46 protein-coding genes and 5 pseudogenes (2 of these 51 cut by a window edge) are annotated in these 57671 nt (G+C 51.0%); 36 read left to right on the top strand and 15 right to left on the bottom strand.

Annotation, left to right across the window (positions count from 1 at the left end):
* The 6 genes from KO536_RS05955 to KO536_RS05935 form a co-directional block, all read right to left on the bottom strand.
* Positions 1–896, bottom strand: partial view of a lactonase family protein gene (locus KO536_RS05955; RefSeq protein ID WP_219261419.1) — the 5' portion only. 277 nt of this gene lie to the left of the window's left edge; the window shows 896 of its 1173 coding nt (coding positions 1–896); it begins with the start codon at positions 894–896; the stop codon falls past the left edge of the window.
* The gene (locus KO536_RS05950) at positions 886–1185 is read right to left on the bottom strand and encodes a DUF5629 family protein (RefSeq protein WP_095023500.1); all 300 of its coding nucleotides are present in this window, start codon (positions 1183–1185) and stop codon (positions 886–888) included. The genes KO536_RS05955 and KO536_RS05950 overlap by 11 nt, the downstream gene beginning before the upstream one ends.
* A gap of 105 nt (positions 1186–1290) precedes the next feature.
* Positions 1291–2574, bottom strand: coding sequence for a hemagglutinin repeat-containing protein (locus tag KO536_RS24235; protein WP_374105693.1), 1284 nt, complete (start codon positions 2572–2574; stop codon positions 1291–1293).
* A complete protein-coding gene (locus KO536_RS24230) occupies positions 2564–3868 on the bottom strand; it encodes a hemagglutinin repeat-containing protein (RefSeq protein ID WP_374105692.1) in 1305 nt (434 codons plus the stop codon). Before KO536_RS24230 ends, KO536_RS24235 begins: the two co-directional genes overlap by 11 nt.
* A gap of 29 nt (positions 3869–3897) precedes the next feature.
* Positions 3898–5451, bottom strand: a complete 1554-nt coding sequence (locus KO536_RS05940; RefSeq protein ID WP_219261418.1) for a ShlB/FhaC/HecB family hemolysin secretion/activation protein — start codon at positions 5449–5451, stop codon at positions 3898–3900.
* A 260-nt stretch (positions 5452–5711) separates the two neighbouring features.
* Positions 5712–6161 (bottom strand): carboxymuconolactone decarboxylase family protein, encoded by a 450-nt coding sequence (locus KO536_RS05935; RefSeq protein WP_219261417.1) that lies wholly within the window; start codon positions 6159–6161, stop codon positions 5712–5714.
* Positions 6162–6293: 132 nt separating this feature from the next.
* On the opposite strand from KO536_RS05935, the gene KO536_RS05930 reads away from it, so the two are divergent.
* Entirely contained in the window at positions 6294–7712 is a 1419-nt protein-coding gene (locus KO536_RS05930; protein WP_219261416.1) for a PLP-dependent aminotransferase family protein, read from the top strand.
* Between the two features lie 150 nt (positions 7713–7862).
* Here the strand turns inward: KO536_RS05930 and KO536_RS05925 are convergent, their stop codons facing one another.
* The 3 genes from KO536_RS05925 to KO536_RS05915 all read right to left on the bottom strand — a co-directional run bounded on the left by KO536_RS05925 (position 7863) and on the right by KO536_RS05915 (position 12450).
* Positions 7863–9653, bottom strand: a complete 1791-nt coding sequence (locus tag KO536_RS05925) for a bifunctional diguanylate cyclase/phosphodiesterase (protein ID WP_219261415.1) — start codon at positions 9651–9653, stop codon at positions 7863–7865.
* A gap of 330 nt (positions 9654–9983) precedes the next feature.
* Complete coding sequence (locus KO536_RS05920; RefSeq protein WP_219261414.1) at positions 9984–12179, bottom strand: OsmC domain/YcaO domain-containing protein; 2196 nt, start codon at positions 12177–12179, stop codon at positions 9984–9986.
* Positions 12180–12276: 97 nt separating this feature from the next.
* The gene (locus tag KO536_RS05915; protein ID WP_219261413.1) at positions 12277–12450 is read right to left on the bottom strand and encodes a hypothetical protein; all 174 of its coding nucleotides are present in this window, start codon (positions 12448–12450) and stop codon (positions 12277–12279) included.
* A 738-nt stretch (positions 12451–13188) separates the two neighbouring features.
* On the opposite strand from KO536_RS05915, the gene KO536_RS05910 reads away from it, so the two are divergent.
* The 16 genes and pseudogenes from KO536_RS05910 (at position 13189) to galE (ending at position 32202) form a co-directional block, all read left to right on the top strand.
* Positions 13189–13629: a low molecular weight protein-tyrosine-phosphatase gene (locus tag KO536_RS05910; RefSeq protein ID WP_219261412.1), complete on the top strand. Its 441-nt coding sequence runs from the start codon at positions 13189–13191 to the stop codon at positions 13627–13629.
* A gap of 40 nt (positions 13630–13669) precedes the next feature.
* Positions 13670–15898, top strand: a complete 2229-nt coding sequence (locus KO536_RS05905; RefSeq protein WP_219261411.1) for a polysaccharide biosynthesis tyrosine autokinase — start codon at positions 13670–13672, stop codon at positions 15896–15898.
* Between the two features lie 237 nt (positions 15899–16135).
* Positions 16136–17005 (top strand): annotated as a pseudogene (locus KO536_RS05900) (IS5 family transposase); the annotation flags it as partial.
* 122 nt (positions 17006–17127) lie between these two features.
* Positions 17128–18324, top strand: coding sequence for a lipopolysaccharide biosynthesis protein (locus tag KO536_RS05895; protein ID WP_219261410.1), 1197 nt, complete (start codon positions 17128–17130; stop codon positions 18322–18324).
* A 97-nt stretch (positions 18325–18421) separates the two neighbouring features.
* Complete coding sequence (locus KO536_RS05890) at positions 18422–19645, top strand: hypothetical protein (RefSeq protein WP_219261409.1); 1224 nt, start codon at positions 18422–18424, stop codon at positions 19643–19645.
* A 589-nt stretch (positions 19646–20234) separates the two neighbouring features.
* Positions 20235–21470 (top strand): EpsG family protein, encoded by a 1236-nt coding sequence (locus tag KO536_RS24500; RefSeq protein ID WP_219261408.1) that lies wholly within the window; start codon positions 20235–20237, stop codon positions 21468–21470.
* A 734-nt stretch (positions 21471–22204) separates the two neighbouring features.
* Positions 22205–23194: pseudogene (locus KO536_RS05880) on the top strand (IS30 family transposase).
* A 330-nt stretch (positions 23195–23524) separates the two neighbouring features.
* Entirely contained in the window at positions 23525–24031 is a 507-nt protein-coding gene (locus tag KO536_RS05875) for a serine O-acetyltransferase (protein WP_219261407.1), read from the top strand.
* A complete protein-coding gene (locus KO536_RS05870; protein WP_219261406.1) occupies positions 24024–24815 on the top strand; it encodes a glycosyltransferase in 792 nt (263 codons plus the stop codon). Before KO536_RS05875 ends, KO536_RS05870 begins: the two co-directional genes overlap by 8 nt.
* Before the next feature lie 129 nt (positions 24816–24944).
* Positions 24945–25882: pseudogene (locus KO536_RS05865) on the top strand (IS30 family transposase).
* Positions 25883–26126: 244 nt separating this feature from the next.
* Entirely contained in the window at positions 26127–27236 is a 1110-nt protein-coding gene (locus KO536_RS05860; protein WP_219261405.1) for a glycosyltransferase, read from the top strand.
* On the top strand, positions 27233–28252 hold the full coding sequence (locus KO536_RS05855; RefSeq protein ID WP_219261404.1) for an NAD(P)-dependent oxidoreductase: 1020 nt from the start codon (positions 27233–27235) through the stop codon (positions 28250–28252). The genes KO536_RS05860 and KO536_RS05855 overlap by 4 nt, the downstream gene beginning before the upstream one ends.
* A gap of 5 nt (positions 28253–28257) precedes the next feature.
* Positions 28258–29103 carry a 3-deoxy-8-phosphooctulonate synthase gene (gene kdsA / locus KO536_RS05850; protein ID WP_219261403.1) on the top strand — a complete coding sequence of 282 codons (846 nt, stop codon included), beginning with the start codon at positions 28258–28260 and terminating at the stop codon, positions 29101–29103.
* The gene (locus KO536_RS05845; protein WP_219261402.1) at positions 29103–29651 is read left to right on the top strand and encodes an HAD family hydrolase; all 549 of its coding nucleotides are present in this window, start codon (positions 29103–29105) and stop codon (positions 29649–29651) included. Before kdsA ends, KO536_RS05845 begins: the two co-directional genes overlap by 1 nt.
* 145 nt (positions 29652–29796) lie before the next feature.
* The gene (locus KO536_RS05840) at positions 29797–30732 is read left to right on the top strand and encodes an SIS domain-containing protein (protein ID WP_257622817.1); all 936 of its coding nucleotides are present in this window, start codon (positions 29797–29799) and stop codon (positions 30730–30732) included.
* A gap of 444 nt (positions 30733–31176) precedes the next feature.
* Positions 31177–32202: a UDP-glucose 4-epimerase GalE gene (gene galE, locus KO536_RS05835; protein ID WP_219261401.1), complete on the top strand. Its 1026-nt coding sequence runs from the start codon at positions 31177–31179 to the stop codon at positions 32200–32202.
* A gap of 634 nt (positions 32203–32836) precedes the next feature.
* Here galE and KO536_RS05830 read toward each other — a convergent pair.
* A pseudogene (locus tag KO536_RS05830) lies at positions 32837–33372 on the bottom strand (transposase).
* 277 nt (positions 33373–33649) lie between these two features.
* Here KO536_RS05830 and KO536_RS05825 point away from each other — a divergent pair.
* The 17 genes and pseudogenes from KO536_RS05825 to KO536_RS05745 all read left to right on the top strand — a co-directional run bounded on the left by KO536_RS05825 (position 33650) and on the right by KO536_RS05745 (position 49207).
* On the top strand, positions 33650–33835 hold the full coding sequence (locus KO536_RS05825; RefSeq protein WP_219261400.1) for a Trm112 family protein: 186 nt from the start codon (positions 33650–33652) through the stop codon (positions 33833–33835).
* Positions 33832–34596, top strand: a complete 765-nt coding sequence (gene kdsB, locus KO536_RS05820; protein ID WP_219261399.1) for a 3-deoxy-manno-octulosonate cytidylyltransferase — start codon at positions 33832–33834, stop codon at positions 34594–34596. The genes KO536_RS05825 and kdsB overlap by 4 nt, the downstream gene beginning before the upstream one ends.
* A gap of 291 nt (positions 34597–34887) precedes the next feature.
* Complete coding sequence (locus KO536_RS05815) at positions 34888–35061, top strand: hypothetical protein (protein WP_257622816.1); 174 nt, start codon at positions 34888–34890, stop codon at positions 35059–35061.
* Between the two features lie 233 nt (positions 35062–35294).
* Positions 35295–35508: pseudogene (locus KO536_RS05810) on the top strand (IS66 family transposase); the annotation flags it as partial.
* Positions 35509–36159: 651 nt separating this feature from the next.
* Positions 36160–36477 (top strand): hypothetical protein, encoded by a 318-nt coding sequence (locus KO536_RS05805; RefSeq protein ID WP_219261398.1) that lies wholly within the window; start codon positions 36160–36162, stop codon positions 36475–36477.
* Positions 36478–36563: 86 nt separating this feature from the next.
* Positions 36564–37676, top strand: a complete 1113-nt coding sequence (locus KO536_RS05800; protein ID WP_307876319.1) for a polysaccharide biosynthesis/export family protein — start codon at positions 36564–36566, stop codon at positions 37674–37676.
* A gap of 13 nt (positions 37677–37689) precedes the next feature.
* Positions 37690–38349, top strand: a complete 660-nt coding sequence (locus KO536_RS05795) for a YjbF family lipoprotein (protein ID WP_307876318.1) — start codon at positions 37690–37692, stop codon at positions 38347–38349.
* Positions 38350–38393: 44 nt separating this feature from the next.
* Positions 38394–39128, top strand: coding sequence for a capsule biosynthesis GfcC family protein (locus tag KO536_RS05790; RefSeq protein WP_219261471.1), 735 nt, complete (start codon positions 38394–38396; stop codon positions 39126–39128).
* Entirely contained in the window at positions 39125–41206 is a 2082-nt protein-coding gene (locus KO536_RS05785) for a YjbH domain-containing protein (protein ID WP_219261396.1), read from the top strand. The genes KO536_RS05790 and KO536_RS05785 overlap by 4 nt, the downstream gene beginning before the upstream one ends.
* Positions 41203–41568: a VanZ family protein gene (locus KO536_RS05780; protein WP_219261395.1), complete on the top strand. Its 366-nt coding sequence runs from the start codon at positions 41203–41205 to the stop codon at positions 41566–41568. The genes KO536_RS05785 and KO536_RS05780 overlap by 4 nt, the downstream gene beginning before the upstream one ends.
* A 177-nt stretch (positions 41569–41745) precedes the next feature.
* Positions 41746–42492 (top strand): winged helix-turn-helix domain-containing protein, encoded by a 747-nt coding sequence (locus tag KO536_RS05775; protein WP_257622815.1) that lies wholly within the window; start codon positions 41746–41748, stop codon positions 42490–42492.
* 97 nt (positions 42493–42589) lie between these two features.
* Positions 42590–43210, top strand: a complete 621-nt coding sequence (locus KO536_RS24225; protein WP_257622814.1) for a helix-turn-helix domain-containing protein — start codon at positions 42590–42592, stop codon at positions 43208–43210.
* A gap of 338 nt (positions 43211–43548) precedes the next feature.
* Positions 43549–44865 (top strand): undecaprenyl-phosphate glucose phosphotransferase, encoded by a 1317-nt coding sequence (locus tag KO536_RS05765; protein WP_257622813.1) that lies wholly within the window; start codon positions 43549–43551, stop codon positions 44863–44865.
* 460 nt (positions 44866–45325) lie between these two features.
* Positions 45326–45928 (top strand): hypothetical protein, encoded by a 603-nt coding sequence (locus KO536_RS05760; protein WP_219261393.1) that lies wholly within the window; start codon positions 45326–45328, stop codon positions 45926–45928.
* Between the two features lie 102 nt (positions 45929–46030).
* Entirely contained in the window at positions 46031–47644 is a 1614-nt protein-coding gene (locus KO536_RS05755; RefSeq protein WP_219261392.1) for a DarT ssDNA thymidine ADP-ribosyltransferase family protein, read from the top strand.
* Complete coding sequence (locus KO536_RS05750; protein ID WP_219261391.1) at positions 47644–48345, top strand: hypothetical protein; 702 nt, start codon at positions 47644–47646, stop codon at positions 48343–48345. Before KO536_RS05755 ends, KO536_RS05750 begins: the two co-directional genes overlap by 1 nt.
* A gap of 217 nt (positions 48346–48562) precedes the next feature.
* Positions 48563–49207 (top strand): T3SS effector cysteine hydrolase SpvD family protein, encoded by a 645-nt coding sequence (locus KO536_RS05745; RefSeq protein ID WP_219261390.1) that lies wholly within the window; start codon positions 48563–48565, stop codon positions 49205–49207.
* Between the two features lie 291 nt (positions 49208–49498).
* Here KO536_RS05745 and KO536_RS24220 read toward each other — a convergent pair whose 3' ends face one another.
* The 3 genes from KO536_RS24220 to KO536_RS05730 form a co-directional block, all read right to left on the bottom strand.
* Positions 49499–50209, bottom strand: coding sequence for a serine protease (locus KO536_RS24220; RefSeq protein ID WP_257622812.1), 711 nt, complete (start codon positions 50207–50209; stop codon positions 49499–49501).
* 490 nt (positions 50210–50699) lie between these two features.
* Entirely contained in the window at positions 50700–52049 is a 1350-nt protein-coding gene (locus tag KO536_RS05735) for an ATP-binding protein (protein ID WP_219261389.1), read from the bottom strand.
* A complete protein-coding gene (locus KO536_RS05730) occupies positions 52046–52756 on the bottom strand; it encodes a response regulator (protein WP_133078338.1) in 711 nt (236 codons plus the stop codon). Before KO536_RS05730 ends, KO536_RS05735 begins: the two co-directional genes overlap by 4 nt.
* Positions 52757–52919: 163 nt before the next feature.
* Here KO536_RS05730 and KO536_RS05725 point away from each other — a divergent pair, with 163 nt between their 5' ends.
* Both KO536_RS05725 and KO536_RS05720 read left to right on the top strand, forming a co-directional pair.
* Positions 52920–53204, top strand: a complete 285-nt coding sequence (locus KO536_RS05725; RefSeq protein ID WP_219261388.1) for a hypothetical protein — start codon at positions 52920–52922, stop codon at positions 53202–53204.
* 46 nt (positions 53205–53250) lie between these two features.
* Positions 53251–53919, top strand: coding sequence for a DUF3313 domain-containing protein (locus KO536_RS05720; protein WP_219261387.1), 669 nt, complete (start codon positions 53251–53253; stop codon positions 53917–53919).
* Positions 53920–54623: 704 nt separating this feature from the next.
* On the opposite strand, the gene KO536_RS05715 is transcribed toward KO536_RS05720, so the two are convergent.
* Both KO536_RS05715 and KO536_RS05710 read right to left on the bottom strand, forming a co-directional pair.
* A complete protein-coding gene (locus KO536_RS05715) occupies positions 54624–56447 on the bottom strand; it encodes a CocE/NonD family hydrolase (RefSeq protein WP_219261386.1) in 1824 nt (607 codons plus the stop codon).
* A 34-nt stretch (positions 56448–56481) separates the two neighbouring features.
* A protein-coding gene (locus KO536_RS05710; RefSeq protein ID WP_219261385.1) for a YfcC family protein crosses the window boundary here: on the bottom strand, positions 56482–57671 show its 3' portion. The gene runs 262 nt beyond the window's last position; 1190 of the gene's 1452 nt are visible here — the last part of the coding sequence; its start codon lies beyond the right edge, outside the window — the gene reads right to left on this strand; its stop codon occupies positions 56482–56484.

Here is a 57671-nt window from a genome sequence, read left to right as displayed (position 1 = left end):
AGGAACTTGCCGTCCTGTGAGGCATGCAATGCACCGGCTGCACGGTTTTGCGCGGGCATGCCGTGGGCCAGTTCCAGTGCCTGACGCTGCTTGAGTCGACCATTGTCATAGTCGAATACAAACACCTGGGCACTCATTTCAGTGGTCAGGTAAGCGTGTTTGCCGTCACCGGAAAACAGCAGGTGACGTGGCCCGCTACCTGCCGGCAGCGCTACAAAAGCCGGGTCGGCGGCCACCAGCGGATGATCCGGATTGGCTGCCGGTTCGTACCGGTAGACAAACACCTTGTCTGCACCCAGATCACTGGCGTAGACGAACTTGCCGTCCGGGGAGGACACCACCGAGTGCACGTGGGCGGACATCTGGCGCTCAGGATTGACCCGGCTGGCAGGATGACTGCTCATCTGGGTCACGGGTTGCAACTGACCTTCAGCATTGATCGGCAATACGGCAAGGCTGCCGCCAGGGTCGGCATGCACGCCGTAGTTGGCCACAAACAGATAGCGCCCATCCGCACTCAGGCTGGAATGGGTAGGCTCTTCACCCAGGGTCTTGACCTGGTTGATGAGGGTCAACTCGTTGGTTTTCGGGTCGATGGCAACGCTGCTGGCGCGACCGACGACATCGCTCTGGCCCTTGCCGTTTTCATTGACCACGAACAGACGGGTCTGGTCTTTGGACAAGGTCAGCCACGAAGGGTTGGCGGCCTTGAACACTTGCAGCGGCTCAGGGGTGATACGCCCTTTGGCGCTGTCAAACTGCAACCGGTAGATGCCCTGGCTTTTGCCCTGAGTGTAGGAGCCAACCAGCAACTCGACTTCATCCCGGGAATCGGCCTGGGCCGACATTGCACCCACGCTCAGAGCCATCAACACAGGTAAGGTTTTAAACTTCATCTTCAACCTCGACTTCATCGTCATCGTTGTTTGCACTCAAGGCGCTGAGGCAAACCAGACGGTGTTCACCGGAGTCGCCAACGAGGGTCCAGCTTTGCAGGGTGTCGTCAAAGACGCTGGCGTCGATCTGTTCAAGGGTGAACTTCCAGCGCTTTTCGGCTCGCCCGTCCATGCATTTGATGAGCAACTGCACATCGTCCAGAGAAAAATCCCAGGCATGCAGCCCGTCAATCACCAACATGTCGCTGGTTTCAAGGGCTGCGCGCAAGGTCTGGTTTGAATCGCTCATTAATCATTCACCTGTTGGAAAGGCGTAATGATAGGTCAAATCAGCGGTGCAACCCATCACCGTGACACGTGATTGCTCGGTTGTGGGCGCACCGGGCCCCTGACTTTAGTTTATGGCCTGGTCAATGTTGCCCTGTAACGACTCGCGCTCTTTGTTTTCACCCTTCAACAGATCACCGCCAACCGTGGCACCAGAGAGCCGCAGCCGTTCCTGCCCACGGAACGTCGCGACATGGGCCTCGCTGGCTGGCGAGTTGTCGGGCTGGTAGTCAAACTTCAGGTGGCCCTCAGGGGTCAGGTTGGTGCCCTCAGCGGTTTCCAGCGCCAACGAACCGCTGGCACTCAGCCCCATGGCGCTCTGGCTGCGGGTGTCAGTGGTTTGCTCCAGCGCCAGTTTGCCACCGGCATTGAGGTTGACTGAGCCCGCACCACCGTCGAAGTCGCCGGCTTCATAGCGGGCATCGCCTTGAGTGGCGATGCTCACCCCCTTGGCCCCGGCATAGCGGCCTGCTTGGGCCGTACTGGCGGCCTCCTGCGCCCGGTTGAACTCGCCCGAGCCGTTGGCGCGCACATTCACATCTTCCCCGGTCTTGGTGTAGACGCGCACGCCAACCTTGGCCGCTACGCCCTGCTCGCTGCGGCTGTGGGTGTCGATCGCGGCGCTGGCGTCATGGCTGCCCGCCTGGATGTTCAAGGCACCGTCGGTTGCACGGTATTGCGTGCCTTCATCCTGCAACTTGCCACCAACATTGACCTGTACCGTGGCGCCACTGAGCTGGCTGACCAGCGCCGTACTGTCCTGCTGCGCCTGCGTCTTGTTGTGATACCCCACCTGCCCGTCGAGCCCCACGCTGGCCAGCTCCACGCCGTCCATCAAAGCGGCCTGGGGCATCGTGCCCTTGACCAGGCCTTTGACGACTTTTTCCAGCGGATTGCTGAGGCCACTGATCTCGGCACTCACCCCCAGCCCGGCCTGCCAGCCGGTCTCGGTGTGGGAGCTGGACTCGGTGTTGCGTGCCGCCCGGTTGTCCACCCGGGCTGCATTGACCTGCAACCCTGAGCCGGCAACGATCCGGGAGCCCTCATTGACCAAGGTATTGTCAGCCTGCACCTGCACATTGCCGGTGGCTGTCACGTTGCTGGTTTTGGCCGTGGTCCGGTTGGCGTTGTCCTTACTGTCCTGGCGGACAAACTCCAGGCCACTGCCCACCTTGCCCAGACTTGCACTCCATACGATGCCACCCCCCGTGGTGACATCCCGGGTTTTGCTGTCGGTGCTGTCATGTGCCGCCAGCAGTTCGATGTTTTTGCCTTTGAGGTTCACATCGCCCCCGGTCGCGGCAAGGTCCGAGCCCTTGATGCTCACGTCGCCACCCGCGTTAACGGCCACGGATGCTGGCCCCCTGCTGCCGCGTTGTCTCGGTGACGTTGGTGTGCTGCTGATCCTTTAAACCTGCATCCACACGGTACTCATGGCTGCCGGGCGCGGTTTCTCTGGTGCTGGCAGTGAAACCACGGTTGTCGGTACGGGTGGTGTCCCGGGCGGTATTTTCAGCCGCAACGATCTTGATATCACCCTTGGCCTGTACTCCGGTTTCACCTGTTGCCGACACTGTAGAGCCGCTGACGGTAATGTCCCGTGCGCTTTGCAGCGTGAGGTTACTGTCCGAATGCAGGTCACTGGCGACGAGCGTGCGGTCGCTGTGGTCCTTGCGGCGTTCGTCATTGATCAGCGAGAAAAAACTGCTGTCCTTGTTATGACTGCTGTCGCGGGACGTGTCGTGGACGCCATCGATCACCAGCGAACCGGTATCGCTGATCACGCTGGCCTGGGTCCCGCCGCGCACCTGACTGGCGCTGATGTGCACATCGTCGGCCTTGACGATCAGCTTGCCACCGGCGTTGACCTGGCTACCGGTGTGCAGGGTTCTGTCCCCGTCACCCTCGCCCTGGCTGCCGAAGAAGCTGCCCCCCAGCAAATCGCCGGAATAGCGCGTGCCGGTGTGGCTCTGGCTGCGGCTGGCACTGGCGATCTCGACTTCACGGGCGCTGAGCCGGATATCGCCCGGGGTTTTCAACTCGGCCCCTTGCAACTGCAGTTTTTGCCCGCTGGCCAGCTCGATCGACTTGCCTGCCTTGAGGCTGCTGGCAACAGTGCGCTCATCATGGGTTGAGGTGTCCCAGCTTTCCTTCCATAGGTTTTTGCGGTGATTACCCTGGTCCCGGGTGTCATGGGTTTCAGTCGCGGCCACAAGACGCAGGTCTTTGCCGCTGTTGAGTCGCAGGGTATCGCCCGCCTCTACGTGGCTGCCCTTGAGCAGGGCGTCGGCGCCGGAAGACAGTGCGGCGTTTTGCCGGGCCGTGACCTGGGTACCGTGCTGGCGCGAGTCCTTGTCGGTGGTGGTGCGATCATAGGTTTCATAGGTCACAAAGAGCGCCTTGTTACTCCATTGATCCCGTTTTTCCTGAAGGGCCGTACTTTCCAGGCTGCTCAGGATCAGATTGCGACCCGCGTCGAGCTTGACGTTGCCCCCGCTGATATCGGCGCCCGCCAGTGTCACGTCTCTGGCGCCGTGCAGGTCGACATCGCCCCGGCTGCTGTGCACCCCGGCACGGGCGGCCTCAAGGCTGTTGGCGTGGGTCTGGCCGCTGATCTCGAGATCGCCCGCAGAGCGGATACTCACCCCGTCAGTACCTGCCACCGGCACCGCGCCTACCCGGATTTGACCCAGCCGTTGTCCAGGCCGATGCGGGGGGTGATGCGGATAGGCAGATCGTTACGCAGCGGCACGTAAAGCGTGTTGCGCCAGACTGCGCCGATGGCACCGGAGGCGCTGTTGTCGCGATAGCCGCGAACCGCCGAGTCGTCGGTGCCCAGCAGTTGCTCGATGGCGGGCAACGGGTCGGGGCTGTATTGCAGCGTCAATTGGCTCTGCCACTGCCAGGGCTGCCCGTATAACTGGCCGTTGCGCCATTGAATGAGGTTGGCGCGGTACGCACCGAATTGCGCTTTGGGCAGGTTGCTCCGCACCCGATCGCGGTCACGGTCTGCCCCTAGCCAGCTCAGGCCCTGGGCATAAGTCACGTCCAGATTCCACACCGCAGCGTCCTGCCAGAACAGATTGAAACCGGCCTCGGCCACCGTAAGTGTCGGACTCTGGATGCCCAGCCGGGCCTTTTGCAGGTAGGTGTCGACCGCCTTGCGGGTCAACTGCAGATGGGCGCTCAGTTGATGGCCCTGGTCGCGCCACAGCACGCGGTCCGCACGCAAGCTGAGCTGATCGGTCCGACCGCTGCCATAGAGTGTGGTGGTACTGAGTTTGATCGGCGCGCGGTACTCGATATGGCTGGCGAATGCACTCAAGGTCCAGTAACCGTAAGGCACCGAATAGAACAGGCTGTTGCTGCGGCTGAAGCGCGGCCCGTGGTTGAGGGTCTCGCTGAAGCCCAGGTTGAGCGCGTCGTTGAGCTGCAACGGGCTGTCCAGACTCAAGCCGATCACCTTGCGATCACGGCCGGTGGCGATGCTGCCAAGATTATCCAGGTTCAGGTCCAGCCCCCAATGGGGCTCGTCGGCGCTTGAACGAAGAATGATCCGCGAAGCCCCCTGCACGCTGCCGGGCGCGATATCCGCCGTGACGTCCACCGAGCGCAGCCGGTTGATCTGGTCCAGCCCCTGTTCCAGATCACGCAGGTTCAGCGGCGCACCCAGCATGGCGGGGAATGCCGTGCGTAACGACAAAGGCAGGCTTTGGTCAGCCAGTTCGATCGTTTCGACATAGCCTTCGTCGACCCGGATATCCAGCGGTTGCCCGGCAGAAGGAGTGCTGCCCAGGTATGGACGGGCGGCGATGTAACCGGCCTCGACGTACAGGCGGGTGATTTCGGCCAGCAGGTGATTGATCCGGTTGATACCCATGCACGGCGCCAAGATGGGCTTGATCCGTGCCTCCAGCACTGCGGGGCGGAACAGGGTGACACCGGCCAGCCGTACCCCTTGGATCGGCCAGCAGTCCACATCTTGCGCGGTGAGCACAGGCTCTGGCGTCACTGAGGACTGTGCGCCGGAACCCGTGCGCTGAAGTTGCCGCCGACGCTGCTCCAGTTGCAGTTGCTGCACGGCCCTTTGTTGTTGCTGCTGAAGGCGCAGGACCTCCTGACCGGGCTGCCCCCCTTCGGCCGCGTCCAGCGCAGAGGAGCACAGACACAGCGAACACAGGATTCGCGCCAGGGTAAAACACCGGGACCTGATCAGGAGAAGCGCCATCACACGAGATCCTCAAAACGCCTTGAAGGCGATTCAGGGCCCTGAAAAAACAGCTCGCAGGGCTTTCATCACTGTGACAACGCACAATTCGTATTATTTCAAATATAAAATTAAAGTTACAAAATGTAGTTAAATTGCCATTGAAGAGGCTTCAGGCTGCGCCCTCGATTAATCAGACATGCCGCGTGTTCCCAGTTTGCGCCCGCTTCATGATCGATCGCAGCCTCGCTACGCTCCTCAGCGGCTACAGGACAACAACGTCACACCGCCGCCGCAGGCTTTAAGCGAAAGGCCACGCCAAACCGGTTATAGGCATTCATCAGGCCGATGCCATAGGTCAGGTCCGCCAGCTCCTTGTCGCTGAACTCGGCGGCCGCGCTCTGGTAGTCCGCATCCGGGATCCCGGTTTGCGCGACAAGCGTGACCGTTTCGGCCCAGGCGAGGGCCACCCGCTCACGGGTCGTGAACAACTCGCCTGCCTCGCGCCACACCGGCACCAGTACCAGCTTTTCGACGCTCAGGCCGGACTTGAGCAGATCCCGTGAGTGCATATCGATGCAGTAGGCGCAGCCGTTGATTTGCGAAACCCGCAGATACACCAGATCAATCAGTACCTTGGGCAATCCGCTGTTTTGCACATACCCGTACACCCCGCCAAAGACTTTGTAGCCCTCGGGTGAAGCCTTGGAATAATCGATACGCTGGTTCATGACGTGCCCTTGCATTGACAGTTTGAGTGGCGCCATAGTGGGGTTTCTTGGCCCTGTCAAAAAGAGCCAAGATTTGGCTTTATCACCAGGCCATGATCTGTCCAGCTCTGGGATCAGGCACAAGGGAACACCATGAAAACCCCCATTCCACACTTCTCCCCTCTTGATCCGGACACCAGCGAACCCATTTACCGGCAACTCTACTGGCGCTTTCGGGAAGCCATTGCCAACGGCCTGCTGGCCCCCGGAGAGCGAGTGCCTGCAGCCCGAGCCCTGGCCAAGGAACTGGGACTGGCCAGGGGCACCATCGATACGGCGTATTCGCTTCTGACCTCAGAGGGCTACTTGCAAGCCCGCGGCCAGGCAGGAACCATCGTGACGCCGGACATCACGATCAAACCAGCACTCGCCACCCGCCCCCCCGAGTCAAGCCCGCCCGTGAGGCACCAGCCCGAGACACTGCCCTTCCAGATGGGCCTGCCAGCGCTGGACGCCTTTCCCAAAAAGGTATGGGCACAAATCGGCGCGCGATGCGTGCGCAGCACCCGTGCCCAGGACATGGCCAACCCGTCGGCTCACGGCCTGCAATCATTGCGTACGGCCATTGCCACTTACCTGCAGGTTTCCCGCGGTATCGCCTGCTCTGCCGCCCAAGTCTTCATCACAGCCGGCTACCGCGACACGTTGTCGCTGATCGCCCATGCTCTGCTCAAGGCCGGTGACAGGGTATTGATTGAAGACCCCGGCTACCCGCCGACCCGCCAGTTACTGGAGCAACTGCAGATCCAGACCGTGGCCCTGCCGGTCGATCATGACGGCATGCAGCTGCCTGCACAGGGAAGCGAGGCGCTGCACGCCCAGGCGGCCGTCGTCACACCCGCCCATCAAAGCCCCTTGTGCGTATCGCTATCGCTGTCCCGCAGACTGGAGCTGCTGGCCTGGGCCAGCCGGCAACAGGCATGGATCATCGAGGACGATTACGACGGCGAATACCGCTACGTCAGCCGCCCGCTGCCCGCACTCAAAAGCCTAGACCGTGATGGACGGGTGCTCTACAGCGGCACGTTCAGCAAAGTGCTGTTTCCGGGGCTGCGCCTGGCTTATGTGGTGGTACCCCAAGCCCAGGTTGAATGCTTTCAACAGGCCAGCCAGACCTTTCGCAGCGGTTGCCCGGAACTGACCCAGGCCATCGTCGCGACGTTCATGACTGAAGGCCATTTCGCCCGGCATATCCAGCGCATGCGCAAGCTTTATAGCGAGCGCAGGGCGTTTACCATGATCGGGCTACAAAACGTGCTGGGGACTCGCGTGCGCATTGATGCCAACCCGGGGGGCATGCACCTGATCCTGCGCCTTGAAGGCCAGCAGCCGGATTGGCAACTGGTGGAGCGCATGCGCCAGGACGGGCTCTTTGCCGAAGCGCTGAGCGAGTGGAGCCTGCAGGGGGAAAAACCTTCGGGTCTGCTGCTGGGGTTTGCCAACATCGCGTCCCAGGCCAGTGCCGAAATACTGGGCGAGCGGATCCTGGCGCTGCTCAAGCCTGCCGGTTAGAACCTGTGGAAACAGAGGCAAAACGCGGTGATGCCATCGCGAGCAAGCCCGCTCCCACACTGTTGTGTGAACACCTTAGTCCTGTGAGAGCTGGCTTGCCTGCGATACAGGCGCCACTCTTCAACGATCGGAACCCGAGCCGTCTCAACATCAAATAAAACAGCGCGGTTCGCGCAAAAGCGCTTCCAGCTCCACCGACGGCAGAGGCCTGCAAAAGAGATAACCCTGCACCTGATTGCAACCGTTTTTCGTCAAAAACTCAAGTTGCTCACGGGTCTCCACACCTTCAGCGATGACTTGCAGGCCAAGGCTGTGAGCCAGCTCGATAATCGTACGCGCAATGGCAGCATCCTGAGGGCTGAAGGTGACTTCACGGATAAACGCGATATCGATTTTGAGCGTGTCGATGGGGAAACGGCTCAGGTACGCAAGGCTCGAATAACCGGTGCCAAAGTCGTCGATGGAGATTTTCACGCCGATGTCCCTCAGTGTCAGCAAACTGCTGACAGTATGGGGCGTGTTCTCCATCAGCGAGCCCTCGGTCAGCTCCACCTCAAGCAAATGGGGGTCGAGCTGATGGGCCTTGAGGGAGCGCTCGATATCATTGACCAGATCGCCTTCGCAAATCTGTTGCGCCGACACATTCACTGCCACTTGCAGCGCCCCCAGGCCTGAGCGCTGCCATTGGGCAATCTGGCTGCACACGCGGTCGATCACCCACTGGCCCACCCGGGATATCAGCCCGAGGGTTTCCAGCAGCGGCACGAAAACCGCCGGAGAAACAGCGGCATGCCCCGGCCGGTGCCAGCGCAACAGTGCTTCCACACCGCAGATCCGACCGTCTGCCAGGCCTATCTTCGGTTGGTAATACACCTCGAACGCCTGCTTGTGAACCGCATCGCGCAATGCGGTTTCAAGTTCCTGACGAGCCATGACCTCGACGTTCATTTGTGCCGTGTAAAAACGGTATGTGTCTTTACCCGCCTGCTTGGCGAGCCCCATGGCCGTATTTGCATGCTTGATCAGGCGGTGCGCCTCGGCGCCATCGTCCGGGTACAGGGCAATCCCGTAACTGGCCGTCATCGGTGTGTCATGGCCATGCAACTTGAATGGATCACGCAGCACCTCGCGGATGCGGTCAACCATCTGTCTGGGGCCTGCCTGGCCTTTGCGGATCATCAGGATCAGCGCAAGTTCGTCGCCATCCATCCGTCCCAGGGTGTCACTGACATTGAGGCAATTGGACAATCGCTGGCTGAACTCTGCCAGCACCTTGTCCCCCATCAAATGGCCCCAGGTCAGGTTGATGTTCTTGAAATCGTTCAGGCCGATCGTAACCACGGCCAGCTGCCAACCCCGCAACGCAGCCTGAGTCAGCCCCATCTGCAGGGTGGTGTAGAACAGGTCGCGATTGGGCAAGCCGGTCAGCGGGTCGTAATTGGCCATTTTAAGCAGCCGCTCATCGGTCCCCATCGCAGAGCGAAAACGCTCCAGGTCGCTGGTGCGTTTTTCCAGCTGCTGCTCAAGCATCAGGGTATGCACCGCCCGATGGTCGCCAAACGCCTTGAGCCGCAGCAGATTGCGTACCCGCAACCACAGTTCGTCACTGGCGACCGGCTTGCACAGAAAGTCCTCGGCACCCGCCTCAAGCCCCAGAAGACGGGCGCTCTGCTCGCCCTGGCCCGACAGCATGATGATGGGGATATTGGCCGTAGATGCATTCGCCTTGAGTCGACGGGCCACCTGATAGCCGTCAATACCGGGCATCGTGGCGTCGAGCAGGATCAAGTCCGGAGGCTGTTGAGCGACCGTGGCCAGGGCCTGTTCACCCGAGCCGGCAGTCAGCGTGCGATAACCCTGTTCTTGCAACAAGCCTTCGAGCAGTGAGCGGATCTGAACGTCATCATCAACGATCAGCAGTGTGGCAGGTATGTTGGACATGGAAAGCGCTCAAATAAGGGGCCGCCAAGGCAATTTCAAGCCTGATCTGCAGGGAAATCCACTTAGCGTCTGATACCCGTATAGAGGAGCAGTTAAGCACCGATACGGGTGCTTCACCACGACAGCAGAAAACAAAAAAGCACCCTCAGGTGCTTTTGCTTGTCAGTCCAGCGCAGAAACTTGAACCCGTGCGGGAGCGGGCTTGCTCGCGATGAAAGCGACACGGCAAGACAGTCACACCGGGCCGTTCCAATCGCGAGCAACCCCGCTCCCACAGCACTTATTGACTGACGGGCATTACCCGGTCGAGGTGCTTTTTGGCCAACGCCATCAACCCTGGGTCCTGGCCCGCGCCGTGTGCAGCTTCTTGTAGCTCTCGATCAGGCGCAGATGCTTGTCCAGCCCTTCGAGCTTCATGCTGGTTGGCGTCAAGCCATGGAAGCGCACGGTGCTCTCCACCGACCCGATCGCGGCATCCATCCGATCGTTGCCAAACATGCGACGAAAGTTGGCTTCGTAGTCTTCCAGCTCCAGGTCTTCGTCCAGCTTCATTTCCAGCACAGCATTCACGGCCTGGTAGAACAAGCCGCGCTCTACCGTGTTGTCGTTGTACTGCAGGAACATTTCCACCGCTTCCTTCGCCTCTTCATATTGCTCCAGGGCGAGATAGATCAGCAGCTTCAACTCCAGGATCGTCAACTGGCCCCAGGCGGTGTTGTCGTCAAACTCGATGCCGATCAAGGTAGTGATATCGGTGTAATCATCCAGCTCGCTTTCCACCAGACGCTCAACCAGGCCTTTAAGCTCGTCCAGATCCAGGCGATGCAGATTCAGGATATCGGCACGGAAGAACAGCGCCTTGTTGGTGTTATCCCAGATCAGGTCGTCGGCCGGATAGATTTCCGAATAGTCCGGCACCAGGATACGGCAGGCCTTGGCGCCGAGATGCTCATATACCGCCATGTACACTTGCTTGCCCATGCCTTCGAGAATCCCGAACAGGGTTGCGGCCTCTTCGCTATTGGCGTTTTCACCCTGGCTCGTGAAGTCCCACTCAACGAATTCGTAATCGGATTTCGAGCTGAAGAAGCGCCACGACACCACACCGCTGGAGTCGATAAAGTGCTCGACGAAGTTATTGGGCTCAGTCACCGCGTGACCTTCAAAGGTCGGCTGAGGCAAATCGTTGAGGCCTTCGAAACTGCGGCCTTGCAACAACTCCGTCAGGCTGCGTTCCAGTGCCACTTCCAGGCTCGGGTGCGCACCGAATGAAGCGAACACACCGCCAGTGCGTGGATTCATCAGGGTGACGCACATCACCGGGAACTCACCGCCCAGGGACGCATCCTTGACCAGCACCGGGAACCCCTGCTCTTCCAGCGCCTGGATACCGGCCACGATTCCCGGGTACTTGGCCAACACCTCTTGCGGCACATCCGGCAGGGCGAATTCGCCCTCGATGATTTCGCGTTTGACCGCACGCTCAAAAATCTCCGACAGACACTGCACCTGGGCTTCGGCCAAGGTATTGCCTGCGCTCATGCCGTTGCTCAAAAACAGGTTTTCGATCAGGTTGGACGGGAAATACACCACCTCACCGTCCGACTGGCGCACGAACGGCAGCGAGCAGATACCGCGCTCCTCATTGCCGGAGTTGGTATCGATCAGGTGGGAGCCCCGCAACTCGCCCTCGCGGTTGTAAACCTTCAGGCAGTGGGCATCGAGAATCTCGGGCGGCAGCTCATCCTTGCGCCCTGGCTTGAACCAGCGCTCTTCGGGGTAATGCACAAACTCGGCATTGGCGATCTCTTCGCCCCAGAACTGGTCGTTGTAGAAGAAGTTGCAATTGAGCCGCTCGATAAACTCGCCCAATGCCGACGCCAGGGCGCCTTCCTTGGTCGCACCCTTGCCGTTGGTGAAGCACATCGGGGATTGCGCATCGCGGATATGCAGCGACCACACATTCGGCACGATATTGCGCCACGACGCGATCTCAATCTTCATGCCCAGGCCAGCCAGAATGCCGGACATATTGGCAATAGTCTGCTCCAGTGGCAGATCCTTGCCGGCAATATAAGTACCCGCCTCCGAACCGCTTGAAGGCATCAGCAGCGCCTGAGCGTCGGCGTCGAGGTTTTCCACCTCTTCAATCACAAACTCGGGCCCGGCTTGCACCACCTTCTTCACGGTGCAGCGGTCGATGGAGCGCAGGATGCCCTGACGGTCCTTCTCCGAGATATCCGCAGGCAACTCGACCTGAATCTTGAAAATCTGGTTGTAGCGGTTTTCGGGGTCAACAATGTTGTTCTGCGAGAGGCGGATATTCTCGGTAGGAATATTGCGGGTCGCGCAGTACAACTTAACGAAGTAAGCCGCGCACAACGCCGACGAAGCGAGAAAGTAATCGAACGGACCAGGAGCCGAACCATCGCCCTTGTAACGGATAGGCTGATCGGCAACCACGGTGAAGTCATCGAACTTGGCTTCAAGTCGGAGGTTGTCGAGAAAGTTGACCTTGATTTCCATGCGGGATTACCAGAATAACCAGACAAATAATTGGCGGCCATTATCCGGTTTTTCAGCGTGAAGTCTTGTGCTTTTGCGCGGCGCCCGCTGGCCGGCGTCAAGCGGCCCCTGGGCAAAAACTGTAGTCGCTGACGAGCAGCGCGAGGCTGCGATCGACGTGATGCGGCACCCCGACGAAGCCGTCGCAGGGCCAAAACTCCCAGCTCGAATGGACTACCGTGTGATCTGACTTCACGAGGGCTTCGCAAAACCAGAAAACCTTGAGCATCATTACACCCACCAACCGTGACCACAAACAACAATTCAGTCACTCTTTTGGTGCAACTCAAAGACCCGCCCTATATATATGCACAAACAAAATGCACTAACCCAGATCAAACACTTCATATACAACTCTTATATCTAGAACTAGCACCCCATACTCAAGACAATTAACCCCCTCCCACAACTTGTTCATAAAACACTATTTACACAGACATATCAAAATGCCACTATCGATACAAGCAAACCGACCACAAGGTACGGCACGCCCCCTGCACGACTCGCTTTCAGGCCAACTCACACCGGCCAGCGCACACCTCCCCGCCCGTACAAGGCCCAGGCAAGGGTCGCCACACCGCCCTGAGCAGTGCCCGTTACCACAGGGCCCGGCTCCAGGCACCTGCCATTGGGCGGAGTTATTTTTAGTCGGGAACGGCCAAAATGTTATTTATTGTCAGGCAATAAATATTGAAATACGCCTATATAGCCTGAATATAAATCTCTGCCGATTTAAAGGTTGATATTGCAATCGTTTCGCAGTTAATATTTTCGTTGTTCAACTTCGTACCGCCCATTATCTGTAATAAAGCAGGAGCCACTGCGCTCCCGCCCAGGCCATCGCCACATCAAACTGATGCGGGCAGCCTTTATTGATAGGCACTGCCATCTCCTGGATCGGGGATATTGGTCGTGACGAATCGTTAAATGCTCTCGCCGGCTGAGCATGTTTGGCACAAAGGAAGCTGCCTTGTTTAAACGAATCATGATTGTCTGCATTGGCAACATTTGCCGCAGCCCCACCGCCGAACATCTCATGCGGGTCGCACTGGCGCCCTCCGACATCGTCGTGAGTTCCGCAGGCCTCAGCGCCGTAAAAAGCAAGCCCATCGAAGCCACAGCGGCGGCCGTTCTAGAAGAACATGGCCACGCCGTGCCTGAACACATTTCTACCCAGCTGACTGCCGCCAAGATAAATGAAGCCGATCTTATTTTGGTCATGGAACAACATCATATTAATGGTGTCCTAAGCCTCGCTCCAGAGGCACGGGGCAAAGTATTCCTGTTGGGCAAATGGCAAGACAACCGCGAAATCAACGACCCGTACCGCCAGGGCAAGCCTGCCTTTGTGCACGCGTACGCACTGATTGACGCCGCCGTAAATGCATGGGCCCAGCGGATCAAACGCTGAGTCATCCCTCGAATTACCTGTGAAGATAAAGAACCGACTTATGCAGCAAGCACCTGTGACAAAGCCCCATGAGCACGATGACGACAACGACCAGATTGACCTGATGGGGTTGTTGGGCACGCTGATCGATCATAAATGGCTGATTGCAGGCGTGACCGGCGTCTTTATGGCTGCAGGTGTTGCCTATGCCCTGCTCGCTACACCGGTGTACCAAGCGAATGCGTTGATCCAGGTTGAAGCCAAGAAAAACGACATGCTGGGCTTCTCTGATATCGGCAGCATGCTGGGCAAAGAGTCACCGTCAGCTACAGAAATCGAATTGATGAAGTCTCGCAAAAATATCGGTGCCGCAGTTGATAACTTGAAACTGGACATTGAGGTCGAACCTAACTACTTCCCTGTGATTGGTGAGTTTCTCGCCCGACGCTTTAAACCTGATACAGAAAACAGTGTAGCTAACCCCTTACTTGGCCTGAATAGCTTTGCCTGGGGCGGTGAGAAGCTAAAGCTTGCTGTACTAGAGCTACCCCAAGAGCTTCTCGATACAGACCTCACTTTGGTGAGTGGCAAAGATGGCAGCTTTACTTTGCTTGATGAAGACAAAAATTCATTAGTGGAAGGTCAAGTGGGCCAATCCTATGACCAAAATGGTATAAAACTGCAGGTAGAGTCTCTTCAAGCCAACCCGGGCACAACATTTAACATAGTCCGACACCCCCGCCTAACCACAATCCTGACTTACCAGAAAGCGCTAGATGTGTCGGAGCGTGGTAAGGAGTCCGGCATGGTTGCGCTGGCGCTTGAAAACACCGAACCAAGCATAGCCATTCAGACACTTAATGAAATCGCTCGTTTGTATGTGCAGCAGAATATCGAGCGCACCTCGGCTGAGGCAGCTCAAAGCTTGGGGTTCCTAAAAGACCAATTGCCGCAAGTTCGTAAAGATCTGGAAAAAGCTGAAGAAGCACTAAACAAGTTTCAGATACGCAGTAAATCGATTGATATTAGCCTTGAAGCTAAAGCCATTCTCGACCAGATCGTGGCATTGGATACCAGCATATCGACCCTGAAACTGCAACAAGCAGAGATGGACCGCAAGTTTACTCCACAGCATCCAGCCTACCGTGCATTAATGGGCCAACTGGCAGAACTAACCAGTAAACAACAGCGTTTGGCCAAACAAGTTGAAAACCTACCTTCGACTCAGCAAGAACTGTTGAGCCTGACCCGCGACCTGAAGGTAGGTACCGAGATTTATACCCAGCTTTTGAATAAATCTCAGGAGCTAGACGTGATGCGCGCAGGCGCTGTAGGCAATGTGCGCTTAATCGACACTGCAGATGTAGACCTGCGATTTCCAGTAAAACCTAAAAAAGCCTTGATCGTGTTAATAGCGGCACTTCTCGGCGCACTGCTGGCCATAGGCTTAGTACTGTTTCGAAAAGCCCTTAACCGCGGCGTTGAAAACCCTGATGACATCGAAAAGCTCGGCTTGCCGGTATATGCCTCGATTCCATTCAGCTCGCTGCAGAAAGTAGAAGACGATAAAAGTACTAATGGCCGCGGCACTCGCGTCATACCATTGCTGGCGAGTAGCCATCCAACCGATCTGGCAATTGAAGGCTTGCGCAGTCTACGTACCAGCCTGCATTTTGCTATGCTGGAAGCCAACAACAACCGACTTATGATTTCCGGCCCAAGCCCCAAGGTCGGAAAGTCCTTCGTCTCCTCAAATCTGGCGGCAGTAATTGCTCAATCCGGACAGCGTGTACTGCTGGTAGACGTGGACATGCGTAAAGGATACATCCACAAAATGTTTGGCATTCCGGTAGAAAACGGTCTATCCGATTTGCTGGCGAAACGCTGCGACCTCGACACCGCCATTCATAAAACTGAAATCGAATATCTCGATGTCATCGGTCGAGGGCAAATCCCACCAAATCCATCAGAGCTGCTCATGCACAAGAACTTCAGTGAGTTCCTAGAGCAGATCAGCGCCAGATACGACCAAATTATTCTCGATACTCCTCCCTTCCTAGCGGTAACCGATGCCGCAATTGTTGGCCGTCAATCGGGTACCAATTTGATTGTGACTCGATTCGAGCTAAACCCGGCCCGTGAAATTGAATTAACCATGCGCCGCTTTGCCCAAAATGGCATTGAACTTAAAGGCGCCATTTTCAATGGTGTTGAAAAACGCGCTTCCGCCAAGTATGGCTATGGGGCATACGGCTATTACAACTATGAATATAAATCCGACAGCGTTTAATCACAAAATATTTATACAGCTCTGCGCACCTTGATCACTTCAGGGTGCTTTTATTATATAAATACTCAAGTAACAACAAAACACAGAGAATTGAACCGCTTTCAGGGACTGGCGAAAAATCCTGTGGCGGTAGCGTGTCTAAATGTAAATTAGCAGTACTAGGGGAACTCTGAAAAAGCATTTCAAATAAGGTGAAATACCCCTGCCCCAATCTTTGCGCGGCTGATCCCTGGGGAAGTGGATGTTTTTGCTGATGCCAAATACGCTGGCAAACGTAAGAAAACCAACCTTGAACGTTTTCTTATCTAAATGGATCAGGCTGTGCTCTGGAAGGGCTTAATCAAGCTGATCGAGCCGCACTATCCAAGGTGTGAAGTCAATCGTCCGACGTATCCTTTGATGGCCATGTTGCGGGTTCATCTGATGCAAAAATTGTTCGGTTATAGCGATCCGACCATGGAAGAGTCGCTCTGCGAAACTGCAATTTTGCGCCAGTTTCCCGGACTGCATCTGGATCGGATTTCGGATGAAACCACTATCCTCAACTTCCGCCTATTGCTGGAACAGCATGAGTTGGCCGGCGGGATTCTACAGGTGATCAATGGCTATTCCGTGACCTGTTGCTGCGTCAAGGCACCAAAGACGATACGACGATGGTTCATGCGCCGTGTTCGACGAAGAACAAGGACGGCAAGAATGACCCGAAAATGCGCTAGACGAAGAAAGGAGTCAATATTTCTTCTGGATGAAAACGCACGTCGGTGTCGATACTGAATCGGGCTTGGTGCACAGTGTAGTGGGCGCGGCGGCCAATGTGGCGGGCGCAACCCAGGTCGTTCACTTGCTGCATGGTGAGCAAACTTACGTCTATGGCGACGCGGGTCACACCGGCGTTGAAAAACATCATGAGCATCAACACCGCCCGAAGATCTCGTCGATTGCTGCAAGGCCCAACAGTTTCGCAAAGCACTGCAAAAGAGTTTGATCGGTCGCATGCGTCAGAAAATCGAACACGGGAAAGCTCAAAAACGCGGGAAGGTTGATTATCCGTTTTGAGTGATCAAGCGCCAGTTAGGTTATACGAAAGTGTGCTTCCCAGGGCCTTGCTAAAACACTGCGAAGCCGCCCACGCTGCTTACACTGTCGAACCTGTAGATTATGTGAAAGCGATTGCTGAATACCAAGCGAAATCAACTGCCCCTAGATAGCTACGGATACTTAATCAATATATGAGTTTAAAGAAGAAGGACACGGCAATATCATTCGCAGGAGTAGTTGCCGGACAAGCAGTACTTTTTCTATGCATAGCCATTATAGGCAGAGAATGGGGTTCGATAGAGCTCGGAAAATTCAACTTTAACGTAAATATAGCAATGTTTATCGGAACCATAATGGCATTTCGGTATGAGTTGGCCTGCGTAGCCGAAACAGAACAACGCTCGAGCGCTGCATTAGTTAACGTTTGCTTGATAGCGCTAGCCTCCTTTTCTTTTTTGTATCTGGCAACAATACTATCCGGCAAAGATGAATACCAAATAGTATTAATATTCTCCCTGACTTTTTTAATACAACAAGCTTGCAATCATTATCTAAATTCCTGTAGGAAATATGCGATAATTGGAATAACCAAAGTACTTACAAACATTACATTCGCGTCTTTATTAGCAATGGCTGTATCACTAAAAAAGCTTGAAGATACATTTGTAATATATACAATCGCAAATTTAATACTTACAACTACTATATTGTTTATAATACTAAAAAATCAAAAACCCAAAAAACCTCATATAAAATTCTTGTTTGAAAATATTTCATTCGCCAAATATACTCTCCCAGCGACGCTACTCAACTCAACACTACTCTACTCGCTACCAATAATCATACCTGTTTTATTTGGGGACATGACCGCCGGCTATTTTGCAGCAACTCAAAGATTCGGATTTTTCCCAGTATCTCTGATAGCCCAAAGCATTGGCGGAATAGTTCGAAGAGAAGCAATTACCGCAGTACATAATGACATAGATGCCAAGGGATTGTTTTTAATTTACAAAAGTTACGCAATTCTTCTTATTCTATTAGCTATCGCATATTTAATTTTAGGCTGTGTTTTCTTTGATTTGATTTTAGAAATTGTATTCGATAAGAGCTGGCACCAAGCTACAATTTTTTTCTACATCTTATCTCCATTATATGCACTACAAATGATTTATATACCATTATCGCAAATCTTACTCGCAACACAAAACCAAAGAACGGACCTATTAATCCAAACAATTATATTTTTATCGACAGTCAGTTCACTAACTATAGCTTACACCCTATCCTTAAGCCCCAACGCAACCCTTATGGCATATTCCTTATCAAACATGATTAGCCTATCGATAGGCCTGCTTATAACATTAAAAATAGCTAAATCTACTCAATAACGACCATTTAAGCCACAATATTTTAAAGAATCGCTTAAATCGAAAAAAGTAAATTTAGAATTGCACACTAATACAAAACCACTACGGCATTTAAAAAATGATATTCATTATTATAGACTCCCTGGAAAGATATAATTTCTTTTCTAGATTTTCGCGATCTGTTGCCAATAGCGAAAATATTTTATTTATTACCACAGAACCATTAGCACATTTTAAGTCTTTTTTAAAAAAACAGAATTCCTATCTACTACGCAAAGAAAAAAGCCCAAGCAATGAAGAGTTCGCAAACACACAAGAAGAAATAACTAGTGTTGTGAGCTCCTCAATTGAAGTACTCAACCAAAAGATTTTACTTTCAGATGCTACAAATGACTTTATAAGTATCACAAAACAACTAGAACTCCTTATTTTAGAACACAAACCAAATAAAATATTACTTTGGAATGGACAGCAACTTCTAGGACGGTGCGTAACAAAAATAGCTTTGGCACATTATATAGATACAATATATCTTGAAATTTCTAACCTGCCGAACAAGATATTTTGCGATCCTGTGGGCGTTAACGCTCTTTCGTCTATATCACTAGATCCGACTATACTTGACAAACTCCCCAGCATAGATGAAGGCACTCACTTAAGCTGGATGAGCACTTACGAAAAATACAAAGACTTTCCTACGCCACAATCCAAGAACAACTACACAGCAAAAATTCAATCCGTAGTTAATCAGTGGCTAAAAAAACCAACAAAATCTACAATCAAAAACAACATACATAAGTCAAATTTTAAAAATTCACTGAGCCACATTGCGCCTTCTACTCAGTGCAACGCAGATTACTTGAAAAGCACAGACTACATTTTTCTTCCGCTTCAAGTTTCGGGAGATACTCAAGTAAAACTTCACTCTTCGAAAAACAATATTGACGCAGTACATTATTCTGCAGAGATAGCGCAGAAAGAAAATTTAAAACTCATCGTCAAAATTCACCCAGCTGAAACTAACCGAATGGAAATCGAAAAAATAATACAGTTACAGAGCACCTACAACTTCATACTGACAAATACGAACACTACATCTTTAATAAAGAATTGCCGCAAAATAATAACAATAAACTCGACAGTAGGCCTTGAAGGTCTTTTGTATAGGAAAGAGGTTGTCGCATTAGGTAAAAATTTCTACATATCATTTGATCATGAGCGATTACTTAAATACATTCATGGCTATCTTGTAGACGATGTGGACTACTTCTCTAAAACCCTAATAAATACCAAATCAATAAAACACATACTATCGACAACAAATAAAACCCGCACCAACTAGCGTGTTAACATCAATAACTTTGTCAAGAAGTGTAATTTTATTTTTAACCCCTCCATAACTATACGAAGGTGCGCTTTCAGAACCTTGTTTGAAACAGCGCGCAGCTGAGCACGTTACGTGCTCTGTTGAACCTATAGGGGTTCGCGGACAATGAGCGTTGACAAGCTCTTGTTTGCAAGAAACGGGGCATTGTGCGACGAAAAGGTGTTTTAGATTGAATCAGAGTTTTTTTGCACCCAGCAATAATTGGTTAATTAAAACCGTCTACACATTTCAGATCTTCTCTAAGGAAGAAAATATGCTGCACACGGCCTTTACACCTAGTATTCAGTGTTACCTAGTATAAAGGAGCAATGGCCTCTACAATTCTGCCGTTGGCGGAGCTGGGTTTGTCAGTGCATAGTGGAAAAATAATGATATTTCCTATCGGTTTAGCGCTGCCAGATAATACGTTGTGATTGTAAATTTTCGTTGGCCGTGATCACATAGGTCGTAAGCATTGAAATAAACAATTACGTCAGTTCGATAGCGTGTTGCGTGCAGCTTTTGCAACTGTTATCTTTAAAATATAAACCGAAGAAAAGGTTGTATGCAAACCCTACTCACAACATTAAAATCACGCAAACCCACGCTAGCCGTAGTTGGTATCACTTGCTATACAATACTATTAGCTTTGCTACCTATTTTAACGCTATGGGCTACAGCATCTTATTGTACGTTTTTAATATTCGTTAAGCGATCTACTTCCGCCCGTATAACAGGGATGATAGCATTAATACTTCTAAGCACTATGTTTATGGTTTTTATTGCGACAAAAGACTCAAGTTACTTACTAGGCAATGACAAGTCACAATATATTGAATACATGCAATCTTTTTTAGAAGGGCACTTCTGGAGCACAGTACAAAGCCAGCCTGAAGTAATATCTTATGGTATAATCAACTTCATCGCTCACCTCACAGGAGTATCAAATAGCAGCTTCGCGATCATATTCCTAATTTCATTTTTAATTTTAATTTTTTCTCTGTATAGGCTAACTGAAGGAGCATCAATTCCAATTATTTGCCTAATACTATCATCATTCGTTTTATACAGTACTTATGGAAATGTAATACGACAATCTATAGCTGTATCTTTTTTGTTTCTGGCCCTTTCCGTCTCAAAACAAAAAAGAGCTTTCGCGTTAGCCTTAGTATTCCTATCCCACTTATCGTCGATTATTTTTGCACCATTTTTTATCTTTAAAAACAAGATTGAGAAATTACAAAGCAATATAATGCACGTAATATTAATATCCGCAATCGCCTACTGCGTTGGTAGCTTCGTAATAAGTCATCTTTCCGATGGTCTTTTTAGTTCATTCGTTTACTTAGACAACAAAGTAGAACTTTACTCTCAATGGGAGGAATATGACACAACGAAGTCTATAACGATGTCATTTTTGCTTTTCTTTATCTCGTGTATATCAAGGTCAAAAATAATAAAAATGCCCGCGGGCATCAATACAACTCCGAAAACACTTAATACTCTAAATGAGCTATGGCTATTCTCAAATTATATATTTCTATTCTTAATGTTGAGCTCACCAATAAGCAAAGTATTCGACCGCTTATACATTTACTACTACTTAATAGCATTTACATACCTGATACTATTTCTGCAAACTAGAGCAAACATCCAAATACGAATTATTTCAGCCCTATTGCTTGTATCCTACTTCACTATATATCTAGTAAAGAACATAATCTTCTATGACCAATTTTACTGTATAGCATCAACAAACTTTCTTTTTGATAACATTCTTACCATTTATTCCTGCTTGTAGGGAATCTTCAACAACATCTCACATGTAACATTTTAACTCCAAGATGGAGAACGGATACCAACAACTCACCTAATAAACTCCCACATAATCCAAAGCGTTAGCTGAATCCAAAGCGCTAACTACTTAGGTTATTATTCGACTAGTTGGTGGTTATAGAGACCTATGGCAATGCTCCTAAGTGCGACTAGTCGGTTTGCGGTTGGTACAATTCTTTCTATTGCGAAGCCGCTCGTTGCGCCGCTTTCACGCCAAACTGCTGAAGCCTCGCACAATACCGTTACCCTAATTTGAAACCTGACGACCTTTTATTCAGGCTTTTAATTCGCGGCGGGACTGGGATCCTTGACGAACAGTGAGAAGAGTTGAAGCCAAGCAACTGGTGGCTAACTAAGACATCTTTCTAGGAACGCGTTGATGCATGGCCCTCGCTCGACGAGCCCAATATATAGAGTATCGCTCAAAGTGAGATAAGCGCAGGTTACCCTGCTACCTTATAATGTGACTGCTGATGCAGTGGATAAAGGTACGTTTGAACTCTGTACCTCGTGCCGACCAAATCTTGCCCTATTCGGCCGCACTTGCACGTATGCACATGGGAAACTGAAATAGCATTAATGACTAAAAATGCGGCACAGGTTGTAAACACATGATATTGAAATAGAGCGAACAATTATAAGAGCGGCGGTCGCGACAACTGAGAGCAGCGCCTGGCCTTTCCGCTACGGTGCTGCCCCATGTCCTATAACGAACTCAACATCGAAGGACGCGCTACCAATATAATTAGTCATGTCCAGGGCCTCAGCCAACGCCGGATTGCTCCGCTGATGGTCGAACGATCCAGCCGGGAGCTGCACCACAATCGAGAGGTATGCGGGAGTTACTGAGCCCGTGCGACCCAGCAACAGATACAACCCCGCCGTCAAACCTGTCGACCAATGCGAGAGCTATTGCCGGGTAGTGAACGATTCGAGTTGGTGGCCCATATTCTGGGCAAGCGTTTGTCCCTTGAGTAGATTGCCGGCAAGCTAGGCAGCATTAATATTCACAACCTTAGATATGTCTACGTCTGTAGCGAGACGATCTATACCCAGCCGCTCGGCGAACTACGCAAGGAACTGACCTCTTATACACCAAGGTAAAACGGCCCGCCAGCCACGCTGAGGCGGCGAGGATCGACACGGCCGGATTCCAGAGATGGTCAGCATTCACGTGCGCCCGCCGGGAATTGAAGACCGGCTGATGCCGGCGTATAGGGAAGGTGAACTGATCAAGGGCAAGGCCAACGCCTCTTTCTTAGGAACGTTGGTGGGACACATCATTGGGGCCATCTGATTCTGTTGAAGATGAATGACGCGAGGCAATCGAATGCTTGAGCGCTGCGCTCAATAGCATGCCGCTGGCGATGCGCAGGACCTACGATCAGGGCCGAGAGATGGCGCTACATGCAGAAATTACCCAGAACACAGGGGTGGCGATTTACTTCTGCGTCTCGCACAACCCTTGGCAGCACGGCAATAATAAACATATCAACGAGCTCATCCTCCAGTGCTTACCCACAGGGACTGACTTGTCAGGGCACAGCCTGGAACAGTTGGGTGCTATTACCTTGCAACTGAACATGCCCCACGTAGACGCATCGATTTCAAATGTCCGATCGAAGTGATGAGTAAGATGATGATAAGGGCATCGCGATGCAGCACGATACTCCCACCTCAATTCAATAACCGTGTTGCACTCATCTCCAGCAATCGCTATGAGTAATGGGTGGCCTAACTTCAGTGTAGGCATCCATATCTCATTTCAGGACATAGGGCATCATTTTGAAAGCTCTGATTAATTTAAAATTCGGAATATTAAGTTTAAATTAAATCATCCAAGACACTACATTTGTTTAAATTCGAATTAAATAGCCCCGCCCTTAGACTGGCAGTTAGCTACAACTATACGCCTACTAAATCCGTTCAGAGGCAATAAACGATTTTTCAGAACCATTATAAACTCCGTTGTATTTCGTGAATTCATAACCACACTAATCTTATGCGCCTCGAGGAACTATGGCTCGCTTCGAATATATAAAAAAACTTTATCTGGAAATCCAAGGCAACAAATCAATAAAAACAAAAATAATGGTAACTATAATTCGGTTATCTCAACTGTACAACCGACCTTCACTCATTGCAAAAATACTAGGCTTCCCATTTTATATCTTGAACAAATTCTTTCTAGAGTTCTTTCTAGCTATTGAAATCCCATACAACTGCAATATAAACTGGGGTTTATGTCTATATCACGGCTTTAACATTGTAGTTAATCCAAATTCCGTCATTGGAGTTAATTGCACAATTAGACATGGGGTTACTATTGGCAATAAGCACTCACACGATGACTGCCCAAAAATTGGCAGCAACGTCAATATCGGTGCCGGCTCAATTCTTATTGGAAATATTGAAATCGGCAACAATGTCACAGTGGGGGCTGGAGCAGTAGTAATTAAAGATGCTCCTCCAAACTCAATAGTGGCCGGAAACCCTGCTAAAATTATAGGATACAATTATGACTAATTGCTGCGTACTAATACCTTATTATAATGACGGAAAAAACTTGATTTCATCATTAGATTCTATTGATGTGTTTGACTCAGGTCCAGATGTTGTGGTGGTAGATGATGGCAGTCAAGAAAAAGCATCCACAGTTCTTCAGGCATATACAGGGACACTATCAGTAAAGCTGATTACTCTTCCTGAAAACAAAGGCATTGAAACTGCTCTCAACACTGGCCTTCAATACTGTCTCAACAATTACGATTATATCGCAAGGCTTGATTGCGGCGACACTTGCAAAAACCAAAGAATATCAAAGCAAATTGACTTTTTAAACTCCAACCCTGAACATGGACTAATTGGATCTTGGGTAGATTTTGTAACAGAAAATGGTGAGTTTATTTTTACCAGTAAGCTACCATCCACTCACAGTGAAATAAAAAGAAAAATGTTTTTAAATTCAATGTTTGTTCACCCTAGCGTCATGATACGTTCTAAAGTATTGCTGGACATTGGTTTGTATCCTCTTGATCGCCCTGCAGCAGAAGATTTTGCATTATTTTTCAAAATCGTAAAAAAATATAAAACTGCAAACTTACCAGAACCGCTCTTAAATTACGTTTTTTCTCCAACCAGCATTTCATCCAAGAAACGGAAAACACAAATTAAAAGCAGGATAAAGATATTAATAGATAATTTCGAATTAGGCTTTATCCCGCTGTATGGTCTAATCAGATCTGTATTACTTTTGGCTAGCCCTAGATCGTTGACTGTGAAATTAAGAAAACATCTTACTGATTATTGATTTCGTAACTGCGCCGCCGCCATGAACAATTTTTAGAAATATAGTCGGCCGTTATAATTATTCACACATTTCAGCAGCTTAACTAACAACATATACAGTGCGATAGTTTGGCGGCCGCGAAAATTTAGTGTGACACCTGACCTTTCCGGAACGTTGCTACCCCATGCCCTGTCACGAACTCTGCGCCAGATTCCTCGACTGACCGAACGATCTCCCTCGACCATCAGCCTTGAGTTGCACCATATCGATAGGTATGTGGAAGTTACTCAGCCCGTGCGGCAAGCAACAGATGCAACCCCGCCGTCAAATTTTTCGACCAGTGCGAAAACTGTTTCCGGGTAGTGAACGCTTCGAGTTAGTGGCCCACATACTGGGCAAGCGTTTGTCTACCGAGCAGATTGCCGGCATGCTACGCAGCATTAATATTTCCAACCTTAGAGATGTCTTCGTCTGCAGCGAGACGATCTATACCCAGCCGCTCGGGGAACTAGGCAAGGAACTGATCATCTTCTACTCAAGGCAAAGCGGCACACAGGCCACGCTCAGGCGGGCTGGATCGACGCGGCCGTCGGAGATTGAAGTCCGATTGATGCCGGGCCATTGGGAAGGTGAAATGATCAAGGACAATGACTCGTCCGTAGGCACGTTGGTGGTACGCACCGATGCAGCTAAAGATGAATGACGCGACGGCAACCCTCGGCAATGGAGGGATTTAACGCTGCGGTCAATAGCATGCCGCTGGCGATGCGCATGACCTGCGATCAGGGCCGAGAGATGGCGCTACATGCCGAAATCACCCAGAATACAGCGGTGGCGATTTACTTATGCGACCCGCACTGCCCTTGGCAGCGCGGCAATAATGAACATATCAACAAGCTCATCCTCCAGTACTTGCCCAAAAGGATTGACTAGTTGGGACACAGCCTGGAACAGTTTGATGCCGTTGTCTTGCAACTGAATATACCCCACGTAAACGCTTCGATTTCACATGTCCGATCGAAATGATGAGTGAGGTGATACAAAAGACCATCGCAATTCCTCACGATACTCCCACCTCAATTCAATAACCGTATTGCACACAGCTTCAGCAACCGCCGTGAATCATGAGTATTACTCGAAACTATTCAACAACGGACTAAGAGGCGTTAGTTAATTTAGCTATTCACGCCAGAGCACCTGGTAGAATTTGTTTGTCCGTATGTGCTAAGTGGGATTTCTGAATAAATCAGCGCCCTGCCAGATCATATATTATTAAATCTTGGAACTGCCAATGCCTCCTTTGACATCGGAAAATTTAAAGGGTCATGTAACATGAAAAAAAGCAGCACTCGAATCACTCACATTATCGAGGCTACAGCTACAGGCACTCTTTCTATGGCTGTGCTTTTAGCAAACTCTCAAGCCCGTGCTGGCTCACACGTGTCTATAATATACTCTCGCCGGCCTGAAACCCCTTCTAATCTTGAAATGTTATTTCTTCCAGGAATAACTTTAAAAAATATACAAATGGGCAGCCTTTTCGAAAAGCTAGCTAGTATACTTGAAATCCGCAGGACACTAAAATTCACATCACCCACGAGTGTGTTCATGCACTCATCCTTCGGCGGCTTCTTAGGCCGTGTAGCAAGTATAAGAGCATTATCTGAAACCAAGTTTTTTTACATACCTCACTGCATATCCTTTATGCGAAAAGATATAGGACCTTTAAAAAACTTGGCATTCTCTATATTCGAGTGGATTGGTTCAATTAAAAAAGCGGATTACATCGCTTGCTCTAACAGTGAGCTAGAAGCTATAACAGCAAGAATCCCTTTCCGAAAATGCCACTTAATAGAAAATGCTATCAATTATAACGAAGCACCTACAACCATTCAAACTAGCTTGTCAGGAAGAAAAAAATCTGTAATCACCGTTGGGCAGATTCGTGCACAAAAAGGCCCTGAAGTTTTTTCAGCTATTGCTCAAGCTGTAAAAGCTATTGACTCGGATGTTGAATTTTTTTGGGTAGGAGATGGTGATACGAAAGCTCGTCAACAATTAGAGAGTGCTGGTGTAAAAGTAATTGGGTGGGTACCTAAAAAGCAGGTATGGGAACATCTTTGTCAAGCTCAGCTTTATCTTTCTACTGCTAAATGGGAAGGCATGCCAGTTTCGATTATTGAAGCAAGTTTTGCCGGATTGCCGGTAATAGCTTCTAGATGTTCAGGTAATATTGATGTAATAGAGCACTCTAAAACCGGATGGCTTTTTCAATCTGTGCCCGAAGCTACTCAATACATCATTACTGCACTTAATGATCATGATCTGGCTTCATCTCAAGCCAAAGCTGCCTTCGACCTTGCTCAAAAGCGATTTAGTGTCGAACGTTATATTGATGATATGAACACTATAACAAACCCTATACAAAGGTCTTCTTTATGACTTGCGCTGTGATATTTGGTGGCACCGGTTTTATCGGTACTTTCTTGGCTGAGACGCTGCTGAAAACTAAAGGTTTCACAAAAGTATACTTATATGACAAGGAACCTTTAGATAAAAAATCAAGCACGTATAGAAAATCTCTCATTCAAACTCTAAATGAAGTAGAAATCATAACCGGGGATGTCCGCCAAACAATATTATGGCAACCATCAGAAAAAGTGACATTAATTGCCAATCTTGCTGCGGTACACCGTGAGCCTGGCCATAAAGACATAGAGTATTACGAAACTAATCTATTAGGGGCGGAAAACGTATGCGCTTGGGCCGAATTGGTTAATTGCAAAGACATTATTTTTACCAGTTCTATCTCACCATATGGACCTAGCGAGCAAAGGAAAGACGAGAGTTCGCTGCCAGTACCGACTACAGCTTATGGAGGCTCTAAATTAGTTGCAGAAAAAATACATCAGGCGTGGTTAGCGCGCGACGGCAGCAGCCGTAACTTAGTCATCGTTCGTCCTGGAGTAGTTTTTGGACCAGGAGAAGGTGGCAATGTGTCTAGATTAATAAAAGCAGTGATCAAGCGATATTTCTTTTATATGGGGAACCGAGAAACCCGTAAAGCAGGTACCTACGTCAAAGAACTCTGCATGGCGATGTTGTGGGTGCTCCAGCAACAAAAAGACCGAGGGAGCCACTTTACCCTTTTCAACATGTCAATGAACCCAGGTCCGTCTATCCAAGAGTATGTTGAGGCAACTTGTAGAGTTGCTGAAATCCAACGAAATGCCCCGAGCGTACCTTACCCAATATTGCTAACTATAGCCTACGCGATCGACCTCGTGGCGCGTCCGTTAGGGATAAGCCACCCTTTTAGTCCTGTCCGTATTCGTAAATTAGTACGTTCCAATAATATTTTACCTAATCATTTAGCTGACAATGGTTACCCTTATCAATATTCCCTTGAGTCTGCTTTCAGTGATTGGAAAGCTTCCTGCCCTGAAGAATGGAAATAAATGAAATGAAAATTAAAATTACTAATACACTCACTGTCTCTAACTCAACCCCCTTCACATTGTTCGGTGGTATTAACGTACTTGAAGACTTAGATTCGACGCTCTCGGCCTGTGCGCATTATGTAAGTGTTACTCAACGGCTGGGAATACCCTTCATTTTTAAAGCGTCTTTTGACAAGGCTAACCGATCGTCAATGCACTCCTATAGGGGCGTAGGCTTGGAAGAAGGATTACGTATTTTTGAGGAAGTGAAGCGTGAGTTCAATGTGCCAGTAATAACTGACATTCACGAAATTTATCAAGTAGCGCCAGTTGCAGAAGTAGTTGATGTATTACAAATTCCAGCCTTCCTCGCGCGGCAGACAGATCTTGTGATAGCGGTTGCTCGTACAGGTAAACCTATCAATGTAAAAAAGCCCCAGTTCATGAGCCCTACCCAAATCAAGCACATCGCGTCCAAATGCAACGAAGCGGGAAACGAGCAGTTAATTCTCTGTGAGCGAGGTAGCTCTTTTGGCTACGATAATCTGGTCGTTGATATGCTAGGTTTCCGCCAAATGAAGGATGTGACTAACGATTGCCCCGTTATTTTTGATGTTACCCATAGCCTGCAATGTCGTGACCCAATGGGTGGGGCTTCTGGTGGACGTCGACGTCAGGTATTAGAACTGGCGCGCGCAGGGATGGCGGTAGGCTTGGCTGGTTTATTTCTCGAGGCACATCCTGATCCCGATCGGGCTCGCTGCGATGGCCCTAGCGCTCTGCCGCTAGATTTACTTGAGCCTTTTCTCAGTCAAATCAAGATCATTGACGATACAGTCAAGAATCTGCCCGAGATGGAGATCCGTTAATGCCTGGCACTTATCGGGGCCCGGTACGTCTCGTTCTGTTCGACGTGGATGGAGTACTGACCGATGGTATTTTACATATCAGTGGTGATGGAGAGTGCTTCAAGAATTTTAACGCGAAAGATGGCGTAGCCATCGCACTACTTCGTACTCACGGTATTAATTGCGGAATTATTTCCGGAAAAGCGAGTAGATCTTTAGATTATCGGGCTCGAGAGCTAAAGCTCGAGATTATAGTCACTGATTGTCATAATAAATTAATCGCCTACAACGACATAAAATACAAACTAAACTTAACCCACGAACAGATAGTTTTCGTAGGAGATGACATAATTGACCTACCTGTCATGAAGGCTGTTGGTGTTAGTTATGCCCCGTGCGATGCACACGAATTAGTGAGAAATCAAGCATCTCATATCACTATCTCACCCGGAGGTCACGGTGTGGCTCGGGAGGTCGCTGAACATATATTACAGCAGGGTGGTCTGTCCTTAGAAGAATCATACCAACGCTTGCTCAGCGAGTGGGGCCGACATGAAGCTAAACAATAACTGGAATGCATAGTTTTTATACTAAGCAGTTATATCTAAACGATCACCCGTCAACCATTAGCGACTTTAACAAGGTTGCCAATAGCGAATAGACATGTCAGTCAGACGTTTAGCATAGTAAGTAATTTCTTTAAGAGACCGAAAAATGAATAAAATGGACTTTATCGCAGTTGCGAAACGTGTTTTTTCTATTGAGGCGCAGGCTGTTGCATTACTTGCTGACCGTTTAGACAATTCATTCGCCGATGCAGTAGAGAGAATATTGAGTTCCAATGGCCGGGTTATTGTATGCGGCATGGGGAAGTCTGGAATTATCGGTAAGAAAATTGCTGCGACTCTTGCTAGTACTGGTACCCCCAGTTTTTTCATGCATCCCGGAGAGGCTTACCATGGTGATCTCGGCATGGTCACTGCTGATGATATATTTGTTGCTATCTCTAACTCCGGCGAAACGGATGAGGTACTAAAGCTAATTCCCTTTTTAAAAGACAACGGTAATTACTTGGTTGCTTTTACTGGGAATTCGACATCCACTCTTGCCAAGGCTGCTCATAGCCATTTGGATATTGGCGTCCCTGAAGAGGCGTGCCCATTAAAACTTGCTCCTACATCCTCTACTACAGCAACGTTGGCTATGGGGGATGCATTAGCAGTTACGCTTATGAAGGCTAGGGATTTCAGGCCAGAAAGCTTCGCCCGTTTTCACCCTGGCGGTTCATTGGGGCGGCGCCTTCTCAGCAAGGTAGAAGACGAAATGATTACGTCTAAACTTCCGCTGGTAAGCGAAGAAGCTCAGGTGCTTGAGGTTATCAAGGCAATATCTTTTGGAAGTCTAGGTTTAGCTATTGTCACGCTTACTGACGGATGGGGCTTAGTAACTGATGGCGATATTCGTCGTGCTATTGAATGTCATGGTAATGAAGTTTTCAATAAGACAGCCGCTGATTTGATGACCCGACACCCTAGCAAAGTATCGGTCGGAACTCGGATTGAAGATGCAATATTATTAATGGACAAACACAATATTACTTCTCTTCTTGTCTTTCAAGATGAACGCTTGGTCGGTGTATTTAAGAAATAACCTCTTGATGAATGCGACAGAAATCTCTCTAAATACTCTCTTCCTATTTTATGAAGCAATTTTTCTCCACGAATGCAGTGTTTCCCGAACCAACATGAAATTCAGCTTCCCTGATATACGCCCCCCCCCATATCTCACCTGATCATACGACCAAAGTGTGTGTGTGGGGGGGGGGGGGGGGATACTTAGAGCCCTTGTCAAAAAATATTTAATTCACGCTACGGGTCTAAAAAGTTAAACCAAATAAATTTCTTGTTGCTTTTAAATTCACCAACAAGTTTAAATTGACGCTATGGATTTTGAGTAGTCTTCAGGTGGGAGGAGCTAGAAATTTTTATTTACTAGCGCCCCCCTACACCTCCAATGTTACAAACCTACTTTCAACATAGCAGGCCAAGAACCACAAACACATACCTTTATCAATACTCTAATGGAATATAACTTATGGCACATCAAATTTTAGTGACCGGCGGCGCTGGTTATATTGGCTCACATACAACTCTTGCTTTGCTTGAAGCCGGCTTCGAAGTTATTGTATTGGATAACCTATGCAACAGTTCCGCTGAATCCCTACGACGCGTTAAACTCATCTGCGGTAAGGCTCCAACTTTTATTCATGGCGATATCCGTGACCGAATATTAATTGACAAAGTATTTGCAGAGAATAAGATATCCGCGGTCCTACATTTCGCCGGACTAAAAGCTGTAGGAGAAAGTGTCCGCGAACCACTTGACTATTATGACAACAATGTCACAGGCAGCGTCACATTGTGTCAGGCCATGTCCCAGGCTGGAGTTTATACTTTGGTATTCAGCTCCTCCGCTACCGTATATGGCGAACCGCTGCAGATGCCAATCAGCGAGGAATTTCCTACAGGGGTACCGACTAATCCCTATGGTCGTTCAAAGCTGATGGTCGAGGAGTTGCTACAAGACCTCGCGAAATCGGACCCTCGGTGGAGTATAGCCCTTCTTCGCTATTTTAATCCTGTGGGTGCACACCCCAGTGGGATGATTGGAGAAGATCCCAATGGCTTGCCAAATAATCTTCTGCCTTATGTCAGTCAGGTGGCGATAGGCAAGCTCAAAGAGCTGTCAGTATTCGGTGACGATTACCCTACGCAGGATGGGACTGGGGTTCGAGATTACATCCATGTTCAGGATCTGGCTGAGGGCCATATGAGTGCCCTGAGGGCTATTGTGCAAAAGACGGGTGTAGACATTTGGAATCTGGGAACGGGTACCGGTTATAGCGTACTTGAAATGATACGGGCATTTGAGAAGGCTAGTGATCGAACTGTGGCTTATCAAGTAGTTGAGCGTCGCTCTGGCGACATAGCAGAATGTTGGGCAGACCCATCAAAAGCCGCCCATGAGCTGGAGTGGAAGGCCAAAAATAGTTTGGAAGCCATGATGAATGATACCTGGCGGTGGCAAGTAAACAATCCAAATGGGTATGTGAACGATTAGGGTAGATGATCTAAAGTCTGTGTGGACGGTATCTCAGTTCCCACGCATAAGTCCGTCCATCTAAAGATTTAAGTTCCTCAATATCTTTCTGGCCATAAGCATGGCCAATTCATCGTCTAGGAGCGCGTCGCCGCTGGAGTTTAGAGCAAAAGTCGGCGATAGCTCACGAGGCCTGTAACCGAAACTATTTGTAGCGGTGGTCAGGCAACCGCGCCGTCTCAATAATTTACCGTTTACTACTGGCGATATAAATTTTTGCACCCTCATGTTATTAGTTATCAGATTTGCGGCCAGTGCAGGTGGTATTTTCGCTCACGCTTTGTTCTATGTAGTAATGAAAACTGCAATATGAGTGTTTTGCTACTGTGAAAAGGCGAGTTCCTTATGTCTCATCCTCGTTACATGGTGCATGGTGCATGGTGCATGGTATCAGATCGTTGAACCGCACTTCCCGCAAGACAACCGCCTCGTTTACCGTGGCATCCTAGCAAGCAGTTCCACGTCAGTAACGCTTAGTAATCGACCACCGACTCCGCATGCGACAGCCATTCCTATAAGGTATAGGCCTCCTGGCCGTTGACCTTGGCGGTCTCTGGGCACTGGCGGTGGTACCTTTGAGCGTGTCGCTGAACAGCTAAGTTTTGCGTCCAATGACCAACGGCTTCATTACGCGATCTGGCGAGTTTTTGTCGATCAGTAAAAAACCGTCTTCCACGTAGCGTTCCAGCCGGCTCCAGTTGCTGGCGAGGTAATTCACTGCCTTGCCCAGAAAAATTTGAGGGGGAGTTGAGGCTGCGTTTTTACCAGCCAGCCTTTCAACTGGGCTAGGATCGGCCGGCTCTTTTCCTGACGAACAATAAATCGCTGTTCATCACTGGCATCCTTGAGTTCACGATTGATGCCATACGTTTTTTTATTATCGTCAGTGCAATGTCGGCGCGACTTGACTTGCCTTTGGACTGCACTTTTTGCGCGTCGACGAACTTGATACTCGCATGGACAATGTACGCCAGCCGCTCTACCTCTCAGTTGCAATGCCAATGCGTTGTAACCCGCGTAATCATAAGTAGCCGCGATGACTTTCAAGCAGGCGCAACGGCACATCCTTCGCACGACTGGAGGTGTAGTCGAACAGCACGATTTTTCGTCTGGCGGCCCGCTGGCCTGCACCCAAATCCAGGATTGGCTGGTAGGGTCTCGATCCGGTTACTTACAATACCTGGGTGCGGGCTTCATCACAGTGGATTAAGCGCGAGGTCATGCTGGAGAGGAGCGAGCACTTCGAGTTGTGCGCCAGAGATGCGGGCCCGCAATTTAGCCGCCGACAGGTAGTACCTAGCGAGCGATGCTACGCCATCGCCGATTTTGTGGCTGGGTTCGATACGCGTTGATGCGCTTGTTGCCGGTTCGGCTTTTGCCTTCACTCATTTTTATTCAGGGAATGTTCATGGACACCAAATTGCTCGACATCCTCACTTACTGGGTCGGCAAAGATCCGCTCAAGCTCAGCGCCGAAAAAACTGGGCTGATCAGCAAGGGCGCCATCTTGGCGCACTCGATTCGCGATGGCATCCCGATGATGCTCGAAAGCGAAGCCCATACCCTAACCACCCACGGGCACCTGTACAAATGAGCACAGTCTTTACCGTCGTCATCCCATCGCGTTACGCCTCCACCCGTTTGCCGGGTAAACCACTGCTGCTGATAGCCGGCAAGCCGATGATCCAGCACGTCTGGGAGCAAGCTAGCAAAAGTAGCGCCCAACGCGTGGTAATTGCCACCGATGATGCACGGATCGTCGAAGCCTGTATTGGCTTTGGCGCCGAAGTGGTGCTGACCAGCGAATACCATAATTCCGGCACCGATCGTCTGGCTGAAGTCGCGGCGCAGTTGGGCCTGGCGCCCGACGCTATCGTGGTCAACGTTCAGGGTGACGAGCCGTTGATTCCGCCGAGCGTGATCGATCAGGTGGCCGCCAACCTGGCTTCCAACACTGAAGCGCGCATGGCCACGTTAGCCGAGCCGATCGAAGACGTGGAAACCCTGTTCAACCTGAACGTGGTCAAAGTTGTCAGCGACTGCCACGGCCTAGCGCTGACCTTCAGCCGTGCGACCTTGCCATGGGATCGCGATGTGTTCGCCAAGAGCCGCGAGCAGTTGCCCGAAGGCGTGCCGTATCGCCGCCACATCGGTATCTATGCATACCGCGTCGGCTTCCTGCATGACTTCGTCAGCTGGGGTCCTTGCTGGCTGGAAAATGCGGAATCCCTGGAACAGCTGCGAGCTTTGTGGCACGGCGTACGGATTCATGTCGCCGACGCACTGGTCGCACCTCCTGCCGGCGTCGATACCCTTGAAGACCTCGAGCGCGTTCGTCGTCTGCTGGAGGCCTGATGCAGGTTGTATTTGTCTGCTGGACAACACATTCGCGTCAAAGTGAGTAACAGCGACGCGGTCAGGTCCAAGTCCAAGTCCAAGTCCAAGTCCGTTAGTAGGCCATTCGCGCCATTATGGATGATCGAATAAATGTTCGAGGGTCGTAGACTGCAGCAAATAAATCTGGCCACATGTCTTCGCCGAGCAAAATACGCTGGATAAAAGGCATATTCTTCACATGGATTATCGGGCTCAAAGTAGCCGCTCCACGAATCCCACATTCCAAGCGAATAGCTGAAGGCTGATGCTGTGCTCCCGATTTTCTTCTGGAGCCAACACCAGGATGCGATCCTACCCAAGGTCGAAAAAGTGCAGCTCTACCCCAAACCTGTAGGCTTTCGAAAAACCATCGATGGCCTGGCCGCGCTGGTGGTGTTGGATATCAAAGCGGCCGTGTTCGACCCCGTACTTTTTGCTTTCTGAATCGCCACCGTAATCGAGTTAAAATCTTTTACTGGAAGCACTACGCCTTTTTGTCTTTGGATCAATCGTCTTAAGTCCGAGTGATTCAAAACCTCGCCGGATGAAGTCGACGACGCCATCGTACTGACCGTCTAGAAATTGATTGGATTGCTTGATGGATATGACCGCTGGGGAAACCGTCTGCACAAGGTTTTGACTCTCAGATTTGTGGCATAACAGGTATAATACAGTGCATGCAACAGATGCCCGCAAACCTCCCCGACGACCCCATAGTTCTCAAACAGATGTTGCGTGAGAACTAGAAACGCGCGCATGGGAGCAAGAAACTAAAGACGCTTACGCCATTCACATCGTTGATTTCAAATAATAGTTCCAGCTGTTGCGTGACCTTTTTTCGGCCGTAAATCCGAGCAGACGGTAGAACCCAATACGCCGCAGCTGGCCCTGCTCTACGGGTAAACGTGATACTCGTAAGGCGAGCACCTATGTCAAAGAATTGTGCGTTGCCATTACTGGGTTCTGCAACGCCAAAAATCGCAGGGTGATAACTTCACGTTGTTCAATATGCCCATGAGCCCGAGTCCTTCAATTCAAGAATATGTGGCCGCTGTATGTAAAGTGGCTGAAGTCAGACGCTTGGTGCCGGCCATTCCGTATCCAGTAACGCTTGGCTGTGCCTCTGGTCGATAACGGTTACCCATATCGGTATACTCTTGAAGCCACATTCACAGTCTGGAAAGTTTACTATCCAAGCGAGTGAAACTGATGCCAGCGTTGCACTGCGGTTTGAAAAGCTCATATTTTTCAATGTGAAAAATGAATTTAGCTACCGTTACAATGTCAGAAACCTGGTCCAAGCCACGCGCTTTTTCAGAGCTTGATTAGCGTGAGCGTTATAAAAGGTCAGCAACGTTGAGCGCTCTGCACAGGTATTCTTGAGGTGTTATTGCACATTAAAATACCTGTGGAGAATCACTTGAGAGTTACATTTATAGCGCCTTCTGGGGCTATTAGCACATCCAGGGTTCGACGTTCATAGCCTTGGACATAGGCGCTGTTGCAAAAACGCCAATACAGACTTTTCAAAAGGATTTTCAAATGAATAAATTTATCATTCCCGCACTCACCTTAGCCCTAAGTGCATCTGCTTTCGCAGCCGAGCCTGAGGCCACGTCTGCTGCTAACGCAGCTCCAGCTGAGGCTTCCGCTGCTGGCGCAACCAGCGGTACTTCTCTGGCGACGACCACCGGCGTTTTGGGTGGCGTCAGTACAACAACTGCCGTTGGCCTAGGTGTTGCTGCTGCTGCAGGCGTAGCTGCCGCTGCGTCGGGTGGCGGTGGCGGTGGCGGTGGCAATGGTGGCACAACGGGTACCACAGGCACTACCGGCACTACCGGCACTACCGGCACTAATTAAGTAGCTGCTTGGTCGAAAGGACTAAACCACCTGGGATTTTCCAGGCATTTGATTTTGATGTGTTCCCTTTACAAGTGTCCTCAATGATGATTCGTAGTTTGTCGCTCGCGGTACTTGCAGGGCTAGCCCTGCAAGGTTGTATGTTTGCGCCCGGTCAGTATCTGGATACCAGTGAGATCGGAACTGAAGGCTCACCAGAAAGCAGTCGGGTTGAGCTGATCCCTATCACCCCCAAGCTGATCGCGCAAAACGCGGCGACATACGTCTCAAGCTCGGTGCCGGCAGATTTGCTGGCATTCAAGCCTGCTGCCTACCGAATCGGCGCAAATGATGTGCTGTATATCACCGTTTGGGATCATCCCGAGTTAACGGCACCTTCTGGACCGCAACAACAGATTGATGCCAACGGGCGTTTAGTGCGCCCGGACGGCACCATCTTTTACCCATACATTGGCAACGTTGATGCAGCGGGAAAAACCATCGAAGAGCTTCGCTCGACCATTGCTGAACGCCTTAAGCAATACGTCGACAGCCCTCAGGTTGATTTGAGCGTATTACGTTTCGCTAGCCAAAAGGCCATTCTTGCCGGTGCTGTATTGAAAGCCGGACCAATGCCGATCACTACGTCTCCGTTAAGCGTGGTAGAGGCTCTTGGGGCGGCCGGCATTGAACCAGCAAATGCAGACCTGTCCGGACTCACACTCACACGCAATGGCCAAGAATACGTACTGGATTTTGATAGCCTCAACAGCAGCGGCTCGAAGCTGCATGACGTGTTCTTGAGAGACGGCGACCAACTGTTCCTACCTTACAATGACCGTAAAAAGATTTATGTCATGGGTGAGGTATTGGTACCGCAAGCTATCAAGTTCAAAACAAAGCACATGAACCTGGCTGATGTTGTGGGTTCGGTTGGGGGCTTGAATCAAACCACTTCTAACGGCAATGCACTTTATGTCATTCGCGGCGCAGAGAACCTTGAGACGCAACCGGCCAAAGTTTTTCAACTTGATGCCGAGTCACCGGTAGCCTTTGCAATCGCCAGCCATTTCGAGCTTAAACCTCAGGATATCGTGTACGTGGGCCCTGCCCAAGTCACTCGCTGGAACCGCCTGATCAGCCAATTGCTGCCATCGGCCACCATTCTGGGTACGGGTGCAGCTGCAGGTAACAATCTCAGTGAAGCCAACAGCCGATAAGGTTTGAGCCGTTTTGAAAACTCTTCGTAACCGCTCATGCCTGGTCGCGTGCCTGCTGCTGTGCGGCTGCAGCCCGCTGATGAAAGGCTCCCTCGATACCTTCAAGGCCGCCGTCCAAAACGCCGAGCCGCTTCAACTGACAGCGGCAGACGTTGCAGCTGTCCCGTATGCGCAAATACTGGTCACTACTCCCTCCAGCGAAGGGGTTATGGCCAAGCTGCGTCAACAGGGTGATCTGCAGTTCTGGGTTGCATCAGGCAAGCAGGTGCTGTTGATACGCGACGGTCTGGTCGTACGTTCGGTTGGGCTTGAGCCCAGCCTGGATGGCACCCGCTTTAACGGTGAGTCTCCTTTCAAGCGTGGCTTGCAGCACGTCGTCGATGGTGACACCAGTACGCGCTGGATCGATATCTACAAAGGTGAGCAGGTAGGGTTAGCTGTCAACAGCCGTTTCCGCCGCAAAGGCCTGGAAACCGTGACTATTCTCAACCAGCCCCATGTGCTGCAACGCATTGATGAGAAATTCGAGATCCCGGCACTGGGCTTTAGCGCAACCAATCACTTCTGGATCAGGCCTGGCGATGGCCAGGTGATGCAAAGCGAACAATACCTGACACCGGAGCTTGCGTTGAAGATTTTGCATCTGCGTCCAGACTGGGAGGCAACCCGGTGAGCCACTTGAAAAAACTGAGTGCTTGTCTGTTGCTGAGCCTTTCTATGTTGAGTGCGACCACCGAGAGCCTGGCGGCCATAACGGTGAGTGGTGATGTTCTCAAGCCAGGCCCCCTTGCGTTTACACCCGGTATTCGCCTGCTGGATGCCGTCAACCAGGCCCAACCTGATCCTGAAAGCTACTGGATGGCTGCGGCATGGCTGCACACTCCTCTGGTTGAGCAGCAGACCCGGCTCAAGGCCGGAGTGTTGTTTGACCTTAAAATGCTGCAGCGTGGCGCTTTGCTGAACAACAATGAAGCCCTTGCTGCACTATCCGCACGCTTGTTTGATCAGATTAGTCGCCTGCCGGTGACGGGGCGAAAGGTTGCGGTACTTGACCCCGTTGCGCTGGAAGTCGGCTTTGCACGCAACTATGCACTTAGCGATGGCGACAGGCTGATTTATCCGATGCGGACCGACACGGTTACGGTACTGGGTGCGGTGCAACAGCCTTGCACCCTGCCCTACCACGCCCAGCAAGAGGTGCGCGACTACCTCGACAGTTGCCAGCGCCTGCCCGAAGCCGAGGCGGATTTTTTGTGGCTAATTCACCCTGATGGCCGTCACCAGCGCGTGGCAATCGCCGCCTGGAATCGCCAGGACGGAGTACATGCGGTAGCTGGCAGCACTATTTTGGTGCCCGTACGCAATGACAATGCCGATTTACCCACACCCGATTTGAATGAGCAGCTGGCCCAGTTTCTAGCCACTCAACCGCTGGCCGAGGTTGCCCCTTGAAGTTACGTTTTGCTGCTGTCGTATTACTGCCTTGCAGTCTGGCCCATGCCGAGCCGCGCTATACCCAAAATGATTTCGGTGGCGTTGGCTTGCTGCAGACTCCGACAGCGCGCATGGCACCTGCTGGGGAATTGAGTCTCAACGCCAACCGCACTGATCCTTACTCGCGCTACAGCCTTTCGTTGCAACCTCTTGACTGGCTGGAAGGGACGTTTCGTTACACCTCGATCAGTAACATTAAGTACGGCCCAGAAAAATTGAGTGGCAGCCAGAGCTATAAGGACAAAGCGGTCGATGCAAAAGCACGACTCTGGCAAGAAAGTCACTGGCTGCCCGAAGTGGCGCTGGGTTTTCGCGATATCGGCGGTACCGGACTGTTTTCCAGTGAATATTTTGTTGCCAACAAACGCTATAAGGATCTGGATTTTAGCCTCGGGATTGCTTGGGGCTATATCGGTAACCGTGGCGACCTGGACAACCCATTGGGTTATCTGGATGACCGCTTTGACACACGACCTGTCAGCTCGACTACAGGTGACGTAAATACCAGTTCGTACTTCCGCGGCTCACCAGCAATGTTTGGCGGGGTTGTGTATCAAACTCCGTGGGAACCTTTGAGCCTAAAGCTTGAATTCGACGGCAACGACTATAAACACGAGCCTCGAAACAACAATCAGGAGCAAGACTCACCGATCAACATCGGTGCCGTCTACAAGCTTAACGAGAATATTGATCTAACCGCAGGCTGGGAGCGCGGCAACACTGCGTTGTTCGGCATTACCCTGCATACCAACTTTGTCAGCCGCAAAGCGCCGGTCAAAACTTACGACCCGCCTGCCGCAACGTTGGCTGCCCAAACGCCTACAACGCCACTGGAGCAGGTTGACTGGGCGGCCGTTTCGAAGAAATTGGAAAATAACGCTGGCTATAGCGTGCAACGTATCGCCCAGCGAGACTCCGAGCTGATGGTCTATGGCGAGCAATCCAAATATTTCTACTCCGCCAAGGGCGTGGGTCGGGCCAGCCGGATTTTGGACAACAACGCCAATGACGAGATCCAGTGGTTTACTCTGGTGAACAAGCGTTATGACATGCCGGTGGAAGAAACCAGTGTGCCGCGCTCAACCTTCCGCAATGTGATCAACAACGATCAAGATCTCGTGGACCTGCACCGCACGACAGAGGTAAATCGCGCCACGGCCCATGTTGAAAAAACCTTGTATGAGCAAAAGCCAGACCCATTCACCTATGGTTTTGGCTTAGGCTACCAGCAAAACTTGGGCGGTCCCGACGGATTCTTGCTTTACCAGATAAGCGCTTACGCTGAAGGCCAGTACCGCTTCACACCTAAAACTTGGGCGAGCGGTGGTATCAGCGCCAACCTGCTTAACAACTACGACAAGTTCAAATATGACGCCCCAAGCAACCTGCCACGGGTACGTACTGATTTGCGCCAGTATGTCACTACGTCTGAAGTGACCATACCAGCCTTGCAACTTAACCATGCCAAGCGCCTGGATCAGGACCTGTTTGGCATGGTCTACGGCGGCTATCTTGAACCCATGTATGCAGGGATTGGGGGTGAGGTGCTGTATCGCCCCATGGGTGAGCGCTGGTCGATCGGTGCAGATTTGAACTATGTGCGCCAACGAGCCTTTGACCAGGGCTTTGGTTTGCGCGACTACAGAACCGTGACCGGTCATGTTACCTCCTACACCAAGCTGCCTTTCGATCTGGATGCCGCGGTCAGTGTGGGTCGCTATCTTGCCCGCGACTGGGGTACCACTATCGATATTTCACGCGAATTTACCAATGGCGTGAAATTCGGAGGCTGGGTGACTCGTACCACTGCCTCATCAGAAGAATATGGCGAAGGTAGCTTCGACAAAGGGATTTACATCTCGATTCCGTTCGACGAAATGATGAGCGTCTCGACCATGAACCGCGCCAATATTGCATGGGCTCCGCTGACACGGGACGGTGGCGCAATGCTTCATCGCCAGTACTCGCTGCATACGATGACCGACGGCCGCAACCGCGATGCGTTTTATGAGAACTTTGAGAAAATCACCGAGTGAGTCGATTGATTCAACGCCTGGCTGACCTGCCCTTCTGGCTACGCGCACTGCCTTTTATAGCAGTGTGCGCCGGCCTGCTGTTCGCAGGGTTACGTTCCCAGCCTATTGCGCAGCATTTTACCCAGGAAGACAAACTGCATCATTTTGTCGGTTTTTTCGCCCTGACATTGAGCTGCAGCCTGGCGTTTATGAACGTGAAACTGCGCTGGATAGCCTTCGGTTGCGTGCTGACCGGCGTGCTGATCGAACTCGCTCAAGAACTTGAGCCCCTGCGTAGCGCATCGATCTACGATGCGCTTTCCAACTCGCTTGGGGTGGCCGCAGGGCTATTACTGACTTGGTATTGCACCCGCAGCAAGTAACCATGGAAAACAGCTCAGCAACATGATAGGCAGCAGTTTAAAAGCCTTCATTTAAAGCCTGTATTGCCCGTATCAACATAAAAATCGATCCTCGATACCATATCCTGGGGAATTACCAGTAAAATCAACACCTCGCGCGACAAATGTTACAAAATGTCGATTTTCGTGTAGGCTTCTATGGCAAAATCCTACAGCCTCTTAGTATTCGGGTTAGGTGATATGCTTTTCGCAGGATGCAAAACAGACATTCAGACCCCAAACGCGCTTCATTTTGTTCAAAGCAAAGCGTTGGTCGACAATATCAATCAACTTATCACCGCCGATGTGAGCCATATCCACGCCTTCGATATCATCGCGAACCTGAACTGGGACTTTAGCTTGGTCAAAGCTGTTTTTATTGAAGTTGATATCCCGGAAAACATAAACGACAGCTTGGAACTGGTAAAACATATCCGTCAAACCAATCAGGCTGCGTGCATTTTCATATTGGTTACACATAATAAATCATTTATCAGTATTAACTATTACCTGGCAGGGGCTGATCACTGTATTAAATTACCGGCAGACCCGCAGGAAAAACTGACACTCCTGTCGCGCACTATCGAAGAATCGCACTGGAAGGCATCGACCCAGCTCACTCTTGACCGTACACGGCTGTTGCTGTGCAGCCCCACGGGCAAACTTGAAATCTCGTATACCGAAATGATCATTATCGGCGCCCTGGTACAGGCACCACAGCATGTACTGAGCCAAGACAGCATTGCTAAAACCCTGGACCCAAATATCGTATTTTATGATCCGCGAGCGCTGGAAAAAACCATTAGCCGCTTGAGAACCAAAATTAAAAAAGCTTATAAACTTGAATTGATATTCAGTGTTCGCGCGTTCGGTTATCGCCTTCGCCGGGGCACAATAACAGCATAGCTATCGTTGCAACCTGTCGCTTCATGCTCTGCTCAGCAGACAGCTGTAGTTCGCCAACAGGTATCAGACAAACATCGACGAATGGAGACGTTGAAGAATGAAGATAACACTTAGACTTTCGCGAAATATAAGTGCTGTCAATGACAATTGCAGTAAAATAGAACCTCAATCTGCAGCTGCTGAATTCAATGATCAGTATTGGCACACCCCCCACATACTCACCCCGGGGAGCAGGTCGAATGCACAGCCCGGCACAGCCAGCCTCTACAAACGCGCCTCCGACCTCTGCAGTTTGATGACGACTAAGAAGCCTCATCTATTGAAAAAGCATCCCTCCCCCAACGGAATCAACGCCATTTCCGCCCCTGAGGCTACCGCCAGCCCAGCAACCCGCTCAGCATCGGCGCAATACTCGAACAGCCCTGAAATATGGCTGTTCTGTTCGGCATCACACTATTTGTGCAACAACTCGACTTGCATACAACTTACAGCCATTGAATCACTGCTCGTTCAGACCCTGTCTGGCAGCGATGAGCGGATATGCAGTAAACAAGAACTTATTCTCGGCATCAAAAAGGATACTTATAGTTACAGCGGCCTGGAAATGTGCCTGAGTCGGTTCCAGAGCAAGTTCAAAGGTGCATTTGGCGAGCGTCTTTTTCGCTCGGTGCGCAATCGCGGTTATTGTCTGGTGCAAGATGTACAAATTATTGACTGATGCATCATCACCCCCAAGAAGTCGACCGTACACAATCAAATAGCCATCATCGCAATGCGCAAAATTAATATCCCACTGATATTCAACTCTTGGAACCACTGTTATAAAACGTCGAAACCTTGTGACAGATAACCTTTATCATTAGGGTTTCGTGCGACCATTACAGTGACAGCGCAGCACGACACCTGCACATGGAAGATAGTGCTGCGACTCAAGCCCGTCAGCAGCTCTCATCATAGTCAAGTACTTATCACAAGGCTGCTACTTTGATACATACACGTCTAGATCGTAAAACCGTGGCCAGAGGGCTTACTTTTTGGGGTCAGTGGTCGATTGCTATGACCTTTGTAATCGCACTGTTATTCGCAATGGTTTACACCAAGTTTGGTGCCATCGATTTCCATTATCGCATGCTGGCCATTCTAACCTTACTTGTCTCCGTACCCGCTTACTCAATCACTCACGTTTATTATAAAAGACACAAGGCCTTCAATGGTTCTATCCGTTTGTTTTTTGGATGGATGCTGACACTGGCCTGCTTGAGTACCATTGGGTTTATTACAAAATCCAGTGAACTTTTTTCCCGTGAAACCCTTATCAGCTGGGGATTGCTGGGTTACCTGATCCAGGTCCCGCCCTACTTGATACTGCATCGCCTGTCCAAATTTTATCATCAACGCAATAACCACCACTACAACAGCCTTATTATCGGTTCCGATGGCGTTGCCCTGAAACTGGCCGACAGTTTTATTCAACAGAATCATTTCCCTCTGGTTGGCGTAGTTAGCGCATCACCCTTTGAAGACTCGACAAACTCTCCGCTGATTGTTGGCGAACTTGCACAGCTGCGTTCACTTATTGCCGAGCACAATATACGCAGGCTTTACATCTCCTTGTCCCTGCAAGAAGCCCAGCGAATTGAAGCGCTCTACATCGACCTGCTTGACTTGAATGTCGATGTTGTCTGGGTGCCGGACCTGGACAGCATGATGCTGCTGAACCATTCCGTGAGTGAAATTGGTGGCCGCCCGGCCATCCACCTGAATGAAAGCCCACTGACAAGTTATCCAACTGCAGCCATCAGCAAGGCACTCATGGAACGCTCGCTGTCCCTGGCAGCCATTATTTTCCTGAGCCCCTTACTGGCTGCGATCGCACTGGCAGTAAAGCTTTCTTCACCTGGCCCGATCCTGTTCAAACAGCATCGCCATGGCTGGAACGGCAAGGTCATCAAAGTATGGAAGTTTCGCTCCATGCAAGTTCATGACGACAAGCACGTCAAACAAGCCAGCCGCAATGACTCACGGGTAACTGCAGTAGGCCGCTTTATTCGCCGCACTTCGCTGGATGAACTGCCACAACTGTTCAACGTGCTACATGGCGATATGGCACTTGTCGGCCCACGCCCTCACGCAGTGGCTCACAACGACTATTACACCGGCAAAATTCACGCCTATATGGCACGCCACCGTATCAAGCCCGGTATTACTGGCCTGGCACAGATCAGCGGTTGTCGCGGTGAAACCGACACGATTGAGAAGATGCAGAAGCGGGTTGAGATCGACCTCGACTACATCAACAATTGGTCGCTATGGCTCGATATCAAAATCATGATCAAGACCCCGCTTACCTTGATCTCAAAAGATATCTACTAACACTAAAGCCCCCTCCCCGGTAATATCAGTCAGTTAAGGACAACTGTGGGAGCGGGCTTGCTCGCGATGCAAGCGACACGGTCAGACAGTCAAACCGCGCGGCTACCATCGCGAGCAAGCCCGCTCCCACAAGAGCTAACTTCACACACTAAAAAACTGGCATCTCCTCCTCCGATTTTTTCTTTTTAGACTTATAAATCCCCGCCTCCTCCCCCCTCCGACATACTAAATTCAAACTTCCGCGAACTCAGTATCCATCACCTAACAATCAACAACCTCAGCATCCAGCTACAAATATTATTACCATCCCTATCTACAGCCATTTTATTGGCGTCAATATATATCCAACTTTACACTTACCATCCTTACACCAAAACAACCTGAAGTCCTCGACAGAAACTTTATATGGCCATATGATATCACCCGATAAGTTTGCCATCACTCAAACAGGATGTTTTGTGTGCCTAAGTTCTTCAATACGGATTGTTTTATATCCGGCCTGAGACCCATTGACTTTCATAGTGACGAGTTCAGTGCTCGCATTAATGGCTGCACAGTCAAACGACTGGCAATGTCCAATGAGATTTACCATCACCTGAGCCGTGCCAACAACAATACAAAAAGTCGAGTCTGGTACTACGACCCCGGCTTGAATAAAGCGCTCACCATTGCCGCCGTACAGCATGCTGGTCCCGGCCACAAAGTGCTGCGTAATCGTTCAATCAGCAGCCCAATCAAATTGATGGCCAGGACTCTGCTAACCGGTCTGCTGGCATGGTTTGCCACATGGATGTTGATGGCGATTCCAGTGCTTTCCTGGTACGGCGCCAATGCGCAAAAAGGCGTACCGCTGCTGGAAACCCTCAGCATTCAAATTGGGGTTGCTGTCGCGGTCTTGTGCTTCGGTTATTTGCTATGGGTGAGGGTAAAAATAAACCAGCTTGAGAACTGGCAATCCGGGGATATATCGCTTTACACCCAAGCAATACCCCCCGAACCGGAGCCAACCCCGCCGACAAAGACGTCAGCTGTCAGAGAGGCAGTCCGCGAACTTGTCGAGTGATCAGTGCCTGGTTTTTAACGTCTGCTGTTATTTCGTCAGCCGGCACCCTTCCAATGCGTCGGGTGCCGAGTTCAGTTATAAACAGTTCATTGGGGACAATGGATGGTAATTCTCTCGTTCCAGATTTTAATTATTTTCACTACTTACCTCGCGAGTATCTTCGGTAAAAAGTCATTGGTTATTGTCTGTGCAGCATGGACTGTATTTACACTCGTGAATGCGTTTATGCCCGGTTTGATCCTGCTCCAGCTGATTACCATCTGGGCATGCTATTGGTTTCTTAAACGGAAAAAAAACACCGCTGTTGAGCCTCATCACATCGCACCTGCCGGTGAAAAGCCCTCAGCCTCCAATTCATCGCCCCAGCCCCCTGCTTTGACTTTAGAGCCTGCAGTACTGACGCCCGCTGAAAGCGCGCCTGCAGGTGGCGCTTTTCTTCGCTCCCTCGATTCGCTAAACACTGCCATTACGTCCTTCAGCGACTCGGTATCCTTGAGTCTTGACGTCCAAAAAGCTACTGCCTCACTGGAAGCAGTCATTTTCACGGAGAAGCTCTGGACTGAAAAAGCGTTGGAGCGCGCGCAAAGCGCATTGAAACTGGACGCCTGGCGCCAGGAACATGGCGAGAAAGCCTGGGCGCACTACCAGCAAGCCCATGCCCAGTTCACAAAGGCGCTTGAGTCCAGCACAACAGTCGCCGTGACAGCGCCTTCACCTGTGTGGGCGATTCCGGATTTTTCCTGCGTACCCGTCCCTGGCGATTCCCCTTTGGCGACCGCCTTAGAGGCCAAAAAACGCCAGCTCCAACACGAACGTGACACGTTTTTCAGCGATATCGCTCAGCAGGTCTGGTCGAACGTCCCCCTTCGCACTGCACTGCGTCATGAGTTGTGCAAACTGGGGGGACATGACACTTGGGACTGTATTTCGCGCAACGCTGCGCAGGGCAACAAACCGTCGGCGCGGCTTTCGTTCGGGGCCGTACTGGGCAGGATTCAGGCATCAAGTCCTGGCCTCCGGGAGCCGGAGACACAGAGTCACGGGCTTACTGCATACATTCCCGGATTCCTGCGCAAGCAAGAACTGGAGACACGGGTGCGCGCCCTTGAACTGCCCTATCTGATTCATTTCACACGCATCGAGAATTTACCTTCAATCATGCAGCATGGTCTGTGCTCCATCACTGCTCTCACCGACCAGAACATCGACTTCAGGTTTAACGACCATCTGCGCCTCGATGGGCACCCAAACGCCACTTGCCTGTCTATCGGCCATCCCAACGACAAGATGTTCGCCAGTTATCGCTGGAAGAGCCCCGAGCAAGGCTGGGCTGTACTTGTGATTGATCGCTGCGTTTTATGGTCACTGGATACGGCGTTCTGCAATCACAATGCGGCAGATAACCGTATTCGCCAACAGCCACTGGCAGACCTGAAGACGGTCGCGGCTTTCGACAACCTGTTCAGTCCCCAGAGCAACTTGCCTTCTCGAGAAGAAAACAGACTTCTGCCCTGGGACCCCTCCGATGTTCAAGCCGAAGTTTTAGTGTTCGACACATTACTGCCGACGTTTATCAACAGTGTGATTTTCAGTGACCCGAGAAGCCTGCAAAAGTATAAAGACTGCGTAGCAGACAAGCCTGTGCACATACACACTGAAAGCCGTGGCTTTCTCGGCGCACGAACTTATGCGCGCAAATCCGGATGGACTTATTGATGGCCAGCAGACCCGTTTTTATCCCTGCCCCTGACGGGCAAGCGCTCGTGAGCACTCAGATCGTAGACTTCCAGTGGTTTGCAGGTCTCTCCGTGTCTCAGAAACAAAAATCCATCACCTCACTTCACCAGGCGGCACATGCATTGCCAGGCATCGGTAAAGTGCTGGAGGTCTCCACAAAATCCCCTGAGCGTCTCGGCGCTGCACTCAGCGCTTTTAATCTTGCCTTTGATAGCTCGATGCTCGGTCACCCTTTGAGTGTCGAGTGCGCCTTCCAGGGCAGCAAGGTATTCGAACAAGGCGGCCCTTTTACCGACATTTATACAGTGACCTCCAGTGAGGCAAAGCGTGACGAACGGCTACGCCTGTCAGGAAGGCTTACAGGCTTTGACTTCGCGAACGTTCAATGGCCACTGGAGCCGCAGACAGCTTTTTACGACTGGCTATACATCAGCGCCCTAAAACATCGAAGGGACCTGGCGGATCAACTGTCCGAATACTCTGCATTCACTGACATTGAGTTCAGCCCGCAAAAATCCATTAATTGCCAGGCCTACTCGGTTGCGCTTTTCGTGTCCCTGCAAAAAAGAAATTGCCTTGAACAGGCCACCGCATCACCCGCGGCATTTCTAAGTTACCTGGCGTCCAGGCCTGTTGTGAATGCGCGCCAGGATGACGTGTCTCAAGGTCAGCTGTTCTGAGTGTGCCCGGCATTTCTGTTCGCATGGCGGCGGTCGAGCTAACCATCAACCCGGGTATCCATGCTCCCCGCAGGCTTTGGGGGCCTGAAAATCACACATCAACAGTGCGCCCCCTAATGATTTAACTTTTGGTTACGATGACACGTATCGAAGCCGCTTGAGGTGTGATGAACTCTAGCCCCCCCTGGTGCAGAGCCGTCTTGAACCGGATACCTCCATGATAAAATTCAGCAGTGTTGTGCGAGAAGGATACCCTGACAGGCTCTCCGGATTTGTAGAAAGAACGGTTGAGGATAATGATACTCACGATGTATTAAGGATCAGGCAATCCTTGCATGTTGAATCCCGCGCGCAGTCTTTGCCAGAGCAACTGAGTCTCAGTGATCTGAAGCGTATTGCTGAGTTTGCGAACTTTACAACACTGCATTACTCGGCCAATTGTGCGCTGCTGGCAGCCTGTGTTCATTACAACATAGAGAAAGGCGCCTCCCTTCTTAGTGCCAAAAATACGACATCGCCTTATATGGGCATGGACCCCGATATCGTCGCGAAGGTTATTTTCGGAAAGGCACTCAATGCTTCCCGTGACCTGTACTCGCTTGAGGAAGTCGATAACGAAGTCCTTAGAAGGTACGATATCAACGGCAATAAATCCTGTATTGTCGGTGCACAGAACTACAGAATCCCCCTCATTGGCGAGACTGGACATGACTTCAATGCTGTTGTGTTACTGGACTCGCACAACAAACCCTATGTTCAATATCTAGATGCCTGGAAAACGTCCAACACCACCCCGGACAGAGCAACGTTTGAGCACCATTTCCCCCTGGGCGCGATCTTTACCGTTCGCTCCTGCACGTAATTCACCAAATGTTCGAGCTGAGCCACTCAGTTAAATTTGTCTTGTTGTGGCTAAAATCTCTGGAGGCGCGCACAAGCTCGGCGAATACGTGTTTCAGGAGGTCCAGGGTTGTGCCAGAAACCGTCAATACTCCTGTACTCATGGGCTGTCAGTAGCTCCGCCCGGCGCTGCACAAAAAGGAGCGCGCCGGGTCTGCAAGCCCGTCACCTGTTAACTGGAACTTCCGCCCTTAACATATATAAGAACGCACTCACTCAAATAGTGTCTGCAGCCGATAAATAATTTCACTATTTATTTGGCATTTATGTTTAGCGGTTTCAAACCCAACTCAGGGCAGAAATCAGTTTTCGGGGTCGGCCCTATCGGGCGAGTGTCGTGATTAAGCTGAGCCTGGAACAATCTCCACTCACGCGCAATAATGGAGTAAGGGACAAAGATACTCACCCTCTCCGCACCTCTTAAATCGGTCTGAGCAGGTATATCGTATGGTGTGACCGAGTAGTAACCTTCATTAATACCAACCACACTTCCGTCAACGCCGATGACCGGCCCACCCGACATCCCTTTAATCACTGGGGCATCGTGGATACCATATAGATCACCGCTATTTTCTTTTACATTGAGGAAGGGCGTTTGATACACCTTACCCTTGCCCGTGGTCGTCATCATATAGGGACTTACCCCCACGGCCGTTATGTCTTCACCCAGACACGGCGCTCGCCATGTAGGGTAACTGCCGTCTGCTTTGTGCTTGATGAAGGCGAGGTCACAGCCTGTACTGCAGGAGTATGCAATATCGGGCAAGAATGGAGTATGCCGGGTCGTTACAGCGTATTCATCGTTCCACTGCACTGCCGAGGCCGTATATAGAAACGGTGCTGGAAAGCCTGAGTAGACCACAAAGTATGTGTCGTTGAATTGTCCCGATAAATCGGGTTTGACGAAGCCGTTGCATCCGGCAGTGGAAAGTGCTATTAGCACAATACTAATCATCTTGATCATTATAAATTATCGGCTCTTAGAAATAATGCAGTCGAGTGTTATTGTCAGTATTTTGACAGCGTTGGGATAGCGCCTGAATCATCTGCTTTAGTGGTCGCTGCATTACTTATAGTCGAGTTTTAATAATATGAATGTCTAAATTCAGCTGGGGGCTATCTGAAAAGTTGCGGGCTCTAGGTATATGAGGGCGCTTGCGAGATCGAACTAGAGCCCAATCAACCGATGCTCATGCTGGGGCAGTGCTTGGGGGCCCCTAATTGCACCTTGATTCGTTGATATATCCGATCGGCCGCTTTTGGCCAATCGCTGCCTTTAGTGACGGGCCGCTATCGGCCGATCCTGTTGAAAAAGTCGGTTCGCCCAAACAGCCTGGTCATTGACTGGTTAAAACGCCTTTTTTGCACACTGCTAAGTGAAATTTGAGTCCGGAAGCGCGCGATGGTGATTTCCACACTTACGGATTGATTACGCCTTCAAGGTGTCAACCCAACTAAAGCCGATTCAAGAACCCATGGGGCAACTCAACTTGTGCAACGAGCCCGCCGCCACAACGGTTTCTCAATAGCAACTCTCCGCCGTGCTGGCGTGCCATGGCGCGGGCCGAGGACAGGCCCAGGCCAACGCCACCGGAGTTACGGTTACGAGAGGGTTCAAGTCGGACGAATGGGGCAAAAACGTTTTCCAGCTCCGCTTCAGGAATCCCTGGCCCTTTATCGCTCACCTCGATGCGGACCGAGCACGAGTCACTGCTCAATTGTATGCACGGCAGCTGCGCATACTTCACGGCATTTTCCAGCAAATTGGCAGTGATCCTTTTAATGCCTACCGGGCGGCCGAAAAACACCAGATGGGGCGGGCCTGCAAAATCGACGACGATACCCTGATCACTGTAATCATCGATCACGGTTTGCAGCAGCTCTGAGAGATCAAAACTGGTGGCTTGTTCCTGTAGTGCCTCGTCGCGAAAAAACCCCAGAGCCGAGTTGATCATCGATTGCATTTCATCAGTGTCACGGATCAGCTTGCGTTGCTGCTCAATGTCTTCAATAAACTCGCAACGAAGCCGCACACGTGTGAGAGGCGCGCGAAGGTCGTGCGAGATCGACGCTAGCATGTGCGTGCGTTCGGCGATGAACTGCTGAATTTTCGCCTGCATGGTGTTGTAAGCAATGATCGCTTGGCGAATTTCATATGGCCCTTCGATATCAATGGGTGGAGCGTGCAGGTCCCCACCAAAGCGTTGTGCTGCGCTGGTGAAGCGTTGCAGTGGGTTAGCCAGTTGGCGTGTGGCGAACCAGGCGACCAACCAAGTCGCAACCAGGCCGAGGGCAATGACGATGGCAAAACGCAACGCAGCACTCACCCCCCAACTGCGTTGCGGTGGCGTAAACGACAACCAGCTATCGTCGCTCAGTTGTACCAACATGACATAGCGAGCTTGCGGGCTATCCGCGGGCCAATTGGCGGGCTGCAAGACTTCAATTTTGTGATGTGTCTCCCCCAGTAACTCACGCAAAACCGGCGCACTATCAGGGCCTAACAAGGTGCCAGACACAGGCAGTTCGAAGCCGCTTCGGCGCTCGCGCCATTGCACCTCAAGGGTCGGATTGCTCGCTGCGCCCGCCAACTGCGCGCGCATTGCCGGGGGTGCCGCCTGAATGACTCGCGTAGTAGCAGCGACCTGGTCCAGCAATCCGATCTGATCCACCGGGGGTTTGGCCCAGACCCCGGCGACCTGAACAAACAGGGCATAGAGAACGAGCGAGGACAGCATCGCCGCGACTATGGTCAATGCAATCCGGCGTCGAAGAGTATCTATGTGCGGAATCAGACGGATCACGTCCGCGTCACCTTGGCGTTGAACATATACCCACCATTGCGCACGGTACGAATCAGATCTGGACGTTTGCTGTCTGGCTCTATTTTTCGTCGCAGGCGGCTGACTTGCACGTCAATGCTTCGATCAAAGGCTTCATGATTCTGCCCACGCGTCAGATCGATCAATTGCTCACGGGTAAGGATACGTTCAGGGTGCTCAAGAAAGACCACCAGTAGATCGAATTCACCGCCAGAGAGCGGAATCATTACATCTGCGGACGAACGCAGTTCGCGGCGCGTGACGTCCAGATGCCAGCCAGCGAAGCGGATAACCAGCCGTGCGTCTTCGATACGCGGGTGTACAGGATCATTCGCGCGGCGCAGCACTGCGCGTAACCGGGCAAGCAACTCTCTAGGGTCGAAAGGCTTGGTCAGGTAGTCATCGGCACCCAACTCCAGTCCGACAATACGGTCACTCAATTCGCCCATCGCGGTCAGCATTACCACCGGAATACGAGTATTGAGCCTCAACTTCTGACACAGGCTTAACCCCCCCTCACCCGCAAGCATCAGATCGAGAATGATGAGGTCCGGACGATTGCGGTCGATTGCCGCCCACATGGCTTTGCCATCGGTGGCCAGTTCCACTTCATAGGCATGCATGAGAAAGAACTTCTCTAACAGCAATAGGATTTCCACATCGTCGTCGACGATCAGTAACCTGCTCACATTCAGTGATCCATGGTGCAAAAAGGAAGGTATCTAAAACTATTCTGGCGCGACGGTCATTTATTTCAATCGTGAAACATTTCTGCTTTGCGGACATGAATCAGACATCTTCAGGCAAAAACACTCAGGCAAGCTGCGCGCAATCTATTCCGGAGCGCCCTCCATGCAGACACTGAGCAGCAAAGACACATGCACCGACGCCTTGATCCTGAAGCAGCTCACCAGCAAGGTCTGGAACAACGATCCAGTACTTTTTCAAGAGTCGCGCATGACACTTTCAAGCGATCGTGAACGTATCGTCCTGATCCGTTACATCGAGCACTACAGTCCCGGAAGCGGCCAATGGGTGGAGTACTCCTACTCCGTGCCAGTCTGCGAGTTCACTCAATGGATCATGGCTAATGGCGTACTGAACATCGAGAACTCAGAGAGCCGCCCGGGCGTCTGAGCGCTGCAAGTACCATTAATTTAAAATCGATTCAGGAACGCAAAAAATGGGAAGACGTATCTCGCTACCGCTAGTGGCGACCCTATCCATTTCACTCACTGCTTGTACCAGCCAAACCATCAGACCCGAAGAGTATTCGGGCTTCTTGCATGACTACAGCCAACTGACGGAAAAAAAGCTTCCATCCGGAAAAAAGGTGCTGACTTGGGTGAGCCCGACACTGCATACCCACCATTACACCCGTGTGTATATCGAGCCGAGTCTGTTCTATCCAGAAATGCTACCGAGCGAACGCGCTTCGCAGTCAACGCTTTCGGCCGTAACCCATTACTACGATACCGCCCTCAAACACGAACTGGGCAAAGTGATGACTGTCGTCGAAACCCCAGGCCCCGACACACTCACCATCAGGTCCTCCATCATCTCTGTCGCGGCCAGGACGCAAAGCTTGCGATTTTATGAGTGGCTTCCCGTAACACTGCTTGCTGCCGGCGTCAGCACTGCTACCGGCATCCGCGACCAGGACAGTGAAATCACCACCGAAGTGGCTGTTCTGGATGCCGTCGACCAAGACGTTGTGGCGCAAATAGTGCGCAAAGAGACTGGCCGGCCACTGGACAATGATAAGCAGGTCATGACCCTGGATGATTTCAAACCGGTGCTCGATGGCTGGGCCGTCGATATGCGGCAGGCATATTCATCCGGCGGGAAATAAGCACTCATACGTGGGCACGCAACACTGTATGTCCCTTGGAGTTCGGCAGCCGCCAGGGAATTCGCCATCCTTGAATAGTAAAAGCTACGGGGGCTGGTGGGGTGGCCCACCGGAAGCCCTTGGGAATGGACAAGTTCCAGTCGTGGCAGCAACAGCATTCAGTCTTTTGGCTGGATAGAGACATTGGGGCAAACCCCCATGCCCACTTTCAAGCGAAAGCAAAATACCCCGCAAAGCACTCCATCCACTCACCGAAAAAGCCAGGTTGCGGAACTGATCCAAAAAATTGCGGAAGTGATCGTCAAATCGCACGCATAAAAAAGCCCCGCAGACGTTAATCTACGGGGTTTTCGAATGTGGAGGCCGAAGCCGGAATCGAACCGGCGCGGGCGGATTTCAATCCACTTTTTACATATAAGTCATAAACTTACTGCTATTTCGATTCCGCTAATGCTTCAGATTTATACGCCTGAACGTCAAGTATACAAAGGGTTTCATTTCAAAATGCGGAACCGATTTACCCCCAAATTCCTGCGCCCCCATCGACAATACAACGCTCATCAATTAGCGAAGCTTACGTACCTGCTGAGCTACTGCTATCGGCCAAATAACTGCCCGGGATGCATTTAGCCTGCGTCGCATTCCTTCGAGACCTGTTTGGGCACTATTACCATTATTTCGCTGGCCAGGTGAGGTATTGATATTCAACCCTCCAGGATTCGCAAGATTAATCGAGACGGCATCTTGGCGCTGAGATGCAAAGTATTGCATGCAACTCTCTTTTGAATCGCCGAACCTTCCGGCTCACCTGAATTTGGATTAACGTCGAAACGCGGGAAATTACTGCTGGCAATATCCAGTCGAATACTATGCCCGGCTTTAAAAACGTTACAGGTCGCAAAGGGCTCGATAGTAATCTTGAACGGTTTACCTGGAATCAGTAGCTCAGGCTCGCTCCACGAGTCGCGGTAACGACAACGAAAAATGCCGTCGGTAATGTTCATAGCGTAGCCTTGGGGGTAATCGGTGCTAGCCGGGTAGACGTCTACCAGCTTTGCAGTAAAGTCCGTATCAGGACAATCGCTCTCTACCCACAATTCAATACTCACTGGCCCGGCGACAACAACGTCTTCAGATAACGGCGCTGTTTCAAAACTCAATACATCTGCACGCTGTTTCAACGGCATGTCATTACCTTGAGAGCCGAAAAATTCCGAGCATTCAATCTGATCGAATGCTCCACCGACAAACACGGGAGCCCCTGACGTTAATGATCCACCGACCGTGGGTACAGGGTTAGTCGGGTCTGCGTAATAGCTAAGGTACTGGGTATCTTGGGTGGGTTTGGACGGGCTCAGACCTCCGCTGTGAGTCAGAAATAACGATTGATCGACAGTGTCGGGCAGCGGCCATGCACTCGCAGAAATCCAGCGGCCGTCATGCTCGATACGTCCTTCAGCATTGCGCGCACCACTCCCGCCTCCCATCAGAAACACCTGTACTTGGTGAGTTTCGTCAGGCTCGGTAACTGGTTCTGACAAATGGCGTTCGAACCAATTCAGCCGACATTCCAGCCAAGTTTTTTCAACCTGCCCGTCAAAAGCGGCTAGAGGGCCGAACTCTGCGTTACCACTGAATGTGATGTTACGGTCTCCATGGAGCCAAGGCCCCATGATGAGCCGCTGCTGAGCTTTGCGTCCGTTGGTAAATGCTTCGTAGTTGGCTAAGGTTGAGCTGACGTAGGCATCGTACCAACTCGACATGAACATGACCGGGATATCAGGAATAGCGTCGTAATAACCTTCGGCATACAGGCCGAGCTGCTGCCAGTAATCGTCGAAAGTACCGTGACTCCATTGGGAGAGCAGGTAGTCTTCGTACTCAGGCGAATGACGCAGCGGTGAATTCCCTGGGCTCCACGGCATCCGGGCGAACCAGGAACGAATGTCCTCCTTTTGCAACGCTTCAAAGACCAAAGGATCAGCCTTGGCGGCTGGGCTTTCCTTGGCCTGCTTATAGGCCCATGTCGCCTGTTTGAGCTCGAAAGCGCCGCCTTGCCGTATCCCGCACTGGTATGCGTTAGCGAACCCCCCCGAATCCAGCACCATCGTCGTTAGGCCTGGCGGATTCAGGCATGCCATCGCCAACTGAGTGTGCGCAGCGTAAGAAAGCCCCATGCTGCCTACACGACCATTGCACCATGGCTGCTCAACCAGCCAGCTCAACGTGTCGGAGCCATCCTCGGCTTCGTGGGTGTATTTCACAAACACACCCTCAGAGGCATAGCGCCCTCGGCAGTCTTGAAACACCGCAATCAAGCCACGCTGGGTAAAGGCTGACGCCATTTCTTCTCGTGAAAGATGGTGACCATCGAGCTGTTTTTCCGAACGAGATGGCTTCGACTTGTCGTAGGGTGTGCGCTCAATTACCACCGCCAAAGGAGCCGTCACGCCATCGGGCAAGTAAACGTCAGTCGCCAGACAGATGCCGTCGCGCATCGGCACTTTTAAATTATGAAATATTTGCATGTAAACGGACTCATCGAACGATCATCAAAAACGGCTAGTACCCGGTAAATACGGCGTAACTTAGAAGGCCAATGGCGATAGCAGCAAATACAAGAACCAGCGGCCATATGAAGCGAGCCCACTGCCCCCAGCCGACCTGAGCCGTAGCAAGCAGAACGAGCAAGCCGCTGGAGGTCGGAGTGATCAGATTAGTAAGGCCGTTACCAAGGAGAAAGGCAAAGACCGTGGTCTGCCCCGTGACGCCTGACAACTGACCGAGAGGCCCGAAGATCGGCATCGTTACAGCCGCCTGACCGGAAGTGGACGGGATGACAACATCTAGGCTCAGTTGGGCGAAAAACATCCCGTATGCGGATACCAGAGGCCCATGGTTCCCGACCATCTCGGAAAGTCCTTCAACGATGGTATCCAGCACTTGACCAGTGCTGAGGATGATCTCCACCGCAGTGGCCAGGCCAATCAACACACCGGCCATGAGTACCTTTTTCATGCCGTCTACAAAAGCCGTGGCCGCATCACTCGCCCCCAGTCCGGCAACTGCAGCGAAAAGCATGCTCAAGGCAAGGTAGTAGGAGGAAAGCTCCGGGTACTTCCAGTGCCAACGGTTGGAGGCATACACTAGGAACCCGATGCCGACCCCCATGATTAGCAGGTTCAGGACGTGTCTGGCCGGGAGCTCGGCGTGTTTGAATACAAACTCTGCGGATGCATCAAAGCCGAGTCGGCGAATGCTGAGCAGTACGAAAGCAACGCCTACGATCAGAAAGATCACGTATGCCGCAACCCGCATGCTAAGCCCGCTGAACATCGGAACCCCCACCAGGGGTTGCGCCACGGCCAGCGCTACCGGATTTGAAATCGACCCGAGATAACCCACTTTGACCGAGATCACTACGATGGCAAGGCCGATGATATTTGGCAGCCCCAGGCGAGTGGTCATGGCAACCATAAGCGGTACGACCATGATGTATTCCTTCGCCAACCCCATGAAGGTGCTACCTGCTGAAAACGCTAGCATTAGGAAGGGTACCAACACGTAGACGTTGCCTCGGGTCATGCCCAGCAAGCGTTCAAGCCCAGCTTCAATTACTCCGGCCTTGTTGAGTACTCCAAACATGCCGCCTATAAACAGCACCATGAAAATCAGTCCCGCACGCTTCTCGATGCCTTGAGGTATAGCCATGAACGCTTCAGGTAAAGAAACCGGACGAGCACTTTCACTAT

The organism is Pseudomonas sp. NKUCC02_KPG, from assembly GCF_019345465.1.
GTDB lineage: Bacteria > Pseudomonadota > Gammaproteobacteria > Pseudomonadales > Pseudomonadaceae > Aquipseudomonas.
Note: the sequence above shows the minus strand (reverse complement) of the source record. Positions and strands in the feature narration are given on the sequence as shown.

Bases quoted from the DNA above. Each gene is read 5' to 3' on its own strand.
- KO536_RS05890 (WP_219261409.1), top strand. From the start codon at position 18,422: ATGATATTCATTATTATAGACTCCCTGGAAAGATATAATTTCTTTTCT.
- KO536_RS24220 (WP_257622812.1), bottom strand. From the start codon at position 50,209: ATGATCAAGATGATTAGTATTGTGCTAATAGCACTTTCCACTGCCGGA.
- KO536_RS05860 (WP_219261405.1), top strand. From the start codon at position 26,127: ATGAAAAAAAGCAGCACTCGAATCACTCACATTATCGAGGCTACAGCT.
- KO536_RS05870 (WP_219261406.1), top strand. From the start codon at position 24,024: ATGACTAATTGCTGCGTACTAATACCTTATTATAATGACGGAAAAAAC.
- KO536_RS05930 (WP_219261416.1), top strand. From the start codon at position 6,294: ATGAAAACCCCCATTCCACACTTCTCCCCTCTTGATCCGGACACCAGC.
- KO536_RS05895 (WP_219261410.1), top strand. From the start codon at position 17,128: ATGAGTTTAAAGAAGAAGGACACGGCAATATCATTCGCAGGAGTAGTT.
- KO536_RS05725 (WP_219261388.1), top strand. From the start codon at position 52,920: ATGCAGACACTGAGCAGCAAAGACACATGCACCGACGCCTTGATCCTG.
- KO536_RS05720 (WP_219261387.1), top strand. From the start codon at position 53,251: ATGGGAAGACGTATCTCGCTACCGCTAGTGGCGACCCTATCCATTTCA.
- KO536_RS05765 (WP_257622813.1), top strand. From the start codon at position 43,549: ATGACCTTTGTAATCGCACTGTTATTCGCAATGGTTTACACCAAGTTT.
- KO536_RS05875 (WP_219261407.1), top strand. From the start codon at position 23,525: ATGGCTCGCTTCGAATATATAAAAAAACTTTATCTGGAAATCCAAGGC.
- kdsB (WP_219261399.1), top strand. From the start codon at position 33,832: ATGAGCACAGTCTTTACCGTCGTCATCCCATCGCGTTACGCCTCCACC.
- KO536_RS05920 (WP_219261414.1), bottom strand. From the start codon at position 12,179: ATGGAAATCAAGGTCAACTTTCTCGACAACCTCCGACTTGAAGCCAAG.
- KO536_RS05855 (WP_219261404.1), top strand. From the start codon at position 27,233: ATGACTTGCGCTGTGATATTTGGTGGCACCGGTTTTATCGGTACTTTC.
- KO536_RS05940 (WP_219261418.1), bottom strand. From the start codon at position 5,451: ATGGCGCTTCTCCTGATCAGGTCCCGGTGTTTTACCCTGGCGCGAATC.
- KO536_RS05755 (WP_219261392.1), top strand. From the start codon at position 46,031: ATGGTAATTCTCTCGTTCCAGATTTTAATTATTTTCACTACTTACCTC.
- KO536_RS05915 (WP_219261413.1), bottom strand. From the start codon at position 12,450: ATGATGCTCAAGGTTTTCTGGTTTTGCGAAGCCCTCGTGAAGTCAGAT.
- KO536_RS05800 (WP_307876319.1), top strand. From the start codon at position 36,564: ATGATTCGTAGTTTGTCGCTCGCGGTACTTGCAGGGCTAGCCCTGCAA.
- kdsA (WP_219261403.1), top strand. From the start codon at position 28,258: ATGAAAATTAAAATTACTAATACACTCACTGTCTCTAACTCAACCCCC.
- KO536_RS05935 (WP_219261417.1), bottom strand. From the start codon at position 6,161: ATGAACCAGCGTATCGATTATTCCAAGGCTTCACCCGAGGGCTACAAA.
- KO536_RS05750 (WP_219261391.1), top strand. From the start codon at position 47,644: ATGGCCAGCAGACCCGTTTTTATCCCTGCCCCTGACGGGCAAGCGCTC.
- KO536_RS05805 (WP_219261398.1), top strand. From the start codon at position 36,160: ATGAATAAATTTATCATTCCCGCACTCACCTTAGCCCTAAGTGCATCT.
- KO536_RS05715 (WP_219261386.1), bottom strand. From the start codon at position 56,447: ATGCAAATATTTCATAATTTAAAAGTGCCGATGCGCGACGGCATCTGT.
- KO536_RS05950 (WP_095023500.1), bottom strand. From the start codon at position 1,185: ATGAGCGATTCAAACCAGACCTTGCGCGCAGCCCTTGAAACCAGCGAC.
- KO536_RS05925 (WP_219261415.1), bottom strand. From the start codon at position 9,653: ATGTCCAACATACCTGCCACACTGCTGATCGTTGATGATGACGTTCAG.
- KO536_RS24225 (WP_257622814.1), top strand. From the start codon at position 42,590: ATGAAGATAACACTTAGACTTTCGCGAAATATAAGTGCTGTCAATGAC.
- KO536_RS05825 (WP_219261400.1), top strand. From the start codon at position 33,650: ATGGACACCAAATTGCTCGACATCCTCACTTACTGGGTCGGCAAAGAT.
- KO536_RS05845 (WP_219261402.1), top strand. From the start codon at position 29,103: ATGCCTGGCACTTATCGGGGCCCGGTACGTCTCGTTCTGTTCGACGTG.
- KO536_RS05745 (WP_219261390.1), top strand. From the start codon at position 48,563: ATGATAAAATTCAGCAGTGTTGTGCGAGAAGGATACCCTGACAGGCTC.
- KO536_RS05775 (WP_257622815.1), top strand. From the start codon at position 41,746: ATGGCAAAATCCTACAGCCTCTTAGTATTCGGGTTAGGTGATATGCTT.
- KO536_RS05840 (WP_257622817.1), top strand. From the start codon at position 29,797: ATGAATAAAATGGACTTTATCGCAGTTGCGAAACGTGTTTTTTCTATT.
- KO536_RS05790 (WP_219261471.1), top strand. From the start codon at position 38,394: ATGTTGAGTGCGACCACCGAGAGCCTGGCGGCCATAACGGTGAGTGGT.
- KO536_RS05905 (WP_219261411.1), top strand. From the start codon at position 13,670: ATGCAGCAAGCACCTGTGACAAAGCCCCATGAGCACGATGACGACAAC.
- galE (WP_219261401.1), top strand. From the start codon at position 31,177: ATGGCACATCAAATTTTAGTGACCGGCGGCGCTGGTTATATTGGCTCA.
- KO536_RS24500 (WP_219261408.1), top strand. From the start codon at position 20,235: ATGCAAACCCTACTCACAACATTAAAATCACGCAAACCCACGCTAGCC.